Genomic DNA, 57671 nt, shown 5'->3' on the forward strand with positions numbered 1-57671 from the left:
CGCACCTTCGCCCTCGCCCGCGTCCTCGCCCCTCGCCCCTCGCCCGCGCCCTCGCGCTCGCCCGCACCCGCACCCGCACCCCGGGCAATCTGCCGCCCACGACTCCCGCCCCGACCTCGCCCCGGCCTCCGCCTTGGGCAGTCTGCCGCCTGGGGCGGCAGGGTGGGCAAGGCGGCCCCCGGTGCCGCGCGACAAGGCGTCAGGGCCCCGCCCCGGTGCCATCGCCCAAACCGTTACCGCTCCGTAAGCAACCATCGGCCCGTTCCGACCGTCACCCCCAGCGCAACCATCGGAACGGCACGAGGAGGGCGCGGTCATGCCGCTACTGCGCGCCCTCGTCCGTACCGCGCGGATGATCCGGCACACCGGGCCCCTGGCCGACGGCCTCACCCCGGACGACGAGATCCTGCTCGACGCCCCGGACGACCGCCTCGCCCCGGCCCTGGTCGCCGCGGGCGCCGGCGACCCCGGCCCCGCCGCCAAGGTCCTCGCCCACACCCGGGAGGCCGCCGAGTGGGAGAACCGGGACCGCTACGTGCAGCGCCTCGCCGCGTTCGCCGCCGCCCGCCCCGAGTGGTTCACGGCCTGGCAGCGGACGACCCCGCACGACCCCGACCTGCTCCTGGTCAAGGCGGAGCTCGCCGTCACCCGCGCCTTCGCCTCCCCGGCCCGCGCCGAACTCCTGCGCGACGTCACCCCGCTGGTCCTGGCCGCGGCCGACGCCGACCCCGGCGACCCGGTCCCGTGGCGCATCGCCCTCGACCACGCCCGCGGCACGAACGCCCCGCACACCGCCTTCGAGGACGTCTGGGCGCAGGCGGTGCGCCGTTCCCCGCACCACTACGGCTGCCACGTCTCGGCCCTCCAGTACCTGTCGGCGGCCTGGTACGGCTCGCACGCGGAGTGCTTCGACTTCGCCGAGCGCGCCGCCCAGGACGCCCTGCCCGGCTCCCTCCTCCAGGCCCTCCCGGTCCGCGCCGCCCTCGCGTACCTGACCGGCGGCGCACCCCGGGGCGTCCCCCGCGCACGCCTGGACGCCGCCGCCGACCTCGCCGTCGAGCTCTCCGCGACGTACGCCGGCAGCGACCCCTGGCCCGCGGAGGTGCGCAACCTGCTGATCTGCGTCCTCGTCGAGCTGGAGCGCTGGCCGGACGCCCTGGCCCAGCTGCGGCTGGTCGGCCCGTACGCGACGTCGTTCCCCTGGGACCGCCTCGTGGACGACCCGCTGGCCCGGTTCCTGGAGCTGCGCGGCCAGGTGCGGCTGGAAGTCGCGGCGGCCCTGCCGCTGCTCGGCGGACCAGGCGGCTCCGGCGCCCATTACGCTTGACCGTCGTGACCACCGTCCGACTTCCGCTCTTCCCGCTCAACTCGGTGCTGTTCCCGGGGCTCGTGCTTCCGCTGAACGTCTTCGAGGAGCGTTATCGCGCCATGATGCGCGATCTGCTGAAGACCCCTCCTTCCGACCTTTCCGGCCCCGGGGACCCTGACGCCGACCCGGCCGTCTCCGACGAGCCCCGGCAGTTCGTCGTCGTCGCCATCCGCGACGGCCACGAGGTCGCGCCGAGCGCCGCCGGGCTGCCCGACGACGTCACGACCCGGGAGGCGGGCAGCGGCCCGGCCGCCGGTTTCGGCGACGACCCGATCGCGTCGTTCCACGCGGTCGGCTGCATCGCGGACGCGGCGACGATCCGGGAGCGCGCCGACGGCAGCTTCGAGGTCCTCGCCACCGGCACCCAGCGGGTGAAGCTGCACTCGGTCGACGCGTCGGGCGCGTATCTGACGGCCGAGGTCGAGGAGCTGCCGGAGGACGACGGCGACGAGGCGGGCGCCCTGGCGGAGGGCGTGCTGCGCGCGTTCCGCTCGTACCAGAAGCGGCTGGCCGGAGCGCGTGAGCGGTCGCTGACGACCGGCGCGGAGCTGCCGGACGAGCCGTCCGTGGTGTCGTACCTGGTGGCGGCCGCCGCGGTCCTCGACGTACCGACGAAGCAGCGGCTGCTCCAGGCCCCGGACGTGGCGTCGCGGCTGCGGGACGAGCTGACGCTGCTGCGCGCCGAGACGGCGATCATCCGGCACCTCCCGTCGCTGCCCGCGACGGACCTGACCAGACAGGCGACCAGCCTCAACTGACTTAAGGATCAGGCACGTTGGCGAAGAAGGCCAAGAAGCAGCAGCAGTCCGGCGGCACTCCGGCGACGGTGGCCCTGACCACCGCGGGGACGACCTTCACGGTCCACTCCTACGAGCACGACCCCGCGCACCCCTCGTACGGCGACGAGGCCGCGGAGGCCATGGGCGTCTCCCCCGACCGGGTCTTCAAGACGCTCGTCGCGGACGTCGACGGGCAGCTGACCGTCGCGGTCGTCCCGGTGGCCGGCCAACTCGACCTCAAGGCGCTCGCCGCGGCGGTCGGCGGCAAGCGGGCCGCGATGGCGGACCCGGCCCTGGCCGAGCGCACGACCGGGTACGTGCGGGGTGGCATCTCCCCGCTCGGGCAGCGCAAGAAGCTCCGTACGGTCATCGACGACACGGCGCGGCGGCACGACACGATCTGTGTCTCCGCCGGGCGCCGCGGCCTGGAGGTCGAGCTGGCGCCGGGCGATCTGGCGGCGCTCACCGAGGCCGTGCTCGCTCCCGTCGGACGCGCCTGACCTCTCGACGAACCCCCGCCCTTCGGCTAAGCACCAAGGACATGTCGAAGAAGACGCGCAAGCGCAAGTGGCGGATCAAGAAGGGCAAGGCCAACCACGGCCGCAGGCCCGCCTGACGAACAGCGCCGGCATGCTCGCGCACGGCGGCCGTCACGGCCGCCGTGCCCATGGTCATGGCCTCCTCGGACACCCTTGACATCACTTCGGCGTTGGCGCAGTGTCACCTCCGAACATCGGACATCCCACGTCCTACCTACTGCGACCAGGAGACCACCGCCATGCCTCTCCGCGCCCCGCTCCCCGCCCCGTTCCGCGGCGTCGTCCCGCCGCTGGTCACCCCGCTCACGCCGGAGGGCGAGGTGGACGTCGCGTCGGTGCGGCGGCTGGCCGAGCACCTCGTCGGGGCCGGGGTGCACGGCCTGTTCGTGCTGGGCTCCAGCGGGGAGGCCGCGTACCTCACGGACGCACAGCGCCGGACCGCGCTGGAAGCGGCGGTGGACGCGGCGGCCGGCCGGGTCCCGGTGCTCGCGGGCGTCATCGAGACGACCACGGCCCGCGTCCTGGACCGGGCGAAGGACGCGCTGAAGGCAGGCGCGGACGCGCTGGTGGCGACCGCGCCGTTCTACACGCGCACGCACCCCGTCGAGATCGCCGACCACTTCAGGCGGCTGCGCGCGGGCGCCGACCTGCCCCTGTTCGCGTACGACATTCCGGTCTCGGTGCACAGCAAGCTCAGCCGTGACACGGTCCTCGCGCTGGCCGCCGACGGCACGCTCGCCGGCCTCAAGGACTCCAGCGGCGACGAGGGCTCCCTGCGCCGGCTGCTGGCCCCGCTGCGCGCGGCGGCCCCGGCCTTCTCGGTCCTCACCGGCTCCGAACTCACGGTGGACGGCGCGCTGCTGGCGGGCGTCGACGGCGTCGTGCCGGGACTCGGCAACGTCGACGCCCACGGCTACGTACGTCTCTACGAGGCCGCGCGCGCGGGCGACTGGGACACGGCCCGCGCCGAGCAGGACCGGCTGGCCGCGCTGTTCGGGCTCGTGGACGCGGGCGATCCGGCCCGGATGGGCGGCTCCTCGTCGGCGCTCGGCGCGTTCAAGGCGGCGGTCCACCTCCAGGGCGTCATCGACTGCCCGGCGACCGCCGCGCCCCAGGTCCCGCTGGGCGAGACCGAGTTCGCGCACGTACGCCGCCACCTGACCGAGGCCGGCCTGCTGTGACGGCGGCCGCGCCCCGCGCTCATCCGGCGGGCGGCGCCGCCTCCGGGTGCCGTGGGGCGTAGTACCCGGCGTACGGGTCGGGGTCGCGCGGGCCGAACAGCCCGGTGAGCCCGAGGTGCACCACCATCGCGGCGAGCGGCCACGCGAGCAGCGCCCCCTTGGCCTTCAGCTCCAGGGGGGCGTCGAACACCACGCCCTTGCCGAGCGACTTCGCGTGGGCGGCGACGTCCTGGGTGGGCCCGAGCCAGATCCCGAACCGCCAGGCGAGGACCCCGCCGAGCAGCCCGCCCAGGGCGAGCGCCACGACGAGCGGGATCCCGCCGCGCTTGCGCCACAGGAAGACGGCGGCACCGGTCACGGCGCCGAACGCGAGTCCCAGCAGCGTGAACGTGCCGTCGATGCCGATGGCCTGTTCGCCCTCGGTGTCCTTGAGGTAGACCGCGGTGCTGTCCGAGACGAGCGGCACCCGGGGCGCCAGCCACAGCCACAGCGCGCCGAGCACCAGGCCGACGAGCGCGACCCCGACGGTGATGACGGCCGCTTCGCGCAGCTCGGTCCGCAGTCCGGGCCCCTCGTCCTCCTGCGCGGCGGCCGGAGCGGGCGGCAGATGCCCGGTCATCGGGTCGGGGGCCTGCCACGGGTCACTGTGCCCGTTGTCGTTCGGGGGCTGATGAGGCGGCGGCGTCAACGGTGCGGTCACCCTGACATCGTGCCAGGCGTCCGAGCCGGGCGCGTCACCGGACGGCTGCCCGGCGGTACGCCCAGGTCGCGACGGCCAGGGAGGCGACCCCGACCCCGGCGCAGACGCCCAGGTCGAGCAGGACGGTGGCCCAGTCGGGACGGTCGCCGAAGGTCCGCGCGAACGCCTCGACGCCGTACGTGGAGGGCAGCAGATCACGCGCGTACTGCACGAACTCCGGCATCCGGTCGGCCGGCAGCACCCCGAGGAGCAGCGCCGCCGACATGCCCAACTGGCCGAGGAGCGTGGCCAGTTCGGGTCGTGGCGCGAGCAGGCCGAGCGCGGCCCCGAGCCCGGAGAGCGCGGCCCCGGCGAGCGGGATCACGGCGGCGAGCACCCACAGGTGGGTGAGCGGCAGGTCGAACATGGCGCAGCCGACGACCGCGGTGACCACGGTCCCCGGCACGGTGAAGGAGGCGTAGGCGCCCGCGGCGCCGAGCACCACGGACGCGGGGGGCACCGGCAGCGTCGCGTAGTGGTCGAGTCCGCCGGCGGCCCGCAGCTGGCCGAAGTACTGGGCGAGCAGGTTGAGCGCGACGAACGCGACGACGAGGACCGCGGACCCGGCGACGACCGCCTGCGCCTCGCGGCCGCCCTGGTCGACGACGCCGCGCATCAGGATCATGATCCCGATGGACTGGAAGGTGGCGACGAAGAGCAGCGGGATGCGGGCGACCCGGGCCCGGGAGAGCTGGGCGCGGTAGACGGCACCGAGCGACGGCAGGAACTTCGCGCGGGGCGCGAGCCCGTCGTCGTGGGCGTCCGCCGGCACGGCCTCCACGGGACGCTCCCTGAGCGCCTCAGCCGATACGACACTCATGCCTTCACCAGGCCCTTCACGCCGCTGCGGCTGCCGCCGAGCGCCAGGTACACGTCTTCCAGGCTCGGCGTCGCGAGCGTGAAGTCGTCCAGGAAGTCGAAGGCCGGGCCGCCGGTGACGGCGGCGACGGCGCTGCGGGCCTCGTCGGGGGCGAGCCGCAGCGACCAGCGCCGGCCGGACTCGACGGCGCGCTCCCGCAGCCGCGCGACCTCGCTCAGCTCCATCGGCGCCTTCTCCCGCCACACCAGCTCGACCCGCACCTCACCGGCGACCCGCTCCTTGAGCCCGGCCGGGGAGTCGCAGGCGATGACCCGGCCCTGGTCGAGGACGGCGACCCGGTCGAGCACGGTCTCGGCCTCGATGACGTTGTGGGTGACGAGCAGCACGGTCGCACCGCGCTCGGCCCGGCGCCGGTCCACGGCCGCCCACACGGCGCGCCGTGCGACGGGGTCCATCCCGGTGGTCGGCTCGTCGAGCACGAGCAGGGGCCGCCGGCCGACCAGGGCGGCGGCGAAGCAGGCGAGCCGCCGCTGTCCGCCGGAGAGCTTCTTCAGGGGCCGGGCGGCGAGCGCGGTGAGCCCGAGCTCCTCCAGCACGTCGTCGCGCTCGGCCCGGGCGTCCTTGAGGCTGAGCCCGCGCAGCCGCCCGGTCGTCTCGGCGGCGAGGGACACGGTGAGCTCGTCGAGGGCGGTCGACTCCTGGCCGAGGTAGGCGAGGATCCGCGCGGCCCGCTCCGGGTACCGCACGATGTCGTGCCCGAGGATCTCCACGCTGCCGCTGTCCGGCCGCATCAGCCCGGTGAGCTGGCGCACGAGGGTGGACTTGCCCGCCCCGTTCGGCCCGAGCAGCCCGAAGATCTCTCCGCGCCGGATGTCGAGCCGCACGTCGTCGGTGGCCCGCACCGCGGGCGTCCCGGGCGCCCCGCGCCGCCCGCGCGCGGCGGGATACGTCTTGCTCAGCCCCCGTACGGCGCACACGACAGCGTCCCCTTTATGCTGCGGGGCGACTTCACCGGTGCGCGTACTCACGAGGAACGAGGGTACGGGGTCAAGGCCCGCACATCGCGCCCGGGTAGGGCAAAAGGCGCCCGAAGGAGCGCGGGGCCGTGTCGCCGGCGGGTCCGCCGCGGGGCGCGACCGGCCACGACGCACCCGCGGGCGCGACACGACGACACCGGGCAGACGCTCACGCGCGACCGGTCACCCGTCGCCCGCGGCGGCGTGCTCCGCGGAGGTCCGCACGTCGATCTCCCGCCAGAACCCGGCCCGGATCGCGTACCGGTCGTGCTCGTCGATCTGGTCGTCCTTGTGGGCGAGCAGCCCGAACCGCGCGGCGTAGCGCAGCAGCTCCCCGTCGATCCGGTGCGGCACCCGCGGATACATCGTGGCCAGTTTCGGCAGCAGGGCCTGATCGGCGAGTCGCTCCATCCACCGCCGGGCGAACACCTGCCCCACCTCGTAGGGGTCGCCGCCGACCGTGGTGATGTCCTCCTCGCGGTCGGCCCACCGCTGCTCGGCCGTGGTGAGCTGCGCGAGGGTCGGCAGGGACGCCGCCTCCGCGGGCTCCGCGCCGCCTCCCGGCCGCTCGACCCAGCCCTTGTCGGACGACCAGCGCAGCGTGGCGTTCGTGGGGTGCTGGGCGGCCTGGGCGCCGGGGGCGCGCAGGGCGGCGAGGTCCTTGGGCGTGGGCACGCCCTTGCCCGGTCCTGACCGGTCCTCCCCGTCGCTGCCGGTGCGGGCGGCCGGCGCGTGCTGCACGGCGGGCGTGTCGTCGGTGTCCTCCGCGGGGGGCCGGCCCGCCGCGGCGAGGGCCGACTCGGGCAGCGGGGCGGACAGGATCGCGGCGATCTCGGGGCGCGGGACGGGCGGCGGCGCGCAGATCCCGCCGAGTTCCTTGGCGCGGACGGCCTTGGTGATCCAGGTCCGGTCGAGCACCCGCCGCTCGTCGGCCTCGGCGACGAGGTCCTCGGACTGGTTGTAGTCGCCGTCGGCGGCCTGCACGGCCCAGAGGTGGACGGCGACGCCGTGCTCCTTGGCGGCCATCATGCCGGGGAGGAGGTCGCCGTCCCCGGTCACCAGGACCACGTCCGAGCAGGCGCGGTTGCGGGCCAGCTCCGTCAGCTCGGCGTGCATGGCCGCGTCGACGCCCTTCTGGGCCCAACGTCCGTCGCTGCGGGTCAGGGCGCCCAGCCGGACGGTGACCCGGGGCATGACGCGCAGCCTGCGGTGCTCGGGCTGCGGGACCCGGTCGGGCGCGCCGTCGAACCAGTAGATCCGCAGGAGCTGCCGCTCGGTCTCGGACTCGGCGCGCTCGCGCAGGCCCTGGATGAGGGCGGCGTGGTCGACATGGATGCGGGAGCGGGAGGGCTCGCCCGCGAGGAGGCTCGCGGCGGCCCCCAGCAGATACCCGGCATCCACCAGGACGATGCAACGGTCCACGCGATCCACCCTCTTTCGCCGACACGCCCGTGCGTTCGCTTCGGGTTTCCTTCGAGTCTGCCCGACCGCGCGGGGGTTAACGGCCCGAACTCGATCTTCGGCGTGGCGGATGCGGTGAAGGCCGTGCCGCTGCGCCCCGAGACCCCTTGTCACGCACGGTAATTCTCTGACATGCGACCTTTGTCGCCATATGTGAATCTGAAGCCGGCCCTGGCCCCTAGATCCCCCGCAGGAGGCAGATCACCATGGCCAAGAACCGCAAGCAGAATCGCAACCAGCAGAAGACCGCCGCGCAGTCCCAGGAGCAGCAGGCCCGGTCGTCCGCGATGGAGTCCGAGATGAAGTCGGCCGTCGAAGCGAACCCGGGGGACGTGGCCCGGAAGCACCGCGAGCGTCGCTTCGGCCACAACTGACGTACGCCGCACGGCACGCGGCACACAGCGAGGGGCGCACCCGGTCATCCGGGTGCGCCCCTCGCTCGTCGTCGGTGCCGGTCAGCCCGCCAGGCAGGACGGGCCGAGCAGCACCTTCAGGTCACCGAAGAGCGCCGGGTCGGGCTTCACCCGGTGCCGGTCGAGGCGCAGCACCGTGGTCTTGCGGGGGCCCTGGAGCTTGATCCGGACCTCGCTGTCGCCCCGGTGGTGGCTGAGGATCTCGCCGAGGCGGCTGACCATCGGCGGGGTCACCTTCAGGGCGGGGATGGTGAGGATCACCGGTGCGTTGGTGCCCGCGTTCGACAGGTCGGGGACCTGCATCTCCATGGCGACCAGGCGCGGCACGTCCTCCCGCTTGTCGAGCCGGCCCTTGACGAACACCACGGCGTCCTCGACGAGCTGGGTCGACACCAGCTGGTACGTCGCCGGGAAGAACATGCACTCGATGGAGCCGGCGAGGTCCTCGACGGTCGCGATCGCCCACGCGTTGCCCTGCTTGGTCATCTTGCGCTGCAGGCCCGAGATGATGCCGCCGACGGTGACGACGGCGCCGTCGGAGAAGTCGCCGCCGGTCAGCTGGCCGATGCCCGCGTCCGCCTTGTCGGACAGCACGTGCTCCAGGCCGAACAGCGGGTGGTCGGAGACGTACAGGCCGAGCATCTCGCGCTCCTGGGCGAGCAGGTACGTCTTGTCCCACTCGTCGGTGGAGAACTCGACGTCGAGTCCGAAGCCCGGCTCGTCGCCGGCGCCCTCGTCGCCCATCCCGCCGAAGAGGTCGAACTGGCCCTCGGCCTCCTTGCGCTTGACCGCGACCACGTTGTCGATCATCGGCTCGTACTGCGCGGTGAGGCCCTTGCGGGTGTGGCCCATCTCGTCGAACGCGCCGGCCTTGATGAGGGACTCGGTCGTCCGCTTGTTGCACGCGGCCGCCTCGACCTTGTCGAGGTAGTCGGGGAACGAGGCGTACTTCCCCTTGGCCTTGCGCGAGCGGATGATCGAGTCGACCACGTTCGTGCCGACGTTGCGGACGGCCTCCAGGCCGAACAGGATCACGTCGTCGCCCTGGGCGGCGAAGTTGTGCACCGACTCGTTCACGTTCGGCGGGAGCACCTTGATGCCCATGCGCCGGCACTCGTTCAGATAGACGGCGGACTTGTCCTTGTCGTCCTTCACGGACGTCAGCAGCGCCGCCATGTACTCGGCCGGGTAGTTGGCCTTCAGGTACGCGGTCCAGTAGGTGACCAGGCCGTACGCGGAGGAGTGCGCCTTGTTGAACGCGTAGCCGGCGAAGGGCACCAGGACGTCCCACAGGGCCTGGATCGCCGCATCGGAGTAGCCGTTCTTCTTGGCGCCCTCCTGGAACAGGACGAAGTTCTTCGCCAGCTCCTCGGGCTTCTTCTTGCCCATCACGCGGCGCAGGATGTCGGCCTCGCCGAGCGAGTACCCGGCGATGATCTGGGCGGCCTTCTGCACCTGCTCCTGGTACACGATGAGGCCGTAGGTGAGGCCCAGCGTCTCCTTCAGGGGCTCTTCGAGCTCCGGGTGGATCGGCGTGATCTCCTGGCGGCCGTTCTTGCGCTCCGCGTAGTTCGTGTGCGAGTTCATGCCCATCGGGCCCGGCCGGTACAGGGCCGAGACGGCGGAAATGTCCTCGAAGTTGTCGGGCTGCATCTGGCGCAGCAGCGAACGCATCGGGCCGCCGTCGAACTGGAACACGCCGAGCGTGTCACCGCGGCAGAGCAGTTCGAAGGTCTTCGGGTCGTCCAGCGGGAGCGAGAGCATCTCCAGGTCGACGCCCTTGTTGGACTTCACCATCTTGACGGCGTCGTCCATGATCGTCAGGTTGCGCAGGCCGAGGAAGTCCATCTTCAGCAGGCCGAGCGACTCGCACTGCGGGTAGTCCCACTGCGTGATGGTCACGCCGTCCGTGTGGCGCACCCAGATCGGGGCGTGGTCGACGATCGGCTCGCTGGACATGATGACGCCGGCGGCGTGCACGCCCATCTGCCGGACCAGTCCCTCGACGCCCTTGGCGGTGTCGATGACCTTCTTCACGTCCGGCTCGTTCTCGTACATCCCCCGGATCTCGCCCGCCTCGCTGTAGCGCGGGTGCTTGGGGTCGGTGATGCCGGAGAGGTCGATGCCCTTGCCGAGGACGTCGGCGGGCATCGCCTTGGTGAGGCGGTCGCCCATCGCGTACGGGTAGCCGAGCACGCGCGCGGAGTCCTTGATCGCGTTCTTGGCCTTGATCTTGCCGTACGTGCCGATCATGGCGACCTTGTCGGCGCCGTACTTCTCGGTCACGTACCTGATCACCTCGACGCGCCTGCGCTCGTCGAAGTCGATGTCGACGTCGGGCATGGAGACGCGCTCGGGGTTGAGGAACCGCTCGAAGATCAGGCCGTGCGTGATCGGGTCGAGGTCGGTGATGCCCATGGCGTACGCGACGATCGAGCCGGCCGCGGAGCCACGTCCCGGGCCCACCGCGATGCCGTTGTTCTTCGCCCACATGATGAAGTCGGCGACGACCAGGAAGTACCCCGGGAACCCCATCTGGATGATGATGTCCATCTCGTACTCGGCCTGCTTCTGCCGGTCCTCGGGGACACCGCCCGGGTAGCGGCGGTCCATGCCGACCCGGACCTCCTCCTGGAACCAGGTGACCTCGGTGAAGCCGTCCGGGATCTCGAACTTCGGCATGAGGTCGCGCTTCTCGAACATGCCGGTCGTGTCGATCTGCTCGGCCACCAGGAGCGTGTTGCGGCAGCCCTCCTGCCAGGCGTCCGAGGAGTCGACGGCGTACATCTCGTCGGTCGACTTCAGGTAGTAGCCCGTCCCGTCGAACCGGAAGCGGTCCGGGTCGGAGAGGTTCTTGCCGGTCTGGATGCACAGCAGGGCGTCGTGCGCGACCGACTCGTGCGCGTACGTGTAGTGCGAGTCGTTCGTCACCAGCGGCGGGATGCCGAGCTTCTTGCCGACCTCCAGGAGACCGTCGCGCACCCGGCGCTCGATCTCGATGCCGTGGTCCATCAGCTCCAGGAAGTACCGGTCCTTGCCGAAGATGTCCTGGTAGTCGGAGGCGGCCTGGAGGGCCTCGTCGAACTGGCCGAGGCGCAGTCGCGTCTGCAGCTCACCGGAGGGGCAGCCGGTGGAGGCGATCAGGCCCTCGCTCCACTGGGAGATCGTCTCCTTGTCCATGCGCGGCCACTTCTGCAGCCAGCCCTCGGCGTACGCGTCCGAGGACAGCTTGAAGAGGTTGTGCAGTCCCGTCTTGTTCGCCGCCCAGATCGTCTTGTGCGTGTAACCACCGGAACCGGAGACGTCGTCGCGCTTCTGGTGCGGCTGGCCCCACTGGATCTTCCGCTTGTTGCGCCGGGACTCCGGGGCGACGTACGCCTCGATGCCGATGATCGGCGTGACGCCCGCCTTCTGCGCGGAGTGGAAGAAGTCGTACGCCCCGTGGAGGTTGCCGTGGTCGGACATCGCGATGTGCGACATGCCCATCTCGTTGCACGCGTTGAACATGTCCTTCAGCCGCGCGGCACCGTCCAGCAGCGAGTACTGGGTGTGGACGTGCAGGTGCGTGAAGGGCGGCTTTGACACGGTGAGGGCCTCCATTGGCAAACGCGCGGCGACAGTCGGGGACAGCTTGGAAGTCTACGACCGGCGACTGACAACCGGCGGGCACTCCGGAGTACGGTCGGGCGTTGGACAGGGCAGAACACCTGTCTTGCGTGTCACACATCTCACGCACCATTTGCACCAGGAGGCACCGAGCGATGTCGGACCAGCAGCCCACCGCTGAGCAGCGCGGCGAGCAGATCCTCGCCGTCTTCGGCACCGCGTTCGGCGAGCTGCTCGCCGCCGACCCCGCCGCGTTCCGGGTGAAGTTCCGCAAGATGGCGTCGTCGGCCTTCGCCTTCTACCGCGGCACGGCGTGCCTCTTCTACCACGACGTCGAGCGCGAGCAGCACGGTGGCCCGTACCTGGACGACCGCACCAGCCGGGTGTGGATCCACGGCGACCTGCACGCGGAGAACTTCGGCACGTACATGGACTCCACGGGCCGCCTGATCTTCAACGTGAACGACTTCGACGAGGCCTACGTCGGCCCGTTCACCTGGGACCTCAAGCGGTTCGCCGCCTCCGTGGCGCTGGTCGGCTACTCCAAGGCGCTCAGCGACGACCAGATCACCGACCTGGTGCGCACGTACGCGGCGGCCTACCGCGAGCGCATCCACGCGCTGGCGACGGGCGCGAAGAACGACGAGGTGCCGCCCTTCACGCTGGACACGGCCGAGGGCCCGCTCCTGGACGCGCTGCGCGACGCCCGCTCGCTGACCCGTTTCGGGCTGCTCGACTCGATGACGGAGATCCGCGACTTCGAGCGCCGCTTCGCGCCGGGCGGCGGCTCCATCGAGCTGGACGCGGCGACGCGTTACAAGGTGCTGGCCGCGTTCGACGGCTATCTGGAGACGCTGCCCGAGTCGTCCCTCGCCCGCCCGGACTCGTACCGGGTGAAGGACGTCGTGGGGCGGCGCGGCATCGGCATCGGGTCGGCCGGCCTGCCCTCGTACAACATCCTGCTGGAGGGCAACAGCGACGCCCTCGAGAACGACGTGGTCATCTACATGAAGCAGGCCCAGACGCCGGCCGTGTCGCGGCACATCACCGACCCGGCGATCCGCGAGTACTTCCAGCACGAGGGCCACCGCACGGTCATCTCGCAGCGCGCGCTGCAGGCGCACGCGGACCCGTGGCTGGGCTGGACCGAACTGGACGGCTCCGGGCAGCTGGTCGCCGAGGTGTCGCCGTACGCGGTGGACCTGGACTGGGGCGACATCGACGACCCGGAGGAGATCGCGGCGGTCGTCGCGGACCTCGGCCGGGCCACGGCGACGATGCACGCGGCGGCGGACGACCTGTCGGGCCAGTCGCTGGTGCCGTTCTCCACGGAGCGCGCCATCGACGCGGCGATCGCCGCCGACGAGGACGGGTTCGCGGGCGTCCTGGTCGACTTCGCGCACTCCTACGGGGCACGCGCGCGTGCGGACCACCAGATCTTCGTGGACCTGTTCCGCAACGGCCGGATTCCCGGTCTATAACGCACAGGCACCCTTTAGGCATCGCTTACAGGAACCCATGGCACACTCCTCGGCGATGGACGAGATATCCGGGACCCAGCTCAGAGCCGTGCGCGCGGCGCTCTTCACGGCACTCGTCGTGACGCTCTCCGCCGCGTCGCACGTCCTGCTGTCCCGGGTCCCCCTGCCGCTGCCGACGGTCGCCGCGATCGCCGGCGCGGTCTTCGTGATCGCGTACGCGCTCGCCGGGCGCGAGCGCCGCTTCGGCCGGATCGCGGCGCTGCTCGTGCCGCTGGAGCTGGCGGCCGACACGGTCTTCACCACGGGCCAGCACGTCTGTTACGGCGAGGCGGGCGGCCCGGTCGCGGGCACCCTGCGCTCGTTCGGCTTCGACGTGCTGTGCGCGGGGAACGTCGGGACGCCGCTGGCACGGATGGCCGGCGGCACCGACCGGGCCGCGGCCCTGCTCGCCCACTCCGACCCGGCCGCGTCCTGGCTGCTGCTCGGCGCGCACGTCACGGTCGGCCTGCTCGCGGCCGCGTGGCTGCGCCGCGGCGAGCAGGCGCTGGCCCAACTGCTGCGGGCGGTGGCCGCGTTCACGTTCCGGCCGCTGCTGCTCGCCTGCGCCGCGGTCACCGCACACCGGGAGCCCGCGGCCCCCGGCACGCGCCCCGCCGCCCGCGTGGCGGCCGCGCACACCCGGATCTGGGTGCACTCCGTGGGACGGCGCGGACCGCCGTGCCTGGCCGCCTGAGCCCTCCCGGGCCGGGCCCAGCGCACGACAGTCCCCCCTCTTTCACGAATCTACGGAGTACGGATCATGAGCAAGCGCAACAGTCAGCAGGCGAAGACGGCGGCCCGTGAGCGGCTGCGCGTCGAGCGCGAGCGCCAGGCGAAGAAGGACAAGGCGAAGCGCCAGTCGATCGTCGCCGGTTCCATCGTGGGTGTCCTCGCGATAGCCGGTGTCGTCAGCTACCTGGTGGTGCAGGGCAACGAGCCGTCCTACTGGGACGCCGCGAAGGACCAGGCCCTGGTCGCCCCGAAGAACACCACGGGCAAGAACAACACCACGGTCACGCTGGGCAAGGACTCCGCGAAGAAGACCGTCGTGGCCTTCGAGGACTCGCGCTGCCCGGTCTGCGCCTCCTTCGAGCAGACGGTCGGCACGACCGTGAAGAAGGACATCGACGACGGCAAGTACAAGCTGCAGTACGTCGGCGCCACCTTCCTCGACACCAACCTCCAGGGCGAGGGCTCCAAGAACGCGCTGAGCGCGCTGGGCGCCGCTCTGAACGTCTCCAAGGACGCCTTCTGGGACTACAAGGAGGCGCTGTACTCCAAGAAGTGGCACCCGGAGGAGACCGACGACAAGTTCAAGGACGACGCGTACCTCATCAAGGTCGCGAACACCGTCCCCGAGCTGAAGAACGACAAGGCCTTCCAGAAGGACGTCAAGGACGGCACCTTCGACAAGTGGGCGCTGGAGATGTCGAAGAACTTCGACGACAACAAGTTCGGCGTGCAGGGCACTCCGTCCTTCGTCGTGGACGGCAAGAAGATCACCGGTTCCGACGGTGAGAACGCGCCGATGACGGTCGAGGAGTGGAACGCGGCGGTGGACAAGGCGCTCAAGGCGTGACGCGTGGCTGAAGGGCGGGCGAACTCTTCCGGTTCGCCCGCCCTCGGCATGTACCGGTCAGTAAGGTGGTCGGCCGTGACCAGTCGATTCCCTGAAGTGCCGCGGAACGCGGCCAACTCCCTTGCCCCGCGCCGCCGTACGGTCGTGAAGGCCGCGGCCGCCGGCGCCGTGCTCGCCGCCCCGCTCGCCTCGGCGGCCTCCGCCCGGGCCGCCGAGGCGCCCGCCTTCCTGCACGGCGTCGCGTCCGGCGACCCGCTGCCCGACGGCGTCCTGCTGTGGACCCGCGTGACGCCCACCGCGGCGGCGGTGCCCGGTTCGGGCCAGGGCCCGGACACCCGGGTGAGCTGGGAGATCGCCGAGGACAAGGCGTTCGGCACGGTGGTGGGCCGCGGCACCGCGACCGCGAGCGCCGCTTCGGACCACACCGTGAAGGCCGATGTGCGGGGCCTTCGCCCGGCGAGCGTCTACTACTTCCGCTTCTCCGTGGGTGACGCGTACTCGCCGGTGGGCCGCACCCGCACCGCGCCGGCGGCCGACGCCTCCGCCGCGGGCCTGCGCTTCGGCGTGGTGTCCTGCGCCAACTGGGAGGCGGGCTGGTTCTCCGCGTACCGGCACCTGGCCGCCCGCACCGACCTGGACGCGGTCTTCCACCTCGGCGACTACCTCTACGAGTACAGGACGGGCGAGTACCCCGAGGCGAAGTACACCGTCCGCCCGCACCAGCCCGCCCACGAGATCGTCTCGCTCGCCGACTACCGGATCCGGCACGGCCTGCACAAGACGGACGACGACGTGCGGGCGATGCACGCCGCGCACCCGCTGATCGCGATCTGGGACGACCACGAGTTCGCCAACGACGCCTGGTCGGGCGGCGCCGAGAACCACACGCCGGGCACCGAGGGCGACTGGGCGGCCCGCCAGCAGGCGGCCAAGCAGGCCTACTTCGAGTGGATGCCGGTCCGCGCGTCGACCGCGGGCACCGTCTACCGCCGGCTGCGCTTCGGCAAGCTGGCCGATCTGCACCTGCTGGACCTGCGCTCGTTCCGCTCGCAGCAGTCGAGCGTCGGCAACGGCGACGTGGACGACGCGGACCGCACGATCACCGGCCGCGCCCAGCTCGACTGGCTGAAGTCGGGGCTCGCCGCGTCCGACGCCCGCTGGAAGCTGGTCGGCACCTCGGTGATGATCTCGCCGGTCGCCTTCGGCGCGCTGCCCGCCCACCTCCTGGGCCCGCTCGCGGAGTTGCTCGGCCTGCCCAAGGAGGGCCTGGCCATCAACGTCGACCAGTGGGACGGCTACACGCACGACCGCAAGGAGCTCATCTCGCACCTGCGCGAGAAGGGCATCCGCGACACCGTCTTCCTGACCGGCGACATCCACATGGCGTGGGCGAACGACGTACCGGTGACGGCCGGCACGTATCCGCTCTCGCCGTCCGCGGCCACGGAGTTCGTCGTCACGTCGGTGACGTCGGACAACCTCGACGACATCCTGCACGTCGCCCCCGACACGCTCTCCACGGTCGCCGAGGGCGCCGTCAAGGCGGCCAACCGGCACGTGAAGTGGCTGGACATGGACTCCCACGGCTACGGCGTCCTGGACGTCACGGCGGAGCGCGCGCAGATGGACTACTACGTGATCTCCGACCGCACGGACAAGAACGCCACGACCTCCTGGAAGCGCTCGTACCGCACGCTCAGCGGCACACAGAAGGTCGAGCGCGTCGACGCACCCGTGCGGTGATGGCTGTGCGCTGAATTCCGGCCACCGGCAAGAGCGTTACCAGCAGATGACGCCGCTCACGGTGGGTGGTGCGTGCGCGACCTCGCGCGGGTCCGAATACGGACACACCACCCACCCCGGTAACCCCTGCCGTTACGTCCGCGTCTCAAACTCCGGACGCCCGGCGAATTTCTTCTCCCGCTTGCCCCGGTTTGCCGGGCACAACTCCGTGATCGACGCGACCAGTTCCCTGCTCTTCCTGACGTGACATGACCACGTAATCTCCCGGCGGCGGCGAGGAAGTCCCTCCCCGCTCGCGTCCGCGAGGAGCCCAGAATGACCTCCCTCACCCCGAACACCCCGATATCCCCGCGCCTGCGCCGCCGGCTGCTCGGCACCGCGGTGCTGGCCGGAACCCTGGCCCTGGTCCCGCTCTCCGCCCCCACCGGCAGCGCCGCCGCCACGAAGACCACGGCCGCCGAGAAGTGCGCGACCGACACGAACGCCCTCGCCCGCGAGAAGAAGCCGACCGGCGCCGGCCACGCCCAGGAGCCCAACGAACTCACCGCGACGCAGGCCAAGGCCATGGACGCGGCCCTGCAGAAGAGACTCGACAAGCTGCGCGCCGAGGGCACCCTGGAGGGGGGCCTGAGCGCCGCGGCGTCGACCACGATCCCGGTGTACGTGCACGTGATCCACGACGGCACGACCGGCAAGCTGTCGGCCACGTCGATCGCCAACCAGATCAGCGTCCTGAACGCCGCCTACAGCGGGCAGGGCACCGGCAACACCGACTCCGGCTACCAGTTCCAGCTCGTCGCGACCGACTACACGGACAACGCCTCCTGGTACAACGGCATCACCCCGGGCTCGGCCGCCGAGAAGTCGATGAAGACCACGCTGCGCAAGGGCGGCGCGAACGCGCTGAACTTCTACACCGCGAACCTCGGCCAGGACCTGCTCGGCTGGGCGACCTTCCCGTCCTCGTACAAGTCGAACCCGTCCGACGACGGCGTGGTCGTCCTCGACACCTCGCTGCCCGGCGGCTCGGCCACGAACTACAACGAGGGCGACACCGGCACCCACGAGATCGGCCACTGGATGGGGCTGTACCACACCTTCCAGGGCGGCTGTAACGGCAACGGCGACTACGTCTCCGACACCCCGGCCGAGAAGAGCGCCGCGTTCGAGTGCCCGACCGGGCGCGACACCTGCACGAACAAGACGGGTGTCGACCCGATCCACAACTTCATGGACTACACGTACGACTCCTGCATGTACCAGTTCACCGCGGGTCAGGTGCAGCGCATGAAGGACAGCTGGACGGCGTACCGGGCGGGCTAGGCCCGGTATCCGCTAGAGGGTCTCCAGGAAGCCGAGCGCCACCCGCCAGGTGGCCTCGGCGGCCTCCTCGTCGTAGTCCGGCAGGTCGGGGTCGGTGAAGAGGTGGCCCGCCCCGGCGTAGCGGTAGACCTCCACGTCGGCGCCCGCGCGCCCCATCTGGAGGTACCAGGTGTTCAGCCAGTCGTCGGTCTCGAAGGCGTCGGGCGAGGCGACGTGCAGCTGCACCGGGAGCTCGTCCACGGTCGCGTTCTCGGCGATGTCGGACGTGCCGTGCAGGAGCAGCAGCCCCCTGGCCTTCTCGTCGCCGAGGGCGAGGGTCTGCGCGGTCGCGGCGCCCAGCGAGAAGCCCGCGTAGACCAGGCCGCGCTCGGAGTAGGGGGCGGCGGCCAGGACGGCCCGCTTGAGCAGCTCGTCCTTGCCGATCTCGTCCTGGTGCGCCATGCCCTCCTCGACGGTGTCGAAGGTGCGGCCCTCGAAGAGGTCCGGGGTCCACACCTCGTGCCCGGCGGCGCGCAGCCGGTCGGCCGCGGCCTCCACGGCGGGCCGCAGACCGTACGTCGAGTGGAAAAGCATGATGTTCATGAGGCCCATGGTGCCAGGAACGCCACAGGTTAGACGTGGCCGATCCCGGTTACCGTCGTTGCATGGAGAACGTACTGCGCCCACTGATCGTCGTCGGTGGTTCGGTCGTCATCACCCTGCTGGTGGGCTGGGCCGTCGACCGTCTGCTGCAGCGCGCCGACCGACGTCACCACGACACCCCGCTGTGGGGTCTGCTGCGCCGCTGCCGTCTGCCCCTTCAAGTCGTGCTCTGCGCGGCCCTGTTGAGAGGGTCGTACGACCAGGCGGAGATCGCCCCCGAGCACTCCCCCGCGATCGGCCGGGCGCTGAGCCTGGTCCTGATCGGCGCCACCGCCTGGCTGGTGATCCGGATCGCCGCCGCGGTCGTCGAGTCGTCCTACGCCCGGTACGCCACCGCGCACCGCGATCCGGCCCGGGTCCGCCGGGTGCGCACCCAGGTCACCCTGATCCAGCGGATCGTGTCGGCGATCGTCATCGTCGTGGCGCTGGCCGCGATGCTGCTGACCTTCCCCGCGTTCCGGGCGGCGGGCGCCTCGCTGCTCGCCTCGGCCGGCATCCTCGGCATCGTCGCCGGTGTCGCCGCCCAGTCCACGCTCGGCAACCTCTTCGCGGGCCTGCAGATCGCCTTCGGCGACATGGTCAGGATCGGGGACACCGTCGTCGTGGACGGCGAGTGGGGCACGGTCGAGGAGATCACGCTCACCTTCCTTGCCGTGCGCACCTGGGACGAGCGCCGGATCACGATGCCCGTGTCGTACTTCACGTCGAAGCCGTTCGAGAACTGGTCGCGCGGCGGCGCCCAGATGACCGGCACCGTCTTCTTCCACCTCGACCACAGCGCGCCCGTGCCGCTGATGCGCGAGAAGCTGCACGACGTCCTGCGCGAGTGCGCGGCCTGGGACGGCCGGGACTGGGGCCTGGCGGTGACCGACACCACGCCCAGCACCCTCCAGGTCCGCGCCCTGGTCACGGCCAAGGACGCGGACGACATCTGGACGGTGCGGGTCACGGTCCGCGAGCAGCTGGTCCGCTGGCTGGCCGAGCAGCACCCGTACGCGCTGCCGCGGATCAACACGGCGACCGCCCTGATCGCCCCCGACGAGATGGCCGCGGCCCTCCCGGACCACGTGCTCCTGCGCGACGGCCGGGCCCCGCGCACCGGGCGCGGCTGACCCGTCGCCCGGGGAGGGGGAACGGCGGGCGCTAGGGCCTGTCGTCACACTCCCGTCGTCGCCCGCAGGGCGGCCCCGCGGCGTCTGGTGCGTGCGATCGCAAGGCGCCGGAAGGTCCTGGTAGCGGAGCTGCTCGGGCCTTTCGGCAACGCGGCGAGCGTGCGTGCCAGACGCCGCGGGGCAGACGGGAGTGTGACGACAGGCCCTAGCGAAGGCTCCGCACGTCCAGCTGCCGCAGCACCCGGTCGACCACCTCGGGGTCGGCCCCGGGTTCGCTGCGGGCGGCCAGCACCTCGTGCCGCGCCGCGGACATCATCTCGCCCTGGATGCGGCGGACCCGCTTGATCCGGGCGTACCGCTTCGCCTGCGACTCCCGCCGCTCCTCCGCGCCCATCTCGGGGTTGATGCGGAGCCCGATGTCGTAGGCCCTGCGGAGCATCTGCTCCTGCACCTCCTCGGGCAGCTCCTCGACCTCCTCGATCTCCTTGAGCCGGCGCTTGGCCGCCTTCGCGGCGCGCAGCGCGAGGACCTTCTCGTACTCCTGCTCGGCCTCGGTGTCGGCCCGCACGCGCAGCTTCCTGACCAGCCAGGGCAGGCTCAGGCCCTGGAGCACGAGGGTCGCCATGATGACCCCGAAGGCGATGAAGACGATCTCGTCGCGGTCCGGGAAGGGCGAGCCGTCGTCCATGGTGAGCGGGATGGCGAGGGCCAGTGCCACGGAGGCCACGCCGCGCATCCCCGACCACCACATGACGACGGTCTCCCGCCAGCTCACCGGGATCTCCTCGTCGACGTCGCGCCGCGCGTGCAGCCGCTGCGTCACCCAGGTCATCGGCAGCAGCCACAGCAGCCGGACGACGATGACGACCCCGACGACCGCCGCCGCCCAGCCCAGCATCTCGCCCCAGCGGCCGGACGCGGTCCTGATCACGTTGTGCACCTCCAGGCCGATGAGGCCGAAGGCGACGCCGGTGACGAGGGTGTCGACGACGTCCCAGAAGGCGCGGCCGGTGAGCCGGGTGAGGACGTCGTCCGCGTCGAAGGCGTGCTCGGCCAGGAACAGGGCCGTGGTCAGGACGGCGAGCACGCCCGAGCCGTGCAGCTCCTCGGCGAGGACGTAGGAGGCGTACGGGATGAGCAGGGTGAGGCCGATCTGCAGGGTGGCGTCGCCGAGGTAGCCCATGAGCTTGTTGGCGCCCCAGCCGAGGGCGAAGCCGACGGCGACGGCGACGACCGCGGACAGCACGAGTTCGAGCGCGGCCCGCGGTGCGGAGAAGCTGCCGCTGACGGCGGCGGCGATCGCCACGTGGTAGAGCACGATCGCGGTCACGTCGTTGAACAGACCCTCGCCCTCCAGGATCGACACCATGCGCCGGGGCAGCCCGAGCTGCCCGGCGACGGCGGTCGCCGCGACCGGGTCGGGCGGCGCCACGAGCGCGCCCAGCGCGACGGCGGCGGCGATCGACAGACCGGGCACGACCGCGTTCGCCACGACGGCGACGGCGGCCGTGGTGACGAAGACGAGGGCGACGGCGAGCAGGAAGATCGGCCGTTTGTTGGCCGCGAACTGACGCCATGACGTGCGGTGCACGGCCGCGTAGAGGAGCGGTGGCAGCACGAGCGGCAGGATCAGGTCGGGCTGGATGTCGACGTTCGGTACGGCGCGGATCAGGGCGAGGACGATACCGAGGAGCGTCATCAGGACCGGCGCGGGCAGCCCGAGCCGGTCGCCGAGCGGAACGCTCAGCACGGCCCCCAGCAACAGCACGAACAGCAGGGCCAATTGATCCACGGGTGCTCCGACCAGGTTCGACGATCAGGGACGTTCCAGCCCCAAGAGTGCCACGCACATCCGGGCAAACCACCCTCGGGGCTTTGCACCCCCTCCGATGTCTGCGGCATTTGTGCCACCGGAAGTCACGCGAGAGGTCTTCCGGTGCGGACGGGGCGCGGGCACTATGCGGGGTGCACGAATTCATGGACCGGAACAACTGCCACGTACCTGACCGGAGTTCGTATGCCCCGACTCACCCGCAGACACTTCATCGCCGCCAGCACGGCCACGGCATCGGCCGCGGCCTGGACGGCGGCCTCGCCCACGGCGTGGGCGGCCGCCCCGGACCGGCCGGGCCCTGATCCGTACGAGCGGATCGCCCGCGCCGCGGCCATGAACTGGCGCCGCCTGCCCACCGGTTGGCAGGACGCCCCCTTCCTCGCCGACGGCCGGCTCGGCGCCCAGCTCTACCGGGGCGGAACGGCGAACACCCTCAAGCTGATGCTCAGCCACACCGAGGTCCAGGACCAGCGCGGCCAGTGGCGCGGCGGCATCGGCTTCTCCCGCCTCCCCGTCGGCCACTTCACGCTCACCCTCGCCGGCGACGTCACGGCCGTCGACTGGACCCTCGACCCGTACGACGCCGAACTGCGCGGCACCGTCACCACCACGAGCGGCAGCCTCGCCTTCACGGCGCTGGTGCACAACGACACGTCGACGCTGCTCGTCTCGACCCGCCCCAGCCCCGGCGAGGAGGCCGCGGCCTGGACGTTCCAGTGGCTCCCGGCGGCGACCACCCGCACGTCCGGCAAGCCCGAGGACTACACGCCGAACCCGGACCCCACGGTCACCGACTCGCACGTCCAGCAGCCGCTGATCGCGGGCGGCGGCTGGACCACGGCCTGGCGCGAACGCCGCGCAGGGACGGGCCGGCTGCTCGCCGCCCACGTGGCGTACCGCGCCTCGGGCGACGTGGCGGAGACGACACGGGCCGCGCACGACCGGGTCGACCGCGCCCTGACCACCGACCCGGACGAGCAGGTCGAGCGGCACCGCCGCTGGTGGCACCGCTTCTACCACCGCAGCCTCCTGTCGGTCCCCGACAAGCGCCTCCAGGCCTTCTACGTCCTCCAGCTCTACAAACTCGCCGCCGCCACGCGCGCGGGCGGCCCGACGATCTCCGAGTGGGGCCCGTGGTTCCCGGAGATCGGCAACAACTGGACGGCCGTGTGGTGGAACCTGAACGTCCAGATCGGCATGGCGCCGATCCACGGCTCCAACCACCTCGAACTCGACTCGGTCACCAGCACGTTCGCCCGGTACGAGAAGAACCTGCCCACGTCGGTCCCGGCCGCGTACCGGGACGGCGAGAGCTACGCGCTCGGCCACCCCTCGGACTGGCAGCTGCGGGCGGGCGACACCTACGACGTCGGCGCCCCGGGCAGCGACCACGTCTCCGACAACTTCGGCAACCTCACCTGGGCGATGCACAACGTCTGGCAGACCTACGCCCACACCCAGGACACGGCGGTCCTGCGGGACACGCTCTTCCCGATCCTGACGAACGCGATCAACTTCTACGCCCACTTCCTCCACGAGGGCCCCGACGGGAAGCTCCACCTCCTCCAGACCCGCTCCCCCGAGTACGCCGACGCCGAGGACTGCACGTACGACCTGTCCCTGATCCGGTGGGGCGCCCGCACCCTCCTGCGGACGGCGCGCATCCTGCGCACGGACCACCCCAAGGCGCCGCTCTGGCGGGACATCGCCGCACGCCTGACCCCGTACGCCGAGGACCCGGCGGCCGGCGTCATGATCGGCAAGGACGTCCCGCTGGCCGGCTCCCACCGCCACCACTCGCACCTGCTGTGGCTCTACCCGCTCCGCGAGCGCAGCTGGGACCGCCCGGCCGACCGGGACGTGATGGCGCGCAGCACGGCCCACTGGGTCTCGATGCAGCAGCTCTGGCACGGCTACAGCTACGCGACGGCGTCCTCGATGTACTCGGTCATGGGCGAGCCCGAGAAGGCCCTCGACTTCCTGACCTTCTTCACGGACCTCGGCGCCGTCGCCGACTGCGCGATGACGCCGAACACCATGTACCGCGAGGGCAGGAACTTCGCCCTGGAGAGCCCGCTGTCGGCGGCCCAGTCGATGCTGGACATGGCGGTGCAGAGCCACGAGGGCGTGCTCAAGGTGTTCCCGTCGGTCTCGGAGCGCTGGCCGGACGCGTCGTTCGCGGCGCTGCGCACCCAGGGCGCGTTCCTGGTGGACGCGGACCGGGAGGCGGGCCGGACGCGCTCCGTCCGGGTCCACAGCGAGGCGGGCGCACCGCTGACGCTGGAGCACGGGATCCGGGGGGACATCTCCGTACGCGACGACAGGGGCAGGCAGCTGCACTGGCGGGAAACGGCCCCCGGCCGCATCACCGTCCGGCTGCCGCGCGGCGCGACGGCGTCGATCACACCGAAGAACTCGGCGGTGGCCGCTCCCCGCGACGTCCCGTCCCTCGGCGAACGGACGGGGTGGGGGCTGCCCTAAAAGGGGCCCGGGCGCGGGGCCCGGAGCACCGCGCGAGCGGCCGACCGGTCACCCGCGCGGCGCGGCGCTCAGCCGATGGTCTTCCGCATCGCCCGGTGCGGGATCCCCGCATCGGGAAACTCCGGCCCGTACGCGACGTACCCGAGACGCTCGTAGAACCCCAGCGCATGGGTCTGCGCGTGGAGGTCCACCGCGACGAGCCCCCGCTCCCGGGCGGCCAGCTCGATCGCCGCCACCAGGGCCGCGCCGACGCCGAGGCCGCGCGCGGCCTTGGCCACGGCGAGACGCCCGAGGGCGCCCACGTCCGCGGCGCCGCCGTTCTTCACGGCGGCGGCGTCGCCGGTCAGCAGCCGGCCGGTGCCGAGCGGCAGCCCGTCGTCCCGGACGGCCAGCACGTGCACGGCCCCCGCGTCGTACGCGTCGTACTCGATGTCCTCGGGCACGCCCTGCTCACCGACGAAGACGTCCCTGCGCACCGCGAAGCACGCCGCGCGGTCGGCCTCCTCCTCGGCCACCCGGATCGCGAACCCGGCGGTCACGAGCTCTCCGCCCGCACCCGGTCGAGCGCCGTCTGCAGGTCCTCGGGGTACTCGCTCGCGAACTCGACCCACTGCCCGTCGCCCGGGTGCTCGAAGCCGAGGCGCACCGCGTGCAGCCACTGCCGGGTGATGCCGAGCCGCTTGGCGAGCGTCGGGTCCGCGCCGTACGTCAGGTCGCCGACGCAGGGGTGCCGGTGCGCGGACATGTGCACGCGGATCTGGTGCGTGCGGCCCGTCTCCAGCTTGATGTCCAGCAGGGAGGCGGCCCGGAAGGCCTCGATGAGGTCGTAGTGCGTCACGGAGGGCTTGCCGTCCGCCGTGACCGCCCACTTGTAGTCGTGGTTCGGGTGCCGGCCGATGGGGGCGTCGATCGTCCCGCTCATCGGGTCCGGGTGGCCCTGCACCAGCGCGTGGTAGCGCTTGTCCGGCACGCGCTCCTTGAACTGGCGCTTCAGCGACGTGTACGCCCGCTCCGACTTGGCGACGACCATCAGGCCCGAGGTGCCGACGTCGAGGCGGTGCACGATGCCCTGGCGCTCGGCGGCGCCGGACGTGGAGATCCGGTACCCGGCGGCGGCGAGCCCGCCGATCACCGTCGTCCCGGTCCAGCCGGGGCTGGGGTGGGCGGCGACCCCGACCGGCTTCACAATCACGACGATGTCGTCGTCGTCGTGCACGATCTCCATGCCCTCGACGGGCTCGGCGACGATCTGCACCGGAGCGGGCGCCTGCGGCATCTCCACTTCCAGCCAGGCGCCACCGTGCACCCGCTCGGACTTGCCCACCACCGAACCGTCGACCGCGACCTTCCCGGCGGCGGCGAGCTCGGCGGCCTTGGTGCGGGAGAAGCCGAACATGCGGGAGATGGCGGCGTCGACGCGCTCGCCCTCCAGGCCGTCGGGCACGGGCAGGGTACGGATCTCGGGACTTGTACTCACGCATCGAGTATGCCGGAGCGCACCGACACTCCCGACCGCCAACCCCGTGACCAGGGGCTCAGTCCTTGTGAACCGTCCCGTCCGGGTCGATGCCGCGGAAGGACAGCAGCACGATCAGGATGCCGCCGCACACGATCGCGGAGTCGGCGAGGTTGAACACCGGGTAGTTCTTCGGCGCGATGAAGTCGACCACGGCGCCCTCGAAGACGCCGGGCGCGCGGAAGATCCGGTCCGTGAGGTTGCCGAGCGCCCCGCCGAGCAGCAGCCCCAGCGCGATCGCCCAGGGCAGGCTGTAGAGCTTCCTGGCCAGGCGCGCGATCACCACGATCACCGCGGCGGCGATCACGGTGAAGATGATCGTGAACGCCTCACCGATGCCCCAGGCGGCGCCGGGGTTCCTGATCACCTCGAGCTTCAGCCAGTCACCGAGGATCTCGATGGACTCGCGGTGCTCCAGCTCGGCGACCACGATCAGCTTGCTGACCAGGTCCAGGGCGTACGCCAGCGCGGCCACCGCGAACAGCACGGCGATGCGCCGCCTGCCCTTGGGCCGCTCGGCGCTCTCCTCGGCCGGGGCCGTGGTCTCCGCGGTCTCCGCGGCCTCCCCGGCCTTCTCCGGCTCGGCTGCTCCCGCCTCAGGGGAATCCGGCGTACCGATGACGCGCTCCGCTTCTGCCACGTGAGTCCCTCAACCTCGTACCTGACTGAGGACGAGAGTACGGCACGGCCGCGGGCCCCGACGTGGTCGGTGGTCAGTAACGGCGCTCCTGCTTCTGCTTGCACTCCACACAGAGCGTGGCCCGCGGGAAGGCCTGCATCCGGGCCTTCCCGATGGGGTTCCCGCAGTTCTCGCAGAGCCCGTACGTGCCGGCGTCCAGCCGCTCCAGGGCCCGCTCGGTCTGCAACAGCATCTCCCGGGCGTTGGCGGCCAGCGCCATCTCGTGCTCGCGGGTGATGTTCTTGGTGCCGGTGTCGGCGTCGTCGTCGCCCGCCCCGTCCCCGGAGTCCCGCATCAGTCCCGCGAGCCCCTCCTCGGCAGTCGCGATCTCGCTCCCGAGCCGCAGCACCTCGCTCTGCAGCTCGGCGCGCGCCTCGGCGACCTCCGCGGGGGTCCACGGGTCCTCGCCGGGCCGGACCGCCAGCTCCCCGGGTGCGCCCGCGGCCCGCGCCTTGGGGACCTCCCCGGGCTTCTTCGCCGCCGTGGCCGTGCCCTGAGTCTTCTTCGCAACCACTGTCGTGGCTCCCGTCGTCTTCGCGGCCTCGTCGGCCGCGCCCTCGGCCGCGGAGGCGACCGCCTTCTTCGCCGCGCCCTTGCGCCCGGCGGTCTTCTTGGCGTCCGCCTTCTTGGCCTCGGTCTTCTTGGCCACCGTCTTCGCCGCGGCCTTCTTGGCCGCGGCGCCCGGGGAACCGCTCCCGGCACCGGCCGCCGCCCCGGTCCCCTCCTCGGCGACGGCCTGCTCGGCCGCGCTCCGCCCGGCCGTCCCGCCCTGCGCCTTCTTCTTCGTCGTACGCTTCCCCGCCGCGGCCTTCCCGCCACCTGCGGCCGCGTGCCCAGCGCCTTCGGAGGCGACGGCGTCCTTGCCCGCCGCCTTCTTGGCCGTGCGTTTCGCCGCGGACGTCTTCTTCGCCGCGGCACTCCCGGCGGACGCCGAGGACTGCGTGGTCTTCTTGCCCCCCACGTCCTTCCCGGCCCCGCCGGAGGCAGTGGCACGGGCCGCCCCGCCGGAGGCACCCGCGCCCGTGGATCTGCCGGACGCAGACTGCTGAACGGCGGTCTTCTTCGCCACCATGGCCGCGGCCCCTTCACAAATTGTGATCTTGCTCGCGAATCGTGCTGGGACGATAAATCGACTCGGGGCCCGCGGCAACGGGGCGCCGAGCCCGATCCACCCCCTCGTCACGCCCCCGCGACCGCCTCGCGACAGACCTGCAAGCGTTGTGCCCAGCTCCCGGCCGGGTAATCCGCCCGCCCACCGGGCGCCCCGGGACCAGCTCGGATCGGACACCGTGCGTATCGCCATTCGGGTCACCCTGCGCAGCCGCCACCCCCACGCCCCGGCCCCGCGAAAACCGGTCGGCCGTCCCTTCCCGGGCGCCGTACACTGGGCGGAGCGAAAAGCGTGGATGGGGCCGAGTAGCGACGTACGCAGCCAAGAGCGATCCGGGGACGGTGGAAGCCCGGGGGCGAGCGCGCCGCGAAGATCACCCCGGAGCCGCCGGAAGAACGCCGCAGGGCAGGTGCAGCGGCCAGTAGACCCGGCATCGCGACCCCAATGAGGGGGCTCACCGAAGCGCTCACCGGCGCCCAGGAGGGCCAAGGAGGGTGGTACCGCGGGAGCGCGCCGCACACGGCGTACAGCACAGGAGCTCTCGTCCCTCCGACGGAGAGAAGCACGTCCGCCGGAGGAAGACTGATGACGCAGTACCGCCAGGTGCCCGCCCAGGTCGACCTGCCCGCCCTCGAGCACGCCGTGCTCGACTTCTGGCGCGAGCAGAAGATCTTCGCCAAGAGCCTGCAGCAGTCCGAAGGGCGCCCCGAGTGGGTGTTCTACGAGGGCCCGCCCACGGCCAACGGCATGCCGGGCGCCCACCACATCGAGGCCCGCGTCTTCAAGGACGTCTTCCCCCGCTTCCGCACCATGCGCGGCTACCACGTGGCCCGCAAGGCGGGCTGGGACTGCCACGGCCTGCCGGTGGAGCTCGCGGTCGAGAAGGAGCTCGGCTTCAACGGCAAGAAGGACATCGAGGCGTACGGCATCGCCGAGTTCAACGCCAAGTGCCGCGAGTCCGTGACCCGGCACACCGACGCCTTCTCCGACCTGACGACCCGCATGGGCTACTGGGTCGACCTCGACGACGCGTACCGGACGATGGACCCGGAGTACGTCGAGTCGGTCTGGTGGTCGCTGAAGGAGATCTTCGACAAGGGCCTGCTCACCCAGGACCACCGCGTCGCCCCCTGGTGTCCGCGCTGCGGCACCGGCCTCTCCGACCACGAGCTGGCGCAGGGCTACGAGACGGTCGTCGACCCCTCGGTCTATGTCCGTTTCCCGCTCACCTCCGGTCCGCTGGCCGGCCAGGCCTCGCTCCTGGTCTGGACGACGACCCCCTGGACGCTGGTCTCCAACACGGCGGTCGCCGCGCACCCCGACGTCCGCTACGTCGTCGCGACCGACGGCGAGGAGAAGATCGTCGTCGCCGAGCCGCTCGTCGAGAAGGCGCTCGGCGAGGGCTGGGAGACGACCGGCGAGTCCTTCACCGGCGCGGAGATGGAGCGCTGGAAGTACCAACGCCCGTTCGAGCTCGTGGAGTTCCCGGCCGAGGCCCACTACGTGGTCAACGCCGAGTACGTGACGACCGAGGACGGTACGGGTCTGGTCCACCAGTCCCCCGCGTTCGGCGAGGACGACCTCAAGGTCTGCCGCGCGTACGGCCTGCCGGTGGTGAACCCGGTGCTGCCCGACGGCACGTTCGCCCCCGAGGTCCCGATGGTGGGCGGCGTCTTCTTCAAGAAGGCGGACGAGAAGCTCACGGAGGACCTGAAGGAGCGCGGTCTGCTCTTCAGGCACCTCCCGTACGAGCACAGCTACCCGCACTGCTGGCGCTGCCACACGGCGCTGCTCTACTACGCGCAGCCGTCCTGGTACATCCGCACCACCGCGGTCAAGGACCGTCTCCTCCAGGAGAACGAGAAGACCAACTGGTTCCCGGAGACGGTCAAGAACGGCCGCTTCGGCGACTGGCTGCAGAACAACATCGACTGGGCGCTGTCCCGCAACCGCTACTGGGGCACCCCGCTGCCCATCTGGCGCTGCGAGGAGGGCCATCTCACGTGCGTCGGCTCCCTCGGGGAGCTGTCGCAGCTGACGGGCACGGACCAGTCGTCCCTCGACCCGCACCGCCCGTACATCGACGCCGTCACCTTCCCCTGCACCCACGAGGGCTGCGCGGAAACGGCGACGCGCGTGCCGGAGGTCATCGACGCCTGGTACGACTCGGGCTCGATGCCGTTCGCGCAGTGGGGCTACCCGTACAAGAACAAGGAACTCTTCGAGTCCCGCTACCCCGCGCAGTTCATCAGCGAGGCCATCGACCAGACCCGTGGCTGGTTCTACACGCTGATGGCGATCGGCACGCTGGTCTTCGACAAGTCCTCGTACGAGAACGTGGTCTGCCTCGGCCACATCCTCGCCGAGGACGGCCGCAAGATGTCCAAGCACCTGGGCAACACGCTGGACCCGATCCCGCTGATGGACCGGCACGGCGCGGACGCGGTGCGCTGGTTCATGGCGGCCGGCGGCTCCCCGTGGGCGGCCCGCCGCGTCGGCCACGGCACCATCCAGGAGGTCGTCCGCAAGACGCTCCTCACGTACTGGAACACGGTCGCCTTCCAGGCCCTGTACGCCCGCACGTCGAACTGGGCGCCCAGCGAGGCGGATCCGGCCCCGGCCGACCGCACCGTCCTGGACCGCTGGCTGCTGTCCGAGCTGCACCAGCTCACGGACGAGGTCACCAAGTCCCTGGAGGCGTACGACACCCAGCGCGCCGGCAAGCTGCTCTCGGCGTTCGTCGACGACCTGTCGAACTGGTACGTGCGCCGCTCGCGCCGCCGCTTCTGGCAGGGCGACAAGGCCGCGCTGCGCACCCTGCACGACGTGGTGGTGACGGTCACTCAGCTGATGGCGCCGCTCACGCCGTTCATCGCGGAGCGGGTCTGGCAGGACCTGGTCGTCCCGGTCACCCCGGGCGCCCCGGAGTCGGTGCACCTGTCGTCGTGGCCCGAGCCCGACCGCTCGGCGATCGACCCGAGCCTGTCGACGCAGATGGACCTGGTCCGCCGCCTGGTGGAGCTGGGCCGTGCCACGCGCGCGGAGTCGGGCGTCAAGACCCGCCAGCCGCTGTCCCGCGCGCTGGTCGCGGTGTCGGGCTTCGACGCCCTCTCCCCCGAGCTGCACTCGCAGATCACGGAGGAGCTGAACGTCACCTCGCTGGCCTCGCTCTCCGAGGTCGGCGGCAGCCTGGTCGACACCACGGCGAAGGCGAACTTCCGGGCGCTCGGCAAGCGGTTCGGCAAGCGCGTCCAGGACGTCGCGAAGGCCGTGGCGAACGCCGACGCGGCCGCGCTGTCCCTGGCCCTGCGCGAGGGCACGGCGTCGGTCGAGGTCGACGGCGAGACGGTGACGCTGGCCCCGGACGAGGTGATCATCACGGAGACGCCCCGCGAGGGCTGGTCCGTGGCGTCCGACTCCGGTGCGACGGTCGCCCTCGACCTGGAGCTCACGGAGGAGCTGCGGCAGGCGGGCCTGGCCCGTGACGCGATCCGCCTGATCCAGGAGGCCCGCAAGAACAGCGGCCTGGACGTCGCGGACCGGATCGCCCTGCGCTGGACGTCCACGGACCCGGCGGTGATCTCGGCCCTGTCCGAGCACTCCGGCCTGATCGCGGACGAGGTCCTCGCGACGGACTTCGCCCAGGGCGAGGCGGACGACACGTACGGCACCCCGTTCACGGACGAGGGCCTGAGCCTGACGTTCCGCCTCCGCAAGGCGTAGCGGACACCCGAAGGGCCGGTGCTGCCAGGGATTCCTGGCGGCACCGGCCCTTCGGCGTTCCATCCGCTCGTACAGCAGGCGCACCGGGGCGGGCCGGATTCGAACCGGCGTCCTCCCACATGCGGTGAAGGCGCGACGACCGACTGCGCTACGCACCCCGGCGCTGCCCGCACGCTATCGGCCGACCGCCACCCGCCTCCACCGAACACCGGCACGCAAAAGGCCTTGGCCCGGATCGCAGAAACGATCCGGGCCAAGGCCTGAATGAACGCCGACGCCTTTCTCAGGCGCGCGGGGCGCCGCTTAGTTGTCGTCCTCGTCGATGAGGAAACCGCGCATCGGCGACGGAGCCTGACCCATCGGCTGCGGGCCCTGCGGCCGCACCGGAGCCATCGGCTGCGTCATCGCGGGCGACATCTGCTGCTGGGCGCCGTAGGACGGACCGCCCTGCTGCGGGTTGCCGCCCATGGTCTGGTTGCCACCGTAGGACGGGGCACCCGCACCGGCCGGAGCCATCGAAGGCGCCGGGGACGGCGGCAGCGACGCGGTCGCCGGGGTACGCGGCGGAGCCAGCGAGTCGTCGGCCTGGGTCTCCAGCTGGCGCAGCTGCGACTCCAGGTACGACTTCAGACGCGTGCGGTACTCGCGCTCGAAGCCGCGCAGGTCCTCGACCTTGCGCTCCAGCGTGGCGCGGGCGGACTCCAGGGAGCCCATCGCGACGCGGTGCTTCTCCTGCGCGTCCCGCTCCAGGGCGTCGGCCTTGGCACGGGCGTCGCGCTCCAGACCCTCGGCGCGGCTGCGGGCCTCACCGACGATCTTGTTGGCCTCGGAGCGGGCCTCGGCGATCGCCTGGTCGGCGGTCTGCTGGGCCAGCGAGAGGACACGGGCGGCGCTGTCGCCACCGGGGCCCTGACCGGGCTGCTGCATCTGCGGAGGACCACCGTGGCCGCCCATGGGACCACCCATGGGGCCGCCGAGCTGGCCCTGCATCGGACCCGGACCCTGACCCATCGGACCCTGGCCCATCGGACCGGGACCCTGCGGACCCGGACCCTGCGGGCCGTGGCCGCTGGGACCGGCCGGAAGCTGCGGAGCACCGCTCGGCAGCTGCGGCGGACCGCCCATGGGGCCGCCCATCTGCTGCTGCGGCGGGCCCGATATGCCGGCGGGCACCGGGGCGCCGGGACCGCGCATGCCCTGCGGGGGGCCCTGCTGGTCCTGCGGACCGCCCGGGCCCTCGGGGCCACCGGGGCCGGGGCCCTTGCGCATGCCGCCCTGCTGCTGGTTCTGAGCGGCGGCACGGGTGGCCGCGGCCAGCTTGGCGCGCAGGTCCTCGTTCTCGCGGAGCAGGCGGGTCAGTTCGGCTTCGACCTCATCGAGGAAGGCATCGACCTCGTCCTCGTCATAGCCTTCTCGGAGGCGGACGGTCGTGAACTGCTTGTTCCGCACGTCCTCGGGGGTCAACGGCATCTCTTCACCTCAACGTTGTCGTCGGCATTCGGCAAGACCGTATCGTTCACAGCCGGCTCACGACGGAGATCAGGATGTAGACGATGATCATCAGTACGAAGAAGGACAGGTCGAGCGCCACGCCCCCGAGACGCAGCGGCGGGATGAACCGCCGCAGAAGCTTGAGCGGTGGATCAGTGACAGTGTAGGTGGCCTCCAGAACGACCACCATCGCCTTGCCGGGTTGCCACGAGCGGGCGAACTGGAAGACATAGTCCATGACCAGCCGGAAGATCAGCACGATGAGGAAACACATCAGCGCGATGTAGACCACATCCAAAACCACGCTCATGATCGGTGGTTCCCTCTCCCCTGTGTCTCGTGCCTCGTGACTAGTTAGCTAGTCGTCGAACTAGTGCTGCGTCTCAGCTCTGGTTGAAGAACCCGCCCTCTGCGATGCGGGCCTTGTCCTCCGCCGTGACATCGACGTTAGCAGGCGACAACAGGAACACCTTCTGAGTCACCCGCTCGATGCTCCCGTGCAGACCGAAGACGAGACCGGCGGCAAAGTCGACAAGTCGCTTCGCGTCGGTGTCGTCCATCTCCGTCAGATTCATGATCACCGGAGTGCCCTCACGGAAGTGTTCCCCGATGGTACGGGCCTCGTTGTAGGTCCGGGGGTGCAACGTGGTGATGCGGTACGGCTCCCGCTCGGACACAACCTTGGGCATGATCACCGGTGCGTTCTTCTCCAGGCTCTGACGTTCAGGTGTGATGGATGCCACGGGGGCGATTCGCGCCGGACGTCCGGATTCAGCGGCGAGCGAAGCCGCCTGCCGCACCGGCTCACGGGGCGCGGGCGGCTGTACCACTCGTACCGATTCGTCCGCTTCCACCGCGCGGGAATTGTGTGACTGATGCGACGGTTCGTGCCGTCGACGGTCACGCTCGGGCTCCGGATCCAGCTCGGGTTCGAAGTCGTCGTCGGGGTCGAACCCCCGGCCGTCGTACCCATCGTCCTCCACGAGGCCGAGGTAGACCGCCATCTTGCGCATCGCGCCGGCCATGCTCTGAGTCCTCCGCTCTGTGGTGGATCGGCTGACGTCAACCAAAGTGCCCGCGATCCACGTGATCTCCCCGCCCATCAGCGAGAATGACCATATTTTCTGCTGTGGTCCGACTTCTTGGCGACGTTACCCGAGCCTGGGTCGGACTCCGAGTACCGCCGTACCGACGCGCACATGTGTCGCTCCGGCCGCCACGGCCTGTTCGAGGTCCGAACTCATCCCTGCCGAGACCATGTTCGCAGCCGGATGGGCCGCGCGCAGGACAGTCGACAAATCCATGAGCCGCTCGAACGCCGCCTGTTGCCGTCCCGCGAAGGCCCCGGTGAGCGGCGCGACGGTCATCAGCCCGTCGAGCCGCAGCCCCGGCGCCTGGGCCACCAGCGCCGCCAACTCCTCGACACCGCCCACGCCCACGCCACCACGCTCGCCCCGACCGGCACCCTCGCCTTCATCGGCATCGAGCGCGACCTGGATCAGACACCCCAGCTCACGCTCGGCCCGCACCGCTTCCTTGGAGAGCGCCGTGACGAGCTTCGCCCGGTCCACGGACTGCACGACGTCGGCGTAACTCACCACGGAGCGGACCTTGTTGGTCTGCAACTGGCCGACGAAGTGCCAGGTGAGCGGCAGATCCGCACAGGCGGCGGCCTTGGGTGCGGCGTCCTGGTCGCGATTCTCCGCCACGTGCCGCACACCGAGTCCGGACAGGATCCGCACATCGCTCGCGGGGTACGTCTTGGTGACCACGATCAGGGTCACGTCGTCGCGCTTGCGTCCGGCTGCCGCACAGGCGGCGGAGATACGTTCCTCCACCGCGGCCAGGTTCGCGGCGAGTTCTTCCTTGCGCCCCGAAAGGTGCTGCGTGTCCGTCATGTCGTATCAGTCCAGCCAGACATAGCCCGCGAGCCGGCCCGTGGCCTTGTCGCGGCGGTACGAGAAGTGGTCGTGCGACTCCAGGGTGCACACCGGCGACTGCTGCCGGTCGCGCACCCCGAGGCGCTGGAGTTGCGCGTGCACACCGGCGGTCACGTCGACGGCCGGAGTGCCCCAACTGGTCTCGGCGTACGCCGCCGGCTCGACCGCGGCGACCTCCGCGCGCATCTGCTCCGGGACTTCGTAGCACCGCCCGCAGACCGCGGGTCCGGTGCGGGCCACGATCCGGGCCGGGTCCGCACCGAGCTTCACCATCGCCGCGACCGCGGCGGGGACGACACCGGCGACCATGCCGGGGCGCCCCGCGTGTGCGGCGGCAACGACTCCGGCGACCGGGTCGGCCAGCAGGACGGGGGTGCAGTCCGCGGTGAGCACGGCGAGGGCGAGCCCGCGCCGCGTCGTGACGATCGCGTCGACGCACGGAACGTCGGCGTCCGTCGGCCAGGGCCCGTCCACCACCTCGACGTCCGGGCCGTGCACCTGGTTCATCCAGACGACCCGGGCCGGTTCGAGGCCGAGCGCCCCGGCGGCCAGCTCCCGGTTGCGGAGCACGGCCTCGGGGTCGTCGCCGACCGCGCCGCCGAGATTGAGCTCCTCGTACGGAGCGGCGCTCACCCCGCCCCACCGGTCGGTGAAGGCGAAGTGGGCGCCGCTCGCGCTGTCGCGCTGTCCTATCACTTCGGTGACGTTCCCATCAGGCCCAGGAACGTCACTTCAGGAAGTCCGGAACGTCCAGCTCCTCGGCCTGGCTGTCCGGGTAGGACGGCCGCGGGACGTGGGGCGGGCTGACCGGGGCCACGGGGGCCTCGTTCACCGGCGCGGGCGCCTCGACCGGCTCCGGCTTGGGCTCCTCGCGCGGCGTGACGCTGCCTAGGCTGCCGAAGGTCGGGCGCGAGGGCTCGGGGGCCGACGCCGCGCGAGCGGCCGCCGCCGGGTCCTCGCGCTTGGCCGACGCGGACGAGCCGATCACGTTCTCCCGCTTGGCCGGCGGCTGTCCGCCATCGAACCCGGCGGCGATCACGGTGACCCGTACCTCGTCGCCCAGGGCGTCGTCGATGACGGCGCCGAAGATGATGTTCGCCTCGGGGTGCGCGGCCTCGCTGACCAGCTGCGCCGCCTCGTTGATCTCGAAGAGACCGAGGTCCGAGCCGCCGGAGATGGAGAGCAGCACGCCGCGGGCGCCGTCGATGGACGCCTCCAGGAGCGGCGAGGAGATCGCCATCTCCGCGGCGGCCACCGCGCGGTCGTCGCCGCGGGCGGAGCCGATGCCCATGAGGGCCGAACCTGCCTCGGACATCACGGACTTGACGTCCGCGAAGTCGAGGTTGATGAGACCCGGGGTGGTGATGAGGTCGGTGATGCCCTGGACACCGGAGAGCAGGACCTGGTCCGCCGACTTGAAGGCGTCGAGGACGGAGACCTGCCGGTCCGAGATGGACAGGAGCCGGTCGTTCGGAATGACGATGAGGGTGTCGACCTCTTCGCGGAGCTCGGCGATGCCGTCCTCCGCCTGGTTGGCCCGGCGCCGTCCCTCGAAGGTGAACGGGCGGGTGACCACGCCGATCGTCAGGGCGCCGAGCGAGCGCGCGATGTTGGCCACGACGGGTGCGCCGCCGGTGCCCGTGCCGCCACCTTCACCGGCGGTGACGAAGACCATGTCGGCCCCCTTGAGGACCTCCTCGATCTCCTCGCGGTGGTCCTCGGCCGCCTTGCGTCCGACGGCCGGATTGGCTCCGGCGCCGAGTCCGCGGGTGAGTTCACGGCCGACGTCGAGCTTGACGTCCGCGTCGCTCATCAACAGGGCTTGCGCGTCGGTGTTGATGGCGATGAACTCGACGCCCTTGAGACCGACCTCGATCATCCGGTTGATGGCATTGACACCACCGCCGCCGACACCGATGACTTTGATGACTGCGAGGTAGTTCTGCGGTGCTGCCACGTCGAAGGCCTCTCGCCTCGAGTTACGTGTCGCCGCCTCGCGTTCTACGGTGCGACGACTGATGCCGAATTGGGGCGGTCCGGACTACTAGTTGACTACTAGTCGACTGCCGACCCGAACCCTAACGCTGAAGTTTAGGGTTACCAGTGTGTCTGTTCCCTGGACTCTTCCGAACCTGACACTAAGTCGACAAGTGGCGCCCGTTCAACGAACACGCCGAACCTCCCGTTTTTCTTTTCACCCTATGTGATCAGCCGTAGCGCTGCCCAACCAGGGTGCTGGCCTGCGCTGATGTGCGTCAACTCCCCGCTGACGCAGGGGCGGTGGGAACACTCACGTCGAAGTGCCGGGCCTTCGGGGCGGCTTTCATGAGTACCGCGAGAGAGCGCGCCTTCGCGGCGCCCTTCTCCGCACTTCCCCATGCGACGGTGCGTCCTTCCGTGAGCCCCAGTGCGATGTCGTCGTACGAACGGACCTTGACGGTACGGGTGTCGCGGGCGACCGCCGCCGGGAGCTGCCCGGCGACGCGCACCGCCTCCCGGACGAGCCGGTCGGGTCCGAAGCGTCGCAGACTCGCGGCCGCGCCCGACTGATCCGGTGTCAATTCCAGCCGGGGAACGCCCTTCGGCGCCTTGTCGACCGTCGCAAAACGAACGCCACCATGGTCGACTTCGACGAACTTGCCCGAATTTCGGTCGTCTTCGACAATCAGGACCGGCTTGCGCTCCGTCACTTTCAACCCGATTCCGTGCGGCCAGGAGCGCACGACGTCAATCGAGTCGATTCGGGGCAATTTCCGCCGCAAGCGGTCCTCAATGGCACCCGTGTCGACGGAAATCAACGGGGAGCCGACCGGGACGGCGGCCGCGTCACGCACCTGTGCGGGCGTGAGGACGTCCGTCCCGGAGATCGTGACGCGCTCGGCGCGCAGCCACTGCGATCCGTACAGGAGCCAGGTGCCGCCCGCGCCGATCAGGACGAGCAGCACTCCGGTCACGACCAGGGTCCGTACGCTCGGCAGGCGCGGCCGGCGGGGCGCAGGGGGCGGGCCCGCTGCGGACGCCTCGGCCTCGTCTCGTTCGCCGCGGTCCGCGGTGGTCGCTCCGGCCACGCTCCCCTGCCTCCGTGTCGTCGCGCCTAGTGGCGTGAGTTGATCGCCTCGTACACCATCCCGACGAGCAGGTCGTCGGCGTCCCTGCGGCCGAACTCCGAGGCGGCGCGGGACATCTCGTACAGCCGGTGCGGGTCGGCCAGCACGGGCAGGACGTTGCCCTGGACCCACTCGGGGCTCAGCTCCGCGTCGTCGACCAGCAGGCCGCCGCCGGCCTTGACCACCGGCTGGGCGTTGAGCCGCTGTTCACCGTTACCGATGGGCAGCGGGACGTAGGCGGCCGGGAGCCCGACGGCGGAGAGTTCGGCGACGGTCATCGCGCCCGCGCGGCAGAGCATCATGTCGGCCGCGGCGTACGCGAGGTCCATCCGGTCCACGTACGGTACCGGGATGTACGGGGGCATCCCCGGCATCTGCTGAACCTGCGGCAGTTCGTTCTTGGGACCGACCACGTGCAGGATCTGGATGCCGGACTGCTGGAGGAGCGGTGCGACGCGCTGCACGACCTCGTTCAGGTGCCGGGCGCCCTGCGAGCCGCCGGAGACCAGCAGCGTCGGCAGGTTCGGGTCGAGGCCGAACGCGGCGCGGGCCTCGGGGCGGACCGCGGCCCGGTCCAGCATGGCGATGGTGCGGCGCAGCGGGATGCCGATGTAGCGGGCCCCGCGCAGCTTGCTGTCCGGGGTGGAGACGGCGACGCCCGCGGCGTACCGCGAACCGATCTTGTTGGCCAGGCCCGGCCGGGCGTTGGCCTCGTGCACCACGATCGGGACGCCCGCGCGCTTGGCGGCGAGATAGCCGGGCAGCGCCACGTACCCGCCGAATCCGACGACGCAGTCCGCCTTGGTGCGCTCCAGGATCTGCTCAGCGGCCTTGATGGTGCCGCGCAGCCGCCCGGGGACGGTGATCAGCTCAGGGGTGGGCTTGCGCGGCAGCGGTACGGCGGGGATCAGCGCCAGGTCGTAGCCGCGCTCCGGGACCAGACGGGTCTCCAGGCCGCGCTCCGTGCCGAGCGCCGTGATCCCCACGGTCGGGTCCTGCCTGCGCAGGGCGTCCGCGAGGGCGAGCGCCGGCTCGATGTGGCCGGCGGTCCCCCCACCGGCGAGTACGACATGCACCGAAATTCACCGCTCTCCGGACGTACGCGCCGAGGCGCGCCGTCGCATCGTGTTCCATCTCATCCCGCGCTCCCCCGTGGTTCGCCGCATGGCGAGGGCCGCCCGCGCCGCCGGCTCGTCCCGCGCGAACGCGATCAGGAGCCCCACGGCGAACATGGTCGGCAGCAGCGCGGAGCCTCCGTACGAGAACAGCGGGAGCGGGACGCCGGCGATCGGCAGCAGGCCGAGCACCGCACCGATGTTGACCACGGCCTGCGCCGTGATCCAGGTCGTCACGCCACCCGCGGCGTATCGAACGAAGGGGTCCTCCGTGCGTCCGGCCACGCGGATACCCGCATAGCCTAGAGCCGCGAACAGGGCGAGCACCGACAGCGTCCCCGCCAGGCCCAGTTCCTCACCGGTGATGGCGAAGATGAAGTCGGTGTGCGCTTCGGGAAGTTGACCCCATTTTTCCACACTCGCCCCGAGCCCGGAACCGAAGAGTCCGCCGGAGGCCAGGGCGTAGATCCCGTGCAGTCCCTGCCAGCACATGTCGCCGGGCCCGGCGTCCGAGCTGCCCAGGCAGGCCAGGCGCGCCATCCGGTTCGGGCTGGTCTTGATCAGCATGATGCCGATCGCGGCCGCGACGGAGAGCACCCCGACGAAGAGCCGGGTGGGCGCTCCGGCCAGCCACAGAAGGCCGAAAAGGATGGCCGTCAGCAGGATCGCGGTGCCCATGTCGCCGCCGAGCATGATCAGGCCGAGCAGCAGGAAGGCGACCGGGACGAGCGGCACCAGCATGTGCTTCCACTGGGTCAGCAGCCGCTTGTCGTGCTTGCGCGCCAGCAGGTCGGCGCCCCACAGGATCAGCGCCAGCTTCCCGAACTCGCTGGGCTGGAGCATGAAGGGGCCGCCGAGCGCGATCCAGTTCTGGTTGCCGTTGATCGACACTCCTATCCCCGGCACCTGCACGAGGACCATGAGGAAGACGCTGACGGCGAGGATCGGGTAGGCCAGGGCGCGGTGCAGCTTGACCGGCATGCGCATCGCGAGCAGCAGCAGGACCGTGCCGATGACGGCGGCGACGAACTGCTTGCGGAAGAAGTACGAGCTGGACAGGCCCATCTGCAGGGCCGTGATCATCGACGCGGAGTAGACCATCACCAGGCCGAGCACCGTGAGCAGCAGTGCGGCGCCGAGGATCAGGTAGTACGCGGTGAGCGGCCGGTCCCAGGCGCGCCGGGCCTGCGCGTACAGGCGGCGTACGGGGTTGGCGCGCGCCCGGTAGACCTTGCTGGTCCTCCGGGGCGGTGCGGTGGGGCGCTTGGTGGTGCGGGCACTGCTACCGGCCATTGCCGCTCCCCGACGGTGAGCCGTACGTCTGTACCTGTTGCGCTGCCACGTCCCCTCCCAGGGTGCCCGGCGTCACCGGGCACCCGCGCGGGTCCCCTCAGACGCTGGTGGCGCCGAGTTCGCGGACCGCTGCCGCGAACGCCTCGCCACGCTCGTTGTAGTTGGTGAACATGTCCATCGACGCGCAGGCCGGGGCCATCAGCACGGTGTCCCCCGGGCGGGCGAGCCGCGCCGCCTCCTGGACCGCCGCGGACATCGACCCAGTGTCGGTCCGGTCGAGGTCGACGACGGGGACTTCCGGCGCGTGTCGTTCCAGGGCCTCACGGATCAGGCCACGGTCCGCGCCGATGAGGACGACGCCCCGCAGCCGCTTCGCGGCGCCCGTGACCAGCTCGTCGAAGGTAGCGCCCTTGGCCAGACCGCCCGCGATCCACACGATCGACTCATAAGCCGCCAACGAGGCTTGTGCGGCATGGGTGTTGGTGGCCTTGGAGTCGTCGATGTACGCGACCCCGGCCACGTCGGCGACGTGCGCGATGCGGTGCGCGTCGGGCCGGAAGGCGCGCAGTCCGTCGCGTACGGCCTGGGGCTCGACGCCGAAGGCGCGGGCGAGGGCCGCGGCGGCGAGGGCGTTGGCGATGTTGTGCGGGGCCGGCGGGTCGACGTCGGAGATCTCGGCGAGCTCCTGCGCGTTCTTCTGCCGGTTCTCGACGAAGGCGCGGTCGACCAGGATGCCGTCGACGACGCCGAGTTCGGAGGGGCCGGGCGTGCCGAGCGTGAAGCCGATGGCGCGGCAGCCCTCCTCGACGTCGGCCTCGACGACCAGGTCCTCGGTGGCCTTGTCCGCGACGTTGTAGACGCACGCGACCTGGTTGCCCTCGTAGATGCGGCCCTTGTCGGCGGCGTACGCCTCCATGGAGCCGTGCCAGTCGAGGTGGTCGGGCGCGAGGTTCAGGACGGCGCCGGAGTGGGCGCGCAGCGAGGGCGCCCAGTGCAGCTGGTAGGAGGAGAGCTCGACGGCGAACACGTCGTAGGCGTCGTCGCCTTCGAGGACGACGTCGACGATCGGCGTGCCGATGTTGCCGACGGCGGCCGTGCGCAGGCCCGCGGCCTTCAGGATCGACGCGAGCATCTGCGTCGTCGTGGTCTTGCCGTTGGTGCCGGTGATGGCGAGCCAGGGCGCGGCGTCCGGGCCGCGCAGCCGCCAGGCGATCTCGACGTCACCGACGACGTCGACGCCGGCCTCGCGGGCCGCCTCGAAGAGCGGGGACGAGGGCTTCCAGCCCGGCGACGTGACGACCAGGTCCGTGCCCTCCGGCAGGGTGGCCGCGTCCGCGAGCCGGACGGCGATCCCCTCTTCTTTGAGAAGGGCCGCCTTTTCGCGGTGCGCCGCGCTGTCGCCGCCGTCCACGACGGTGACGGACGCGCCGAGGCCGGCCAGGGCGCGGGCGGCGCTGAGGCCGCTCACGCCGAGACCGGCGACGGTGATGTTCAACCCCTGCCAGGTGGAGGTCACTTCTTGGCTGCCCATCCTGCGTAGAAGAGGCCGAGTCCGACGATCACGCACATGCCCTGGATGATCCAGAACCGGACCACGACAAGGACTTCGGACCACCCCTTGAGTTCGAAGTGGTGCTGCAGCGGCGCCATCCGGAAGACGCGCTTCCCGGTCATCCGGAAGGAGCCGACCTGGATGACGACGGACATCGTGATGAGCACGAACAGGCCGCCGAGGAGCGCGAGGAGCAGCTCCGTGCGGGAGCAGATCGCGAGGCCGGCGAGGGCGCCGCCGAGGGCGAGCGAGCCCGTGTCACCCATGAAGATCTTGGCGGGCGAGGTGTTCCACCACAGGAAGCCGAAGCAGGCGCCCATCAGCGCCGATGCGACGACGGCCAGGTCGAGCGGGTCTCTGACCTCGAAACAGGCGCCCGGGTTGGTCAGGGTCTGCGCGTTGGCGCAGGACTCCTGGAACTGCCAGACACCGATGAAGGTGTACGCGCCGAAGACCATCACGGAGGCGCCGGTGGCGAGACCGTCGAGGCCGTCGGTCAGGTTCACGCCGTTCGACATCGCGAGGATCATGAACAGCGCCCAGACGCAGAACAGCACCGGGCCGATCGTCCAGCCGAAGTCCTCCACGAAGGAGAGCCGGGTGGAGGCCGGGGTCTGGCCGCGGGCGTCCGCGAACTGCAGCGAGAGCACCGCGAAGGCGATGCCGACGGTGAGCTGGCCGGCCATCTTCGCCTTGGCCCGCAGACCGAGCGAACGGCGCTTGACGATCTTGATGTAGTCGTCGAGGAAGCCGACCAGACCCATGCCCGCCATCAGGCCGAGCACGAGCAGACCCGACAGGGTCGGCGCCGCGCCGGTGATCAGCTTGCTGAGGAAGTACGCGATGAGGGTCGCCAGGATGAAGGCGATGCCACCCATCGTCGGCGTACCGCGCTTGGCGTGGTGCTCGCGTGGGCCGTCGTCACGGATGTACTGGCCGTAGCCCTTGCGGGCCAGCAGCTTGATGAGCAGGGGCGTTCCGACCAGGGTCAGGAACAGCCCGATGACGCCCGCGAAGAGGATCTGCTTCATCATCGGGCATCGACCCCGCTCTCGAAGCCCTCGAGCAGCGCCTGTGCCACGCTCTCCAGGCCCACCGACCTGGAGGCCTTCACGAGCACGACGTCACCCGGGCGCAGCTCACTGCGCAACAGGTCGACCGCCGCCTGTGCGTCGGACACGTGCACCGACTCCTCACCCCACGAACCCTCGTTATAGGCGCCCAGTTGCAACCAGGACGCTTCCCTGCCCCCGACTGCCACGAGCTTGCTGACGTTGAGCCGGACGGCGAGCCGTCCGACCGCGTCGTGCTCGGCCAGCGATTCGTCACCGAGCTCGGCCATGTGCCCGAGCACCGCCCACGTACGGCGTCCCCTGCCCATGGCCACGAGCGCGCGCAGGGCGGCTCGCATGGACTCGGGGTTCGCGTTGTAGGCGTCGTTGACGATCGTGACGCCGTCCGAGCGCTCGGTGACCTCCATGCGCCAGCGGGACAGGGTGCCCGCCTCGGAGAGCGCGAGGGCGATCTCCTCCACGGACATGCCAAGGTCATGGGCGACGGCGGCCGCGGCGAGCGCGTTCGACACGTGGTGCTCACCGTACAGGCGCAAGGTCACTTCGCTGCACCCGGAGGGTGTGTGAAGGCTGAAGGAGGGCTGCCCGTTCTCCGTGAGCCGGACATTCTCGGCGCGTACGTCGGCTTCGGCGGCCTCTCCGAAGAGGAGGACCTTCGCCTTCGTGCGGGAGGACATGGCCCGGACGAGCGGATCGTCCGCGTTGAGGATCGCGGTGCCGTCGGCGGGCAGCGCCTCGACGAGCTCGCCCTTCGCTTCCGCGATCTGCTCACGGCCGCCGAACTCGCCGATGTGCGCGGTGCCGACGTTCAGGACGACGCCGACCTTCGGGGGCGTGAGTCCCGTCAGGTAGCGGATGTGGCCCTTGCCGCGCGCACCCATCTCCAGGACGAGGAACTTCGTCTCGTCGGTGGCGGACAGGGCGGTCAGCGGCAGCCCGATCTCGTTGTTGAACGAGCCCGGCGTGAAGATCGTCGGGGCGCTGCGCCGCAGCACCTGGGCGATCAGGTCCTTGGTGCTGGTCTTGCCCGCCGAGCCGGTCAGCGCGACGAGCGTGGCGCCGAGCCGGGCGACGACGTGCCGGGCCAGCGCACCGAGCGCGGCCTGCACGTCCTCGACGACGATGGCGGGCACCCCGACCGGGCGGGCGGCCAGCACGGCGACGGCGCCCGCGGCGATCACGTCGGCGGCGTAGTCGTGGCCGTCCACGCGCTCGCCCGCGAACGCGGCGAACAGGCTTCCCGCCTCGACCTTGCGCGAGTCGATGACGACCGGCCCGGTGACCCGGGCCTGTTCATCCGGTATGTCGTACGTCTGCCCGCCGACGACTGAGGCGATCTCGGCGAGGGAGAGGGCGATCACAACTTCATCCCTGGGTTTGCTCGATGGCTTCGCGAAGCACCAGGCGGTCGTCGAAGGGACGCACCACCCCGGCGATGTCCTGGCCCTGCTCGTGGCCCTTGCCCGCGACGAGCACCGTGTCGCCGGGCTCGGCGCGCGCGACGGCGGCGGCGATGGCCGCGGCCCGGTCCTCGAAGACGGCGACGTCGCCCCGCTCGTGCGCCGGGACGTCGGCGGCGCCCGCCAGCATGGTGGCGAGGATCGCGAGGGGGTCCTCGGAGCGGGGGTTGTCGGAGGTGAGGATGGCCGTGTCGGCGAACCGCGCGGCGGCGGCGCCCATCGGCATCCGCTTGGTCCTGTCCCGGTCCCCGCCGCAGCCGAGCACGATGTGCAGCTTGTTCTCGGTGACCTTGCGCAGCGCCTTGAGCACGGACTCGACGGCGTCGGTCTTGTGCGCGTAGTCGACGACTGCGAGGTACTTCTGACCCGCGTCGACGCGCTCCAGGCGGCCCGGCACACCGGGTACGGCGGCGACGCCGTCGGCCGCGGTCTGCGGGTCGATCCCGGCGACGGCGAGCGTGACGATCGCGGCGAGGGTGTTCGCGACGTTGAAGGGGCCCGGCAGCGGCGCGCGGGCGCTGATCCGCTCGCCCGCGGGGCCGACGACGGTCAACGTCGAGCCCAGCGGCCCGACTTCGACGTCCTCGGCGCGCCAGTCGGCGTCCGGGTGGCCCTCGGCCGAGAAGGTGACGACCGGGACCTCGCTCTCGTCGACGAGCCGGCGGCCGTACTCGTCGTCGAAGTTCACCACGCCCTGTTTGCTGCGCGCCTTGGTGAACAGCTGCGCCTTCGCCCGGAAGTAGTCCTCCATGTCGGAGTGGAACTCCATGTGCTCCGGGCTGAGGTTGTTGAAGACGGCGACGTCGAAGACGCAGCCGTCGACCCGGCCGAGCACGAGGGCGTGGCTGGACACCTCCATGGCGACGGCCTCGACGCCGCGCTCGCGCATGACCGCGAACAGCGCCTGGAGGTCGGTGGCTTCGGGGGTGGTCCGCTCGGACTTGATGCGCTCGTCGCCGATGCGCATCTCGACCGTGCCGATCAGGCCGGTGCTGCGGACCGACTTCAGACCGCCCTCGACGAGGTACGCGGTGGTGGTCTTGCCGGACGTGCCGGTGATGCCGAGCTGCAGCAGGTCCTTGCCGGGCCGGCCGTAGATGGTGGCGGCCAACTCGCCCATGCGGCCGCGCGGGTTCTCCACGACCAGCGGGACGAGTCCGGCGGCCGCGACGCGCTCGGCGCCGGACGGGTCGGTCAGCGCGGCGACCGCGCCGAGCGTCGCGGCCTGCGCGGCGAAGTCGGCGCCGTGCGCGCGGGCTCCGGGGAGCGCGGCGTACAGGTCGCCGGGGCGCACCGCACGGGAGTCGTGGGTGATGCCGGTGACGTCCGTGGCCGTCGCGGGTGTCGGGACACCCAGCTGATCGGCCAGCTCCGCGAGGGGTGTGGCGGAGACCTCGACCGGCCGCGGCGGCCCGGGATATGTCACGGGTGCGCCCTTCTGGGTGGTTTGGGACTGATCAGCGTGTGGCACGGCGGTGAGCGTACCGGGCGCACCCCGCCCTGGGCGAAGCGAGGGGCGTGGCGCGGGCTGGTTCCCTGGATCGGGGGTGATGGTTGTCACGAGCTCTTCACGGGTGTCGTCACTGTGTGGGGATGATCATGATCACGTGCGTCACGACCGTCACGGCTGGAAATAGACGGGCAGCCGCGCGGGCTTGGCGCCGGTGGGCGGCACTTGAAGGGTCTTCAGGGCGAACTCCATGACCTGCTTGTAGATGGGGCCGCAGATCTGGCCGCCGAAATAGCTCCCCTTCGTGGCGTTCTGGATGGCGCAGTAGACGGTGACGCGCGGCTTGTCGGCGGGCGCGAACCCGGCGAACGACGACGTGTACCCCTTGTAGCGGCCGGTGGCCGGATCCACGCGGTTGGCGGTGCCCGTCTTGCCGGCGACGCGGTAGCCCGGGATCCGGGCCTTCGTGCCGGTGCCCTCCTCGTCGTCGACCACGGACTCCAGCATCTGCGCGACCGTCTTCGCCGTCTTCTCGCTGACGACCCGGGTCTGCTTGGGCTTGGGCGCGGGCGTGAACTTGCCGTCGGGGCCCGTGGTGCCGCGCACCAGGGTCGGCTCGATCCGTACGCCGCCGTTGGCGATGGTCGAGTACACGGAGGCCGCCTGCATGGCGTTGATGGAGAAGCCCTGCCCGAACGGGATCGTGTACTGCTGCGACGTCGACCACGTGTCGGGGGCCGCCAGGATGCCCGCGGTCTCCCCGGGGAAGCCGAGGCCGCTCTGCCTGCCGATGCCGAACTTGCGCAGGTAGGAGGCCAGCGTCCGGTTGGCCTCCGGCTGTGTCCTGCCGAGCTGTCCCGTCGCCAGGATGGTGCCGATGTTGCTGGACTTGGCGAGCACGCCGTTGAGCGTGAGGTGCCACGTCTTGTGGTCGATGTCGTCCTGGAAGAGCCGGTCGCCGCGGTGCAGCCGGTTGGGCACGGTGACATGGGTCATCGGCGTGGCCGCGTTCTCCTCCAGGACCGCCGCCATCGACATGACCTTGGCGGTGGAGCCGGGCTCGTACGCGTCCTGGAGCGCCGCGTTGCCCAGGGCCGCCGCATTCGCCTGCGACAGGTCGTTCGGGTCGAAGCCGGGCGCGTTCGCCATGGCCAGGACCTCGCCGGTCTGCGTGTCCTGCACCATCACGTAGCCGCGGTCGGCGCCGGACTTCCTGACCTGCTCGCTGATCGCGTCCTGCGCGGCCCACTGGATGTCGCGGTCGATGGTCAGCTCGATGTCGGAGCCGGCCACCGCGGGCTGCTCGGTGCTGCCCGCCGTCGGCACCTGCTGCCCGCCGGACTGGGCGTAGCGGATCTTCCCGGACTTGCCGGAAAGGTCCTTGTTCAGCTGCTGCTCGACTCCGCCGCCGCCCTTGCCGTCGGCGTTGACCCAGCCCAGTATCCCGGCGGCCAGGTCGCCGTTCGGGTACACGCGCTTGCTGCTCGGGTCGGCGAGGACGCCGGAGAGCACGCTGGCCTCGCGGCCCTCGGCGTTGGCCTTGTCGTTCAGGGTGGACCTGAGGTCCTTGATCTGCTTCCAGACCTGCGGCGTCTGCCGCGCGGCGAGCCGCACGTACCGGGTCTTCTTGGTCCTCAGCTTCTTGGCCACCGTGTCCGCGTCGACCCCGATGATCGGCGAGAGGAGCGCCGCGGCCTGCTCGGGCGCGTCCTTCACCTTGGTGATCTTCTCGGTGAACATCGTCGGGTCGGCGGTGATGTCGTACGCGTCCACGCTGGTCGCCAGGGCGACGCCGCTGCGGTCGGTGATGCCGCCTCGCTCGGCGGCGATGGTGTGGCTGACGTACCGATTCAGCTCGGCTTTCGCGGCGTACGCGCTCGCGTCGACACCCTGCACCTGGAAGAGCCGCACGACGAAGACCATGAGGACGAGCGTGAGGCCCAGGCTCACCATCCGCAGCCGGGGCCGCGGGCTGCCCAGGCGCAGTGGGGTGGAGGCCTTCGGCGGCGCGGGGCGCGGGCGCCGTGCGGCGGGGCGCGCACCGGGAGCCGGGCGCCGCTGGGCGCCGGGCCTGCCGGTTCTGGCCGGGCGCGCGGGGCCGGGCACACGGCGTCGCGGGGGCACCCTGTCGGTCATGGCGTCACCTGCCGGAGGTCGAGGGGGCGGAGGCCGCGGGGGTCGGGGTCACGGGCTTCGCGGTCGCCGGGGGATTCGGAGCCGGCCGCCCGGACGGATGGGTCGGACGGGTGGGGCGGGCCGACGCGGGCGGTTCGGCGGACGGTGCGGTGGACGGCGCGCTGGAGGTCGCCGCCGGGGGCGTCGCGTTCGCGGGCGCCTGGGCGGCCTCCGGTGGGCGGGGTTCGGGCGTGCGCACCGGCGAGGGCAGTGCGGCCGGGCTCGGCATCCCGCGGACCGCGCCGTCGGGGGTGAGGAAGGCGGGGTCGCCGCCGGGCACCATGCCGAGCTCGCGGGCGCGGCGCTGGAGGGCGTCGGGCGCCGAGTAGGAGTCGACCTTGCGCTGCAGTTCCTGCTCGTCGTCGGTGAGCTCGGTGGTCTGCTTCCTCAGCTTGCTGAGCTTGAACGAACCTTCGTTGAGCGAGGAGTTCAGCAGCAGGAGCGTGATGAGTCCGCCGCCGAGCAGCAGCACGACGAGGAGGACGAACGGGGTGCGGGCGGCCTGGGAACCACCGGACGGCAGGGCCGGGAACAGCCGCGTCAGCCGAGCGACCCTCCCCCGTAGTTCGCCTTGCGCACCCTGGGAACCCCGGGCGCCCTTCGAACCTTTCGAGCCACTCGTGGCACTCATGACCACCCCTCCACGCGTGCGTGCCTCACTGGACCCTCACCCGTTCACGTCCTCGCGGATGCGCTGCGCACCTCGCAGCCGTGCCGGGGCGGCCCGGCGGTTCTCGGCGACCTCTTCCTCCGTGGGGAGTTCGGCGCCGCGCGTGAGCAGCTTGAGCCGCGGCTGGTAGCGCTCGGGGACGACCGGCAGCCCGGGCGGCGCCGTGGTGGCGGCGCCGGCCGCGAAGACCTGCTTGACCAGCCGGTCCTCGAGCGAGTGGTACGACAGGACGGCGATCCGGCCGCCGACCGCCAGGGACGTCACCGCGGCGGGGACGGCCCGCTCCAGGACGCTCAGCTCGCCGTTGACCTCGATGCGCAGCGCCTGGAAGGTGCGCTTGGCCGGGTTGCCGCCGGTGCGCTTGGCCGCCTGCGGCAGGGAGTCGCGGATCAGCTCGACGAGCCGTGCGCTGTTGCTGAACGGCTCCTTCTCGCGCTCCCGCACGATGGCCGAAACAATGCGCTTGGCCTGCTTCTCCTCGCCGTACTGGCGCAGGATCCGCACCAGTTCGCCGGGGGCGTACGTGTTGAGGACCTCGGCGGCGCTCATGCCGGTCGTCTGGTCCATGCGCATGTCGAGCGGCGCGTCCTGGGCGTACGCGAAGCCGCGGTCGGCCTCGTCGAGCTGCATGGAGGAGACGCCGAGGTCGAACAGGACGCCCTGGACGCGCGGGACGCCCAACCGGTCGAGGACCTCGGGCAGTTCGTCGTAGACGGCGTGCACGAGGGTGGCCCGGTCGCCGAAGGGGGCGAGCCGCTCGCCGGACAGCCGCAGCGCTTCCTTGTCGCGGTCGAGCGCGACGAGCCGGCAGGAGGGGAAGGTGGAGAGCAGCGCCTCGCTGTGTCCGCCGAGTCCGAGGGTGCAGTCGACGACGACCGCCCCCGGCTGGGCCAGGGCCGGAGCCAACATGTCCAAGCAGCGCTGGAGCATGACCGGGACGTGTCGCTGACTCAAGGGGCCCTCTCAGGTCCGGCGGGCCCGCACGCACTGCCGGGTCCCCGCCCGCTCGTGAAGGGGATGGTGGTCCGTCGGCGCCGGGGAAGTGACGCCGGCCGACCGGAGCGGGAGGAGGCCGAGCCGTACGTACGCGCCGCGCACGCGGGGAGCGTCCGGCGGCGCCGGGATCTCCGTGTTGCATCGTTGCGTGGTTATCTGGGGTCGGCGTCACTTTAGTCCACGGTGCTCCGCGGTCAATCAACCGGCCTGCGCGTCGCGGGCGCGTCGGCGCGAAGCCGCATTTCGCCGGAATTCACCCGTTCGGTCGAGGCCGGTCCGCCCTGTGGGTTAGCTCACAACAAGGCTCGATGACGTTCTTTGTCCCACCTCACAGCGGGCCTGGGCCACCTGCGACCACTACCGTCATATCCATGACGACCTCCGCGCAGATCCCGTCCGACGTTCCCTCCGAAGGCGCCATAACCGCCGACGGCACCGTGACCGACCGTCTCGTCGACGCGAACGGCCGGTACGCCGCCGCGTTCACCGACCCCGGCATGGACGCCCGCCCCGTGCTGCACGTCGCCGTCGTGGCCTGCATGGACGCACGGCTCGACCTGCACGCCGCGCTCGGCCTGGAGCTCGGCGACTGCCACACCATCCGCAACGCGGGCGGCGTGGTCACCGACGACGTGATCCGCTCCCTCACCATCAGCCAGCGTGCCCTCGGCACCCGCAGCGTGGTCCTCATCCACCACACGGGCTGCGGCCTGGAGTCCCTCACCGAGGAGTTCCGGCACGACCTGGAGATGGAGGTCGGCCAGCGCCCCAGCTGGGCCGTGGAGGGCTTCCGCGACGTCGACCAGGACGTGCGCCAGTCGATCCAGAAGGTGCGCACCTCGCCCTTCCTCCTCCACACCGACGACGTCCGCGGCTTCGTGTTCGACGTGAAGACGGGTCTGCTGCGCGAGATCACCCCGGCCTGAGGTTCCCGATCGGTCGGCCTTCCCCTCAAAAGGTCGTAAGCCCCGACATATCGCGGCCAGTTATCCACAGGCGAGTGACACGAACCGGTAACGCCAACAAGAATGCGTGTGTGACACCCCGCGCGAGCGACGGAACTTTTCGCGCGTGGTGTCCGTGTTTCGGGGTGGGCCGGTCCGCATCGCAGAGCGTCGGCCCGGGAAAGTACGGGCCGAGGAGGGCCGGGTGACGACCTATGACGATCGAGCGAGCCTCACTGATCTGACCACCACTGTGGAGCGGGTCCGCAGGTCGGTGGAGGGTGTGATCGAAGGCAAGCCTGAGGTCGTACGGCTTTCGCTGACGGTGCTGCTCGCCGAGGGGCATCTGCTCATCGAGGATGTGCCGGGCGTCGGCAAGACGATGCTGGCCAAGGCGCTCGCGCGGTCCATCGACTGCTCGGTGCGCCGCATCCAGTTCACTCCCGACCTGCTGCCGTCGGACATCACCGGTGTGTCCATCTTCGACCAGCAGCGGCGGGACTTCGAGTTCAAGCCGGGCGCGATCTTCGCCCAGATCGTGATCGGCGACGAGATCAACCGCGCGTCCCCCAAGACGCAGTCCGCGCTCCTGGAGTCCATGGAGGAGCGGCAGGTCACGATCGACGGCAAGACCTACGAACTGCCCAGTCCCTTCATGGTGGTGGCGACGCAGAACCCGGTCGAGATGGAGGGCACGTACCCGCTGCCCGAAGCCCAGCGCGACCGGTTCATGGCCCGGGTCTCCATCGGCTATCCGAGCCCGGAGGCCGAGCTGCAGATGCTGGACGTCCACGGCGGCGTGAGTCCCCTGGACGACCTGCAGCCGGTGGCGCACGCGCACGACATCGTCAAGCTGGTGGACGCGGTGCGCACGGTCCACGTCGCCGATGCCGTCCGGCGCTACGCGGTGGACCTGGTCGCCGCCACCCGCACGCACCCGGACCTCAGACTCGGCGCGTCCCCACGCGCGACCCTGCACCTGCTGCGCGCGGCCAAGGCGTCGGCCGCCCTGAGCGGCCGGGAGTACGCGCTGCCGGACGACGTGCAGGCGCTGGCCGTCGCGGTCCTGGCGCACCGTCTGCTGCCCACCGCGCAGGCCCAGTTGAACCGGCGCACCGCCGAGCAGGTCGTCCTCGACATCCTGCAGCGCACCCCGGTCCCGGCCACCGACACCCGCGCACCGCAGCAGAACTTCAACTCGGCTCCGATGTACGGCCAGCAGCCGCCCGGCACCCGGAGGCTGTGATGGCGGCAGGGGGGTACTACGCGGCGGACCCGGGGGGCGGGTTCACCGACGGCGACGGCGCGACGGACGACAAGGGCGACAAGAGCGGTCTGCGCACGGCCCTCGCCGGACTGACCACGCGCGGGCGCTCGTTCCTGGCCGCCGGTGTCGCCGCGGCGGTCTGCGCGTACGTGCTGGGGCAGAGCGATCTGCTCCGGGTCGGCCTGCTGCTCGCGGTGCTCCCGCTGGTCTGCGCGGGCGTCCTGTACCGCACCCGTTACCGGGTCGCGGGCAGCCGCCGCCTCTCCCCCGCGCGCGTGCCCGCGAGTTCCGAGGCCCGCGTCCATCTGCGCATGGACAACATCTCGCGCCTTCCCACCGGTCTGCTGATGCTCCAGGACCGGGTGCCGTACGTGCTCGGGCCGCGGCCCCGCTTCGTGCTCGACCGGGTCGAGGCGGGCGGCCGCCGCGAGGTCTCCTACCGGGTCCGCTCGGACCTGCGGGGCCGTTATCCGCTGGGACCGCTGCAACTGCGCCTCACGGACCCGTTCGGCATGTGCGAACTGACCAGGTCCTTCTCGACGTACGACACGCTGACGGTGATTCCGCGCGTGGAGCCGCTGCCCGCGGTGCGGCTCTCCGGGGAGGCCAAGGGGTACGGCGACGGGCGGCACCGCTCGCTCGCGCTCGCCGGCGAGGACGACGTGATCCCGCGCGGTTACCGGCACGGCGACGACCTGCGCCGCGTCCACTGGCGGTCGACCGCGCGCTACGGCGAGCTGATGGTGCGCCGCGAGGAGCAGCCGCAGCGGGCCCGCTGCACGGTGCTGCTCGACACGCGCGGTGTCGCGTTCCAGGGCGCGGGCCCCGACTCGCCCTTCGAGTGGGCGGTGTCCGGCACGGCCTCCGCCCTGGTGCACATGCTCGAACGAGGCTTCTCCGTGCGCCTGTTGACCGACACCGGCACCGCGGTTCCGGGCGAGGGCACCGACGGGTTCGCGGGCGCCAGCCAGGAGTCGGCGGACGCCGCGGGCCTGATGATGGACACGCTCGCCGTCGTCGACCACTCCGACAACTACACGCTCTCCTCCGCGTACGACGTGCTGCGCGGGGGGAACGAGGGACTGCTGATCGCCTTCTTCGGCGACATGGACGAGGAGCAGGCCAGCGTGGCCGCCAAGATGCGCCAGCGCAGCGGCGGTGCGGTCGCCTTCCTGCTCGACAGCGAATCGTGGGCCCTGGGCCCGGGAGCGCCGGTGTCGCAGCGCTGCGCCGAGCGGCTGCGGCTGCTGCAGGAGGCGGGCTGGAGCGCGGTGGCCGTGTCTCCGGGCACCTCCCTGGTGGAGCTGTGGCGCCAGGCGGACCGGGACCGTACCGGGACGCATCCATCGAGCTCCGCCGGAGGTTGGTCATGAGCGGCGGTGCCCGCCTTTCGATCTGCGCGACGCTGGCCACGTTCCTGGCCTCGTGCGCGCTGCTGCCCCTGGTGAACCGGTCGACGTGGCTGGTGCAGGCCGCGATCCTGCTGGTGATCCAGGCCGCGGTGGGCGCGGTGGCCCGCCGGGTGCCGCTCGCGCGGCCGCTGACGGTGGCGGCGCAGGCACTGGTCTCGCTGCTGCTGCTCACCCTGGTCTTCGCCCACGAGCAGGCGCTCGGCGCGGTCGTCCCTGGGCCGGAGGCCTTCCGGCACTTCGGGCTGCTCCTGGAGGCGGGCGGCGACGACGTCAGCCGGTTCGCGATCCCGGCGCCGCTGTCCGACGGCATCCGTCTGATGCTGGTCGGCGGCACGCTGGTGATCGGGCTCGCGGTGGACGCGCTCGCGGTGACCTTCCGCAGCGCGGCCCCGGCCGGGCTGCCGCTGCTCGCGCTGTACTCGGTCGCGGCGGGCCTCTCCGAGGGCAGCGCCGACTGGCTGTGGTTCGTGCTGGCGGCCGCCGGCTTCCTCCTGCTGCTGCTCGCCGAGGGCCGCGACCGGCTCTCCCAGTGGGGCCGGGTCTTCGGCGGTACCGGGCGGGGGCCGGGTGCGTCTCCGGGGGCGGACGGCGGGAGCGGCGCGATCGCCCCGGTCCGCACCGGTCGGCGGATCGGCGCCGTGGCGCTGGGCATCGCCCTCGCGGTGCCGCTGGCCCTGCCGGCGCTGGACGGCGGCCTCCTGGGCCCGTCCGGCTCGGGCGTGGGCAGCGGCGTGGGGGGCGGCGGCACGATCTCCGCGGTCAACCCGCTGGTCTCGCTGCAGAACAGCCTGAACCAGCCGGAGGACCGGGAGGTCATGTCGTACCGGACGAACGCCCCGCAGACGTCCGACATGTATCTGCGGATCGTGGCGCTCGACGACTTCGACGGCACGACCTGGCGTCCTTCGGTGCGCAGCATCACGGACGTGCCCTCGACGCTGCCCGGCCCGCAGGGCCTCAGCGACCAGATCCGCAGGACCGAGGTCCAGACGCGCATCGCGGCGGCCGACTGGTACGCGCAGGACTGGCTGCCCATGCCGTTCCCTGCGACGAAGGTGTCGATCAACGGCCGCTGGCGGTTCGAGCGGGTCGGCCGGACGCTGGTGGGCGACCACGGCCAGACCACGCGCGGCAAGCAGTACACCGTCAACAGCCTGATCGTGCAGCCGACCGCCCAGCAGCTCGCGGACGCCGGGGCGCCGTCGACCGACTTCGCCCGTGAGTTCACGGAGGTGCCGCCCTCACTGCCGCGGGTGGTGGAGGAGACCGCGCTCAGGGTCACCGAGGGCGCGGCGAACAACTACGAGCGGGCCGTGAAGCTGCAGGACTACTTCGCGGTCAACGGCGGCTTCACGTACAACACCGAGGTGACGGCCGGCAGCGGCTCGGCCGCGATCGCCCGCTTCCTGAAGCAGAAGGAGGGCTTCTGCGTCCACTTCTCCTTCTCGATGGCGGCCATGGCCAGGACGCTGGGCATCCCGGCCCGCGTCGCGGTCGGCTTCACGCCGGGCTCGCCCGGGGGCGACGGCAAGTACTCGGTGGGCCTGCGGGACGCGCACGCCTGGCCCGAGCTGTACTTCGAGGGCGTGGGCTGGACCCGCTTCGAGCCGACGCCGAACCGCGGCACGGTCCCCGAGTACACGCAGGACACCGCTCCGGCGGGCAGCCCGACGGATCCGGCGGCGCCCACCGAGTCCGCCTCGTCGGCGCCCTCGGCCTCCCAGCCGTCCTCCTCGGAGAGCTGCTCGCTGGCCCAGCGCAAGGACGGCAGCTGTGGGAACACGGCGCCGGCGATCGTCGGCGGCTCGACGGACGACGGCCCGCCGACCGGCCCGATCGTGCTGGGTGCGCTGGCCGTGCTGCTGGTGATCGTGGTCCCGCTGCTGCCCATGCTGTGGCGCAAGCGGATCAGAGCGCTACGGCTGGGTTCGTCAGGCCGCACCGACGACGACGTCGCCGGGCGCACGCTCGCGGCCTGGCGGGAGGTGACGGACACGGCGTGGGACCACGGCATCCCGCCGGACGAGTCGCAGACCCCGCGGAAGGCGGCGGCCCGCATCGTCCGGCTCGGGCAGCTGGATCCGGCGGCCGCGGAGTCGGTCCATCGGGTGGCGGCCGCGGTGGAGCAGGTCCTGTACGCGCCACGGCCGCAGCCCGCGTCGGGGGTCGGTGAGGACGTGCGCCGGCTGCACTCCGGTCTGCACGCGAAGGTGAGCCGGACGACGCGGCTGCGCGCGACGTTCGCGCCCCGCTCGGCCGTCCGGGTGGTGTGGGCCCTCGCGGAGCGCCGGCAGGCGTTCGCCGTGCGGCTGCGGGACCGGCTGACCGCGCTCCGCTCACGGCCGTCCGGCCAGGAGGGGTGAGCCCCTCCGCACCCGGTTCCGTACGCCGTTCGGTACGCCGTTCGGTACGCGACTGAGGGCGCCGGTCACCACGAGGTGGCCGGCGCCCTTCTTCCTGACCGGGCCCCAGTAGGCGGTCCTCTGACGCGGTCCCCTTACGCACAAAGGGTGACCGCCGGAGGCGGTCACCCTTCATGTACGTGTGTCAGCTGCTCGGCGCCGAGGCGCTCAGCGGCCGCCCTGCTCGTCCCGGCGGCGCTGCCAGCGCTGCTCGATCCGGTCCATCATGGAGCGCTTCTGCTTGCTCTGCCGTCGGGCCGCGGGTGCGCCTGGCACCGCTCCCGCCTGCTGTTCACCGGGCTTGGGCGCCTTGCGCCAACCGGTGACCGCGAGCACCGCACAGCCCAGCATGACGAGGAATCCCACCACGCTGATCCAGATCTGCTGCGCGACCATTCCTGCCATGAGGAGCGCGATACCCACCAGGAAGCCCGCGACTGCCTGGTAGACCCGACGTCGGGTGTACGTACGCAGCCCGCTTCCCTCAAGCGCTGTCGCGAACTTGGGATCTTCGGCGTACAGCGCTCGCTCCATCTGCTCGAGCATTCGCTGCTCGTGCTCCGAGAGCGGCACGGAGTCCTCCTCATCGTGCAGTCGCCGGGGCGACCGGGGGTCCCCTTCAGGATAGGCAGGGAATCGCCCCCGTGAAACCCGCCCCTCTACGCCAACTTCACCATTCCGGACCGCGTCACGCCGCTCCGGCTCACTGAGGCGTCATTCCCCGGTGGCCGACCCGTCATGCCGGACGGTCTACCCAGATCATACGGCGCCGAGCGTCCGATCGGGGGGCCTGTGGCGTACTCCATCTGCCGCTGCGCCGCTGATCAGCGGCGGCTCTCCGGAGTCGCTCAGCCCTTTTCGGCCACCCGCTTCTCGCCCAGCACGTGCAGTTGCGTCGCCACGGAGTGGAAGGCGGGCAGTTCGGCGGCGGCCGCCTCCAGCTTGAGAAGCTCCTGGAGGGCGCCCGGCTCGGTGTCCACGAGAACGCCTGGGACGAGGTCCGCGAAGACCCGCACGCCGTGCACGGCGCCGACGTCCACGCCCGCGTCACCGACGAGCTGGGAGAGCTGCTCGGCGGTGAAGCGGCGGGGCACGGGGTCGCCCTCGCCCCAGCGTCCTGCCGGGTCGTCAAGGGCCGTTCTGGCCTCCTTGAAGTGACCGGCGAGGGCCCGGGCGAGCACGGCGCCGCCGAGGCCGGCGGCGAGCAGGCTGAGCACACCGCCGGAGCGCAGCGCGTCGACCGCGTTGCGCACGCCCTCCGCCGGCTCCTCGACGTACTCCAGGACGCCGTGGCAGAGCACCGCGTCGAACGCGTCGCGCTCGACGACGTCGAACAGGCCCGACACGTCGCCCTGCACGCCCTGCACCCGGTCGGCCACGCCGGCCTCGGCGGCGCGGCGCTCCAGCGCGAACAGCGCGTTCGGGCTGGGGTCGACGACCGTGACGCGGTGGCCGAGGGCGGCGACGGGCACCGCGAAGTTGCCGCTGCCGCCGCCGGTGTCGAGGACGTCGAGGGGCCGGCTCCCGGCGGCCTTGGCGCGGCGGTCCAGAGCGTCCTTGAGGACCTCCCAGACCACGGCAGTACGGAGAGACGCTCGGGGGCGCATCGGGTCCGACACGGGAGTGACTCCTCGGCGCGGCTCCGGCCGGTGGGGCGGAGCGTGAACAGGTTCGGGCGCCTCCACCCTAATGGGCCCGGACCGGCGCCCATGTCATCCGCGCACGTCACCCCGGGAGCTCAGCCCGCGTCGGGCACCTCCCGCTCCGCCACGCGCAGGTCGTCCTCCTGCCGGGGCTGGGGCAGCACCGGCTGCAGGACGAGCATGCGCTCGACGAGGCGGAGGAACATCGCCACGTCGCGCACCAGATCGTCGGCGTCGCGGACGCTGGCCGCGCCGCGTATGCCCGCCTCCGCGCGGGCGCGACGGGTCGCCCCCGAGGCGAACAGTGCGCTCCACTCGGTCAGTTCGGGGGCTATCTCGGGGAGCACCTCCCAGGCGCTCCGGATCTTGGCGCGGCGCTTCGGGGTGGGCTCGGGCCGGCCGCGGGCCGCGAGCACGGCGGCGGCGGTGCGCAGCGCGGCGAGGTGGGCCGTCGCGTACCGCTCGTTCGACGTCTCGAACGCGGCGGCCTCGTCG

Annotated in this window: 47 protein-coding genes and 1 tRNA gene (1 of these 48 running past the window's edge); 17 read left to right on the forward strand and 31 right to left on the reverse strand. The window is 71.6% G+C overall.

The window, feature by feature from the left end; translation table 11 throughout:
- The first annotated feature begins 316 nt into the window (after positions 1-316).
- The 4 genes from RBJ77_RS35040 (at position 317) to RBJ77_RS35055 (ending at position 3868) form a co-directional block, all read left to right on the forward strand.
- The gene (locus RBJ77_RS35040; protein ID WP_372348683.1) at positions 317-1327 is read left to right on the forward strand and encodes a hypothetical protein; all 1011 of its coding nucleotides are present in this window, start codon (positions 317-319) and stop codon (positions 1325-1327) included.
- A gap of 5 nt (positions 1328-1332) precedes the next feature.
- Positions 1333-2127, forward strand: a complete 795-nt coding sequence (locus tag RBJ77_RS35045; protein ID WP_372348684.1) for an LON peptidase substrate-binding domain-containing protein — start codon at positions 1333-1335, stop codon at positions 2125-2127.
- Positions 2128-2144: 17 nt separating this feature from the next.
- Entirely contained in the window at positions 2145-2648 is a 504-nt protein-coding gene (gene ybaK / locus RBJ77_RS35050) for a Cys-tRNA(Pro) deacylase (protein WP_255966240.1), read from the forward strand.
- Between the two features lie 278 nt (positions 2649-2926).
- The gene (locus tag RBJ77_RS35055) at positions 2927-3868 is read left to right on the forward strand and encodes a dihydrodipicolinate synthase family protein (protein ID WP_255966237.1); all 942 of its coding nucleotides are present in this window, start codon (positions 2927-2929) and stop codon (positions 3866-3868) included.
- Positions 3869-3887: 19 nt separating this feature from the next.
- Here the strand turns inward: RBJ77_RS35055 and RBJ77_RS35060 are convergent, their stop codons facing one another.
- The 4 genes from RBJ77_RS35060 to RBJ77_RS35075 form a co-directional block, all read right to left on the reverse strand.
- Positions 3888-4568, reverse strand: a complete 681-nt coding sequence (locus tag RBJ77_RS35060) for a DUF2567 domain-containing protein (RefSeq protein WP_372348685.1) — start codon at positions 4566-4568, stop codon at positions 3888-3890.
- A gap of 34 nt (positions 4569-4602) precedes the next feature.
- The gene (locus RBJ77_RS35065) at positions 4603-5427 is read right to left on the reverse strand and encodes an ABC transporter permease (protein WP_372348686.1); all 825 of its coding nucleotides are present in this window, start codon (positions 5425-5427) and stop codon (positions 4603-4605) included.
- On the reverse strand, positions 5424-6404 hold the full coding sequence (locus RBJ77_RS35070; protein WP_255966222.1) for an ABC transporter ATP-binding protein: 981 nt from the start codon (positions 6402-6404) through the stop codon (positions 5424-5426). The genes RBJ77_RS35065 and RBJ77_RS35070 overlap by 4 nt, the downstream gene beginning before the upstream one ends.
- Positions 6405-6626: 222 nt before the next feature.
- Complete coding sequence (locus RBJ77_RS35075; RefSeq protein ID WP_372348687.1) at positions 6627-7865, reverse strand: NYN domain-containing protein; 1239 nt, start codon at positions 7863-7865, stop codon at positions 6627-6629.
- Between the two features lie 245 nt (positions 7866-8110).
- Here RBJ77_RS35075 and RBJ77_RS35080 point away from each other — a divergent pair, with 245 nt between their 5' ends.
- Complete coding sequence (locus tag RBJ77_RS35080; protein WP_255966207.1) at positions 8111-8278, forward strand: hypothetical protein; 168 nt, start codon at positions 8111-8113, stop codon at positions 8276-8278.
- A gap of 81 nt (positions 8279-8359) precedes the next feature.
- Here the strand turns inward: RBJ77_RS35080 and dnaE are convergent, their stop codons facing one another.
- Entirely contained in the window at positions 8360-11902 is a 3543-nt protein-coding gene (gene dnaE / locus RBJ77_RS35085; RefSeq protein ID WP_372348688.1) for a DNA polymerase III subunit alpha, read from the reverse strand.
- A 176-nt stretch (positions 11903-12078) separates the two neighbouring features.
- Here dnaE and RBJ77_RS35090 point away from each other — a divergent pair, with 176 nt between their 5' ends.
- The 5 genes from RBJ77_RS35090 to RBJ77_RS35110 all read left to right on the forward strand — a co-directional run bounded on the left by RBJ77_RS35090 (position 12079) and on the right by RBJ77_RS35110 (position 18088).
- Positions 12079-13404: a DUF2252 domain-containing protein gene (locus RBJ77_RS35090; protein ID WP_372348689.1), complete on the forward strand. Its 1326-nt coding sequence runs from the start codon at positions 12079-12081 to the stop codon at positions 13402-13404.
- A 37-nt stretch (positions 13405-13441) separates the two neighbouring features.
- On the forward strand, positions 13442-14137 hold the full coding sequence (locus RBJ77_RS35095) for a hypothetical protein (protein WP_372348690.1): 696 nt from the start codon (positions 13442-13444) through the stop codon (positions 14135-14137).
- A gap of 66 nt (positions 14138-14203) precedes the next feature.
- Positions 14204-15022 (forward strand): thioredoxin domain-containing protein, encoded by an 819-nt coding sequence (locus RBJ77_RS35100; RefSeq protein WP_372348691.1) that lies wholly within the window; start codon positions 14204-14206, stop codon positions 15020-15022.
- Between the two features lie 75 nt (positions 15023-15097).
- Positions 15098-16765 carry an alkaline phosphatase gene (locus tag RBJ77_RS35105; RefSeq protein ID WP_372348692.1) on the forward strand — a complete coding sequence of 556 codons (1668 nt, stop codon included), beginning with the start codon at positions 15098-15100 and terminating at the stop codon, positions 16763-16765.
- A 315-nt stretch (positions 16766-17080) separates the two neighbouring features.
- Positions 17081-18088 (forward strand): zinc metalloprotease, encoded by a 1008-nt coding sequence (locus RBJ77_RS35110; protein WP_372348693.1) that lies wholly within the window; start codon positions 17081-17083, stop codon positions 18086-18088.
- A 12-nt stretch (positions 18089-18100) separates the two neighbouring features.
- Here the strand turns inward: RBJ77_RS35110 and RBJ77_RS35115 are convergent, their stop codons facing one another.
- A complete protein-coding gene (locus tag RBJ77_RS35115) occupies positions 18101-18670 on the reverse strand; it encodes a dienelactone hydrolase family protein (RefSeq protein ID WP_372348694.1) in 570 nt (189 codons plus the stop codon).
- A gap of 62 nt (positions 18671-18732) precedes the next feature.
- Between RBJ77_RS35115 and RBJ77_RS35120 the strand changes: the two genes are divergently transcribed.
- Complete coding sequence (locus RBJ77_RS35120; RefSeq protein WP_372348695.1) at positions 18733-19842, forward strand: mechanosensitive ion channel family protein; 1110 nt, start codon at positions 18733-18735, stop codon at positions 19840-19842.
- A gap of 205 nt (positions 19843-20047) precedes the next feature.
- On the opposite strand, the gene RBJ77_RS35125 is transcribed toward RBJ77_RS35120, so the two are convergent.
- Positions 20048-21634: a Na+/H+ antiporter gene (locus tag RBJ77_RS35125; protein ID WP_372348696.1), complete on the reverse strand. Its 1587-nt coding sequence runs from the start codon at positions 21632-21634 to the stop codon at positions 20048-20050.
- A gap of 225 nt (positions 21635-21859) precedes the next feature.
- Here RBJ77_RS35125 and RBJ77_RS35130 point away from each other — a divergent pair, with 225 nt between their 5' ends.
- Positions 21860-24157 (forward strand): glycoside hydrolase family 95-like protein, encoded by a 2298-nt coding sequence (locus tag RBJ77_RS35130; protein WP_372348697.1) that lies wholly within the window; start codon positions 21860-21862, stop codon positions 24155-24157.
- 68 nt (positions 24158-24225) lie between these two features.
- On the opposite strand, the gene RBJ77_RS35135 is transcribed toward RBJ77_RS35130, so the two are convergent.
- The 4 genes from RBJ77_RS35135 to RBJ77_RS35150 all read right to left on the reverse strand — a co-directional run bounded on the left by RBJ77_RS35135 (position 24226) and on the right by RBJ77_RS35150 (position 27424).
- Positions 24226-24696, reverse strand: coding sequence for a GNAT family N-acetyltransferase (locus tag RBJ77_RS35135; RefSeq protein WP_372348698.1), 471 nt, complete (start codon positions 24694-24696; stop codon positions 24226-24228).
- A complete protein-coding gene (locus RBJ77_RS35140) occupies positions 24693-25634 on the reverse strand; it encodes an RluA family pseudouridine synthase (protein ID WP_255966177.1) in 942 nt (313 codons plus the stop codon). Before RBJ77_RS35140 ends, RBJ77_RS35135 begins: the two co-directional genes overlap by 4 nt.
- A 58-nt stretch (positions 25635-25692) precedes the next feature.
- Complete coding sequence (gene lspA, locus RBJ77_RS35145; protein WP_372348699.1) at positions 25693-26313, reverse strand: signal peptidase II; 621 nt, start codon at positions 26311-26313, stop codon at positions 25693-25695.
- A 73-nt stretch (positions 26314-26386) separates the two neighbouring features.
- On the reverse strand, positions 26387-27424 hold the full coding sequence (locus RBJ77_RS35150) for a TraR/DksA family transcriptional regulator (protein ID WP_372348700.1): 1038 nt from the start codon (positions 27422-27424) through the stop codon (positions 26387-26389).
- A 624-nt stretch (positions 27425-28048) separates the two neighbouring features.
- Here RBJ77_RS35150 and ileS point away from each other — a divergent pair.
- Positions 28049-31186 carry an isoleucine--tRNA ligase gene (ileS, locus tag RBJ77_RS35155; protein ID WP_372348701.1) on the forward strand — a complete coding sequence of 1046 codons (3138 nt, stop codon included), beginning with the start codon at positions 28049-28051 and terminating at the stop codon, positions 31184-31186.
- Positions 31187-31270: 84 nt separating this feature from the next.
- Here ileS and RBJ77_RS35160 read toward each other — a convergent pair.
- From RBJ77_RS35160 to rsmH, 17 genes are all read right to left on the reverse strand, one after another.
- Positions 31271-31345 (reverse strand) — tRNA-Ala (locus RBJ77_RS35160).
- A 144-nt stretch (positions 31346-31489) separates the two neighbouring features.
- On the reverse strand, positions 31490-32656 hold the full coding sequence (locus tag RBJ77_RS35165) for a DivIVA domain-containing protein (RefSeq protein ID WP_372348702.1): 1167 nt from the start codon (positions 32654-32656) through the stop codon (positions 31490-31492).
- A gap of 46 nt (positions 32657-32702) precedes the next feature.
- On the reverse strand, positions 32703-32987 hold the full coding sequence (locus tag RBJ77_RS35170; protein WP_033318070.1) for a YggT family protein: 285 nt from the start codon (positions 32985-32987) through the stop codon (positions 32703-32705).
- Between the two features lie 73 nt (positions 32988-33060).
- Positions 33061-33702, reverse strand: coding sequence for a cell division protein SepF (locus RBJ77_RS35175; RefSeq protein WP_255966160.1), 642 nt, complete (start codon positions 33700-33702; stop codon positions 33061-33063).
- A gap of 126 nt (positions 33703-33828) precedes the next feature.
- Positions 33829-34575 (reverse strand): YggS family pyridoxal phosphate-dependent enzyme, encoded by a 747-nt coding sequence (locus RBJ77_RS35180; protein WP_372348703.1) that lies wholly within the window; start codon positions 34573-34575, stop codon positions 33829-33831.
- 6 nt (positions 34576-34581) lie between these two features.
- Positions 34582-35313 carry a peptidoglycan editing factor PgeF gene (gene pgeF, locus RBJ77_RS35185; RefSeq protein WP_372348704.1) on the reverse strand — a complete coding sequence of 244 codons (732 nt, stop codon included), beginning with the start codon at positions 35311-35313 and terminating at the stop codon, positions 34582-34584.
- A 31-nt stretch (positions 35314-35344) separates the two neighbouring features.
- Complete coding sequence (ftsZ, locus tag RBJ77_RS35190; RefSeq protein WP_372348705.1) at positions 35345-36574, reverse strand: cell division protein FtsZ; 1230 nt, start codon at positions 36572-36574, stop codon at positions 35345-35347.
- A gap of 298 nt (positions 36575-36872) precedes the next feature.
- Positions 36873-37685: a cell division protein FtsQ/DivIB gene (locus RBJ77_RS35195; RefSeq protein ID WP_372348706.1), complete on the reverse strand. Its 813-nt coding sequence runs from the start codon at positions 37683-37685 to the stop codon at positions 36873-36875.
- Between the two features lie 26 nt (positions 37686-37711).
- Entirely contained in the window at positions 37712-38800 is a 1089-nt protein-coding gene (gene murG / locus RBJ77_RS35200) for an undecaprenyldiphospho-muramoylpentapeptide beta-N-acetylglucosaminyltransferase (protein WP_255966148.1), read from the reverse strand.
- A 6-nt stretch (positions 38801-38806) separates the two neighbouring features.
- Complete coding sequence (gene ftsW / locus RBJ77_RS35205; RefSeq protein WP_372348707.1) at positions 38807-40132, reverse strand: putative lipid II flippase FtsW; 1326 nt, start codon at positions 40130-40132, stop codon at positions 38807-38809.
- Between the two features lie 97 nt (positions 40133-40229).
- Entirely contained in the window at positions 40230-41663 is a 1434-nt protein-coding gene (murD, locus tag RBJ77_RS35210; protein ID WP_372348708.1) for a UDP-N-acetylmuramoyl-L-alanine--D-glutamate ligase, read from the reverse strand.
- A complete protein-coding gene (gene mraY / locus RBJ77_RS35215) occupies positions 41645-42718 on the reverse strand; it encodes a phospho-N-acetylmuramoyl-pentapeptide-transferase (RefSeq protein ID WP_255966142.1) in 1074 nt (357 codons plus the stop codon). Before mraY ends, murD begins: the two co-directional genes overlap by 19 nt.
- On the reverse strand, positions 42715-44118 hold the full coding sequence (murF, locus tag RBJ77_RS35220) for a UDP-N-acetylmuramoyl-tripeptide--D-alanyl-D-alanine ligase (RefSeq protein WP_372348709.1): 1404 nt from the start codon (positions 44116-44118) through the stop codon (positions 42715-42717). Before murF ends, mraY begins: the two co-directional genes overlap by 4 nt.
- A 4-nt stretch (positions 44119-44122) precedes the next feature.
- A complete protein-coding gene (locus RBJ77_RS35225; RefSeq protein WP_372348710.1) occupies positions 44123-45778 on the reverse strand; it encodes a UDP-N-acetylmuramoyl-L-alanyl-D-glutamate--2,6-diaminopimelate ligase in 1656 nt (551 codons plus the stop codon).
- 60 nt (positions 45779-45838) lie between these two features.
- Complete coding sequence (locus RBJ77_RS35230; protein ID WP_372348711.1) at positions 45839-47803, reverse strand: peptidoglycan D,D-transpeptidase FtsI family protein; 1965 nt, start codon at positions 47801-47803, stop codon at positions 45839-45841.
- A 4-nt stretch (positions 47804-47807) separates the two neighbouring features.
- Positions 47808-48473, reverse strand: coding sequence for a septum formation initiator family protein (locus tag RBJ77_RS35235; protein ID WP_372348712.1), 666 nt, complete (start codon positions 48471-48473; stop codon positions 47808-47810).
- 36 nt (positions 48474-48509) lie between these two features.
- The gene (gene rsmH / locus RBJ77_RS35240; protein ID WP_372348713.1) at positions 48510-49466 is read right to left on the reverse strand and encodes a 16S rRNA (cytosine(1402)-N(4))-methyltransferase RsmH; all 957 of its coding nucleotides are present in this window, start codon (positions 49464-49466) and stop codon (positions 48510-48512) included.
- Between the two features lie 413 nt (positions 49467-49879).
- On the opposite strand from rsmH, the gene RBJ77_RS35245 reads away from it, so the two are divergent.
- The 4 genes from RBJ77_RS35245 to RBJ77_RS35260 all read left to right on the forward strand — a co-directional run bounded on the left by RBJ77_RS35245 (position 49880) and on the right by RBJ77_RS35260 (position 55494).
- A complete protein-coding gene (locus tag RBJ77_RS35245) occupies positions 49880-50434 on the forward strand; it encodes a carbonic anhydrase (RefSeq protein WP_255972227.1) in 555 nt (184 codons plus the stop codon).
- Positions 50435-50657: 223 nt separating this feature from the next.
- Complete coding sequence (locus tag RBJ77_RS35250) at positions 50658-51698, forward strand: AAA family ATPase (protein WP_372348714.1); 1041 nt, start codon at positions 50658-50660, stop codon at positions 51696-51698.
- Positions 51698-53092, forward strand: a complete 1395-nt coding sequence (locus RBJ77_RS35255) for a DUF58 domain-containing protein (protein ID WP_372348715.1) — start codon at positions 51698-51700, stop codon at positions 53090-53092. Before RBJ77_RS35250 ends, RBJ77_RS35255 begins: the two co-directional genes overlap by 1 nt.
- Positions 53089-55494 (forward strand): DUF3488 and DUF4129 domain-containing transglutaminase family protein, encoded by a 2406-nt coding sequence (locus RBJ77_RS35260; protein ID WP_372348716.1) that lies wholly within the window; start codon positions 53089-53091, stop codon positions 55492-55494. The genes RBJ77_RS35255 and RBJ77_RS35260 overlap by 4 nt, the downstream gene beginning before the upstream one ends.
- A gap of 207 nt (positions 55495-55701) precedes the next feature.
- On the opposite strand, the gene RBJ77_RS35265 is transcribed toward RBJ77_RS35260, so the two are convergent.
- The 3 genes from RBJ77_RS35265 to RBJ77_RS35275 form a co-directional block, all read right to left on the reverse strand.
- Positions 55702-56106, reverse strand: a complete 405-nt coding sequence (locus tag RBJ77_RS35265; RefSeq protein WP_255972219.1) for a DUF3040 domain-containing protein — start codon at positions 56104-56106, stop codon at positions 55702-55704.
- A 275-nt stretch (positions 56107-56381) separates the two neighbouring features.
- Positions 56382-57152, reverse strand: a complete 771-nt coding sequence (locus RBJ77_RS35270; protein WP_372348717.1) for a methyltransferase — start codon at positions 57150-57152, stop codon at positions 56382-56384.
- Between the two features lie 119 nt (positions 57153-57271).
- On the reverse strand, positions 57272-57671 hold the 3' portion of the coding sequence (locus RBJ77_RS35275) for an SAV_6107 family HEPN domain-containing protein (protein WP_255972215.1). Its footprint extends 164 nt past the window's final position; the window shows 400 of its 564 coding nt (coding positions 165-564); its start codon lies off the right edge, out of view — the gene reads right to left on this strand; its stop codon occupies positions 57272-57274.

This window comes from Streptomyces sp. KL116D, from assembly GCF_030766975.1.
Taxonomy (GTDB): Bacteria; Actinomycetota; Actinomycetes; order Streptomycetales; family Streptomycetaceae; genus Streptomyces; species Streptomyces longispororuber_A.

Excerpts from the sequence above, each read along its gene's own strand:
- RBJ77_RS35040 (WP_372348683.1), top strand. The coding sequence starts at position 317 with ATGCCGCTACTGCGCGCCCTCGTCCGTACCGCGCGGATGATCCGGCAC.
- RBJ77_RS35055 (WP_255966237.1), top strand. The coding sequence starts at position 2,927 with ATGCCTCTCCGCGCCCCGCTCCCCGCCCCGTTCCGCGGCGTCGTCCCG.
- RBJ77_RS35065 (WP_372348686.1), bottom strand. The coding sequence starts at position 5,427 with ATGAGTGTCGTATCGGCTGAGGCGCTCAGGGAGCGTCCCGTGGAGGCC.
- RBJ77_RS35080 (WP_255966207.1), top strand. The coding sequence starts at position 8,111 with ATGGCCAAGAACCGCAAGCAGAATCGCAACCAGCAGAAGACCGCCGCG.
- RBJ77_RS35090 (WP_372348689.1), top strand. The coding sequence starts at position 12,079 with ATGTCGGACCAGCAGCCCACCGCTGAGCAGCGCGGCGAGCAGATCCTC.
- RBJ77_RS35095 (WP_372348690.1), top strand. The coding sequence starts at position 13,442 with ATGGCACACTCCTCGGCGATGGACGAGATATCCGGGACCCAGCTCAGA.
- RBJ77_RS35100 (WP_372348691.1), top strand. The coding sequence starts at position 14,204 with ATGAGCAAGCGCAACAGTCAGCAGGCGAAGACGGCGGCCCGTGAGCGG.
- RBJ77_RS35110 (WP_372348693.1), top strand. The coding sequence starts at position 17,081 with ATGACCTCCCTCACCCCGAACACCCCGATATCCCCGCGCCTGCGCCGC.
- RBJ77_RS35115 (WP_372348694.1), bottom strand. The coding sequence starts at position 18,670 with ATGAACATCATGCTTTTCCACTCGACGTACGGTCTGCGGCCCGCCGTG.
- RBJ77_RS35120 (WP_372348695.1), top strand. The coding sequence starts at position 18,733 with ATGGAGAACGTACTGCGCCCACTGATCGTCGTCGGTGGTTCGGTCGTC.
- RBJ77_RS35130 (WP_372348697.1), top strand. The coding sequence starts at position 21,860 with ATGCCCCGACTCACCCGCAGACACTTCATCGCCGCCAGCACGGCCACG.
- RBJ77_RS35150 (WP_372348700.1), bottom strand. The coding sequence starts at position 27,424 with ATGGTGGCGAAGAAGACCGCCGTTCAGCAGTCTGCGTCCGGCAGATCC.
- ileS (WP_372348701.1), top strand. The coding sequence starts at position 28,049 with ATGACGCAGTACCGCCAGGTGCCCGCCCAGGTCGACCTGCCCGCCCTC.
- RBJ77_RS35165 (WP_372348702.1), bottom strand. The coding sequence starts at position 32,656 with ATGCCGTTGACCCCCGAGGACGTGCGGAACAAGCAGTTCACGACCGTC.
- RBJ77_RS35170 (WP_033318070.1), bottom strand. The coding sequence starts at position 32,987 with ATGAGCGTGGTTTTGGATGTGGTCTACATCGCGCTGATGTGTTTCCTC.
- RBJ77_RS35175 (WP_255966160.1), bottom strand. The coding sequence starts at position 33,702 with ATGGCCGGCGCGATGCGCAAGATGGCGGTCTACCTCGGCCTCGTGGAG.
- RBJ77_RS35180 (WP_372348703.1), bottom strand. The coding sequence starts at position 34,575 with ATGACGGACACGCAGCACCTTTCGGGGCGCAAGGAAGAACTCGCCGCG.
- ftsW (WP_372348707.1), bottom strand. The coding sequence starts at position 40,132 with ATGGCCGGTAGCAGTGCCCGCACCACCAAGCGCCCCACCGCACCGCCC.
- murD (WP_372348708.1), bottom strand. The coding sequence starts at position 41,663 with ATGGGCAGCCAAGAAGTGACCTCCACCTGGCAGGGGTTGAACATCACC.
- mraY (WP_255966142.1), bottom strand. The coding sequence starts at position 42,718 with ATGATGAAGCAGATCCTCTTCGCGGGCGTCATCGGGCTGTTCCTGACC.
- RBJ77_RS35230 (WP_372348711.1), bottom strand. The coding sequence starts at position 47,803 with ATGACCGACAGGGTGCCCCCGCGACGCCGTGTGCCCGGCCCCGCGCGC.
- RBJ77_RS35235 (WP_372348712.1), bottom strand. The coding sequence starts at position 48,473 with ATGAGTGCCACGAGTGGCTCGAAAGGTTCGAAGGGCGCCCGGGGTTCC.
- RBJ77_RS35245 (WP_255972227.1), top strand. The coding sequence starts at position 49,880 with ATGACGACCTCCGCGCAGATCCCGTCCGACGTTCCCTCCGAAGGCGCC.
- RBJ77_RS35255 (WP_372348715.1), top strand. The coding sequence starts at position 51,698 with ATGGCGGCAGGGGGGTACTACGCGGCGGACCCGGGGGGCGGGTTCACC.
- RBJ77_RS35260 (WP_372348716.1), top strand. The coding sequence starts at position 53,089 with ATGAGCGGCGGTGCCCGCCTTTCGATCTGCGCGACGCTGGCCACGTTC.